At 68.2% G+C, this 56,745-nt stretch carries 54 protein-coding genes and 1 tRNA gene (2 of these 55 only partly in view); 29 read left to right on the top strand and 26 right to left on the bottom strand.

What is annotated here, in order from left to right; all coding sequences use genetic code 11:
- The 4 genes from purH to H7I57_RS02130 form a co-directional block, all read left to right on the top strand.
- On the top strand, window positions 1-639 hold the end of the coding sequence (gene purH / locus H7I57_RS02145) for a bifunctional phosphoribosylaminoimidazolecarboxamide formyltransferase/IMP cyclohydrolase (protein ID WP_264021615.1). 951 nt of this gene lie to the left of the window's left edge; the window shows 639 of its 1,590 coding nt (coding positions 952-1,590); the start codon falls outside the window, past its left edge; its stop codon occupies window positions 637-639.
- A gap of 108 nt (window positions 640-747) precedes the next feature.
- The gene (locus H7I57_RS02140) at window positions 748-1,674 is read left to right on the top strand and encodes an endonuclease domain-containing protein (protein ID WP_264021614.1); all 927 of its coding nucleotides are present in this window, start codon (window positions 748-750) and stop codon (window positions 1,672-1,674) included.
- Window positions 1,675-1,771: 97 nt separating this feature from the next.
- Complete coding sequence (locus H7I57_RS02135) at window positions 1,772-3,154, top strand: sigma 54-interacting transcriptional regulator (protein ID WP_264021613.1); 1,383 nt, start codon at window positions 1,772-1,774, stop codon at window positions 3,152-3,154.
- Window positions 3,147-5,120: a vWA domain-containing protein gene (locus H7I57_RS02130; RefSeq protein WP_275080777.1), complete on the top strand. Its 1,974-nt coding sequence runs from the start codon at window positions 3,147-3,149 to the stop codon at window positions 5,118-5,120. The genes H7I57_RS02135 and H7I57_RS02130 overlap by 8 nt, the downstream gene beginning before the upstream one ends.
- Window positions 5,121-5,126: 6 nt before the next feature.
- On the opposite strand, the gene H7I57_RS02125 is transcribed toward H7I57_RS02130, so the two are convergent.
- The 7 genes from H7I57_RS02125 to H7I57_RS02095 form a co-directional block, all read right to left on the bottom strand.
- Complete coding sequence (locus H7I57_RS02125) at window positions 5,127-5,708, bottom strand: DUF1707 SHOCT-like domain-containing protein (RefSeq protein WP_264021611.1); 582 nt, start codon at window positions 5,706-5,708, stop codon at window positions 5,127-5,129.
- A 212-nt stretch (window positions 5,709-5,920) separates the two neighbouring features.
- Window positions 5,921-6,724, bottom strand: a complete 804-nt coding sequence (locus H7I57_RS02120; protein ID WP_264021610.1) for an enoyl-CoA hydratase family protein — start codon at window positions 6,722-6,724, stop codon at window positions 5,921-5,923.
- Entirely contained in the window at window positions 6,724-7,887 is a 1,164-nt protein-coding gene (locus tag H7I57_RS02115; protein WP_264021609.1) for an acyl-CoA dehydrogenase family protein, read from the bottom strand. Before H7I57_RS02115 ends, H7I57_RS02120 begins: the two co-directional genes overlap by 1 nt.
- On the bottom strand, window positions 7,884-9,872 hold the full coding sequence (locus tag H7I57_RS02110; RefSeq protein ID WP_264021608.1) for an ATP-binding protein: 1,989 nt from the start codon (window positions 9,870-9,872) through the stop codon (window positions 7,884-7,886). The genes H7I57_RS02115 and H7I57_RS02110 overlap by 4 nt, the downstream gene beginning before the upstream one ends.
- 93 nt (window positions 9,873-9,965) lie before the next feature.
- The gene (locus H7I57_RS02105) at window positions 9,966-11,558 is read right to left on the bottom strand and encodes an acyl-CoA carboxylase subunit beta (RefSeq protein ID WP_264021607.1); all 1,593 of its coding nucleotides are present in this window, start codon (window positions 11,556-11,558) and stop codon (window positions 9,966-9,968) included.
- Window positions 11,555-12,715, bottom strand: a complete 1,161-nt coding sequence (locus H7I57_RS02100) for an acyl-CoA dehydrogenase family protein (protein WP_264021606.1) — start codon at window positions 12,713-12,715, stop codon at window positions 11,555-11,557. The genes H7I57_RS02105 and H7I57_RS02100 overlap by 4 nt, the downstream gene beginning before the upstream one ends.
- Window positions 12,712-14,442, bottom strand: a complete 1,731-nt coding sequence (locus H7I57_RS02095; protein WP_264021651.1) for an acyclic terpene utilization AtuA family protein — start codon at window positions 14,440-14,442, stop codon at window positions 12,712-12,714. Before H7I57_RS02095 ends, H7I57_RS02100 begins: the two co-directional genes overlap by 4 nt.
- Window positions 14,443-14,674: 232 nt before the next feature.
- On the opposite strand from H7I57_RS02095, the gene rpmF reads away from it, so the two are divergent.
- The 6 genes from rpmF (at window position 14,675) to mspA (ending at window position 20,587) form a co-directional block, all read left to right on the top strand.
- Window positions 14,675-14,848 carry a 50S ribosomal protein L32 gene (gene rpmF / locus H7I57_RS02090; protein ID WP_264021605.1) on the top strand — a complete coding sequence of 58 codons (174 nt, stop codon included), beginning with the start codon at window positions 14,675-14,677 and terminating at the stop codon, window positions 14,846-14,848.
- Between the two features lie 70 nt (window positions 14,849-14,918).
- Window positions 14,919-15,605 (top strand): response regulator transcription factor, encoded by a 687-nt coding sequence (locus H7I57_RS02085; RefSeq protein ID WP_264021604.1) that lies wholly within the window; start codon window positions 14,919-14,921, stop codon window positions 15,603-15,605.
- A 67-nt stretch (window positions 15,606-15,672) separates the two neighbouring features.
- Window positions 15,673-17,133, top strand: coding sequence for a HAMP domain-containing sensor histidine kinase (locus H7I57_RS02080; RefSeq protein WP_264021603.1), 1,461 nt, complete (start codon window positions 15,673-15,675; stop codon window positions 17,131-17,133).
- A 177-nt stretch (window positions 17,134-17,310) separates the two neighbouring features.
- Window positions 17,311-18,669: a S1C family serine protease gene (locus H7I57_RS02075; RefSeq protein ID WP_264021602.1), complete on the top strand. Its 1,359-nt coding sequence runs from the start codon at window positions 17,311-17,313 to the stop codon at window positions 18,667-18,669.
- Between the two features lie 53 nt (window positions 18,670-18,722).
- Window positions 18,723-19,244 (top strand): MogA/MoaB family molybdenum cofactor biosynthesis protein, encoded by a 522-nt coding sequence (locus tag H7I57_RS02070; RefSeq protein ID WP_264021649.1) that lies wholly within the window; start codon window positions 18,723-18,725, stop codon window positions 19,242-19,244.
- Window positions 19,245-19,936: 692 nt separating this feature from the next.
- The gene (gene mspA / locus H7I57_RS02065; RefSeq protein WP_264021601.1) at window positions 19,937-20,587 is read left to right on the top strand and encodes a porin MspA; all 651 of its coding nucleotides are present in this window, start codon (window positions 19,937-19,939) and stop codon (window positions 20,585-20,587) included.
- Window positions 20,588-20,667: 80 nt separating this feature from the next.
- On the opposite strand, the gene mscL is transcribed toward mspA, so the two are convergent.
- Window positions 20,668-21,102, bottom strand: coding sequence for a large-conductance mechanosensitive channel protein MscL (gene mscL, locus H7I57_RS02060; RefSeq protein ID WP_264021600.1), 435 nt, complete (start codon window positions 21,100-21,102; stop codon window positions 20,668-20,670).
- Window positions 21,103-21,554: 452 nt separating this feature from the next.
- Between mscL and H7I57_RS02055 the strand changes: the two genes are divergently transcribed.
- Entirely contained in the window at window positions 21,555-21,965 is a 411-nt protein-coding gene (locus H7I57_RS02055) for a hypothetical protein (protein ID WP_264021599.1), read from the top strand.
- Between the two features lie 64 nt (window positions 21,966-22,029).
- Here H7I57_RS02055 and H7I57_RS02050 read toward each other — a convergent pair whose 3' ends face one another.
- The 3 genes from H7I57_RS02050 to H7I57_RS02040 form a co-directional block, all read right to left on the bottom strand.
- Window positions 22,030-22,689: an SAF domain-containing protein gene (locus H7I57_RS02050; RefSeq protein ID WP_264021598.1), complete on the bottom strand. Its 660-nt coding sequence runs from the start codon at window positions 22,687-22,689 to the stop codon at window positions 22,030-22,032.
- Between the two features lie 63 nt (window positions 22,690-22,752).
- On the bottom strand, window positions 22,753-23,088 hold the full coding sequence (locus H7I57_RS02045) for an FmdB family zinc ribbon protein (RefSeq protein ID WP_264021597.1): 336 nt from the start codon (window positions 23,086-23,088) through the stop codon (window positions 22,753-22,755).
- 43 nt (window positions 23,089-23,131) lie between these two features.
- A complete protein-coding gene (locus tag H7I57_RS02040) occupies window positions 23,132-23,755 on the bottom strand; it encodes a 5-formyltetrahydrofolate cyclo-ligase (protein ID WP_264021596.1) in 624 nt (207 codons plus the stop codon).
- A gap of 63 nt (window positions 23,756-23,818) precedes the next feature.
- On the opposite strand from H7I57_RS02040, the gene H7I57_RS02035 reads away from it, so the two are divergent.
- From H7I57_RS02035 to H7I57_RS02015, 5 genes are all read left to right on the top strand, one after another.
- Window positions 23,819-24,742: a UTP--glucose-1-phosphate uridylyltransferase gene (locus H7I57_RS02035; protein ID WP_264021595.1), complete on the top strand. Its 924-nt coding sequence runs from the start codon at window positions 23,819-23,821 to the stop codon at window positions 24,740-24,742.
- Between the two features lie 89 nt (window positions 24,743-24,831).
- Window positions 24,832-26,100, top strand: a complete 1,269-nt coding sequence (gene glp, locus H7I57_RS02030; RefSeq protein ID WP_264021594.1) for a molybdotransferase-like divisome protein Glp — start codon at window positions 24,832-24,834, stop codon at window positions 26,098-26,100.
- Between the two features lie 19 nt (window positions 26,101-26,119).
- Window positions 26,120-26,773 (top strand): GNAT family N-acetyltransferase, encoded by a 654-nt coding sequence (locus H7I57_RS02025; protein ID WP_264021593.1) that lies wholly within the window; start codon window positions 26,120-26,122, stop codon window positions 26,771-26,773.
- Between the two features lie 154 nt (window positions 26,774-26,927).
- A complete protein-coding gene (gene sepX / locus H7I57_RS02020) occupies window positions 26,928-27,959 on the top strand; it encodes a divisome protein SepX/GlpR (protein WP_264021592.1) in 1,032 nt (343 codons plus the stop codon).
- Window positions 27,960-28,036: 77 nt separating this feature from the next.
- Window positions 28,037-28,109: transfer RNA gene (locus tag H7I57_RS02015), tRNA-Ala, on the top strand.
- Between the two features lie 36 nt (window positions 28,110-28,145).
- Here H7I57_RS02015 and H7I57_RS02010 read toward each other — a convergent pair.
- Window positions 28,146-29,126 (bottom strand): Acg family FMN-binding oxidoreductase, encoded by a 981-nt coding sequence (locus H7I57_RS02010; RefSeq protein ID WP_264021591.1) that lies wholly within the window; start codon window positions 29,124-29,126, stop codon window positions 28,146-28,148.
- Between the two features lie 259 nt (window positions 29,127-29,385).
- On the opposite strand from H7I57_RS02010, the gene H7I57_RS02005 reads away from it, so the two are divergent.
- Window positions 29,386-29,838 carry a CBS domain-containing protein gene (locus tag H7I57_RS02005; protein WP_264021590.1) on the top strand — a complete coding sequence of 151 codons (453 nt, stop codon included), beginning with the start codon at window positions 29,386-29,388 and terminating at the stop codon, window positions 29,836-29,838.
- Between the two features lie 189 nt (window positions 29,839-30,027).
- Here the strand turns inward: H7I57_RS02005 and H7I57_RS02000 are convergent, their stop codons facing one another.
- Genes H7I57_RS02000 through H7I57_RS01990 form a run of 3 tightly spaced genes read right to left on the bottom strand, consistent with a single transcriptional unit; the run spans window position 30,028 to window position 32,224 of the window.
- Window positions 30,028-30,981: a DNA polymerase domain-containing protein gene (locus H7I57_RS02000; RefSeq protein WP_264021589.1), complete on the bottom strand. Its 954-nt coding sequence runs from the start codon at window positions 30,979-30,981 to the stop codon at window positions 30,028-30,030.
- A 2-nt stretch (window positions 30,982-30,983) separates the two neighbouring features.
- Complete coding sequence (locus tag H7I57_RS01995) at window positions 30,984-31,784, bottom strand: SDR family oxidoreductase (RefSeq protein WP_264021588.1); 801 nt, start codon at window positions 31,782-31,784, stop codon at window positions 30,984-30,986.
- Complete coding sequence (locus H7I57_RS01990; RefSeq protein WP_264021587.1) at window positions 31,781-32,224, bottom strand: cupin domain-containing protein; 444 nt, start codon at window positions 32,222-32,224, stop codon at window positions 31,781-31,783. The genes H7I57_RS01995 and H7I57_RS01990 overlap by 4 nt, the downstream gene beginning before the upstream one ends.
- Window positions 32,225-32,433: 209 nt before the next feature.
- On the opposite strand from H7I57_RS01990, the gene H7I57_RS01985 reads away from it, so the two are divergent.
- From H7I57_RS01985 to H7I57_RS01970, 4 genes are all read left to right on the top strand, one after another.
- A complete protein-coding gene (locus H7I57_RS01985; RefSeq protein WP_264021586.1) occupies window positions 32,434-34,812 on the top strand; it encodes an arylsulfatase in 2,379 nt (792 codons plus the stop codon).
- A 109-nt stretch (window positions 34,813-34,921) separates the two neighbouring features.
- The gene (locus H7I57_RS01980) at window positions 34,922-35,272 is read left to right on the top strand and encodes a histone-like nucleoid-structuring protein Lsr2 (RefSeq protein WP_264021585.1); all 351 of its coding nucleotides are present in this window, start codon (window positions 34,922-34,924) and stop codon (window positions 35,270-35,272) included.
- A 129-nt stretch (window positions 35,273-35,401) separates the two neighbouring features.
- Window positions 35,402-36,400 carry an acetyltransferase Pat gene (gene pat / locus H7I57_RS01975; protein WP_264021584.1) on the top strand — a complete coding sequence of 333 codons (999 nt, stop codon included), beginning with the start codon at window positions 35,402-35,404 and terminating at the stop codon, window positions 36,398-36,400.
- An 81-nt stretch (window positions 36,401-36,481) separates the two neighbouring features.
- Window positions 36,482-37,288, top strand: coding sequence for a shikimate 5-dehydrogenase (locus H7I57_RS01970; protein ID WP_275080773.1), 807 nt, complete (start codon window positions 36,482-36,484; stop codon window positions 37,286-37,288).
- A gap of 9 nt (window positions 37,289-37,297) precedes the next feature.
- Here the strand turns inward: H7I57_RS01970 and lpqN are convergent, their stop codons facing one another.
- Window positions 37,298-37,993, bottom strand: a complete 696-nt coding sequence (lpqN, locus tag H7I57_RS01965) for an envelope biogenesis lipoprotein LpqN (RefSeq protein WP_264021580.1) — start codon at window positions 37,991-37,993, stop codon at window positions 37,298-37,300.
- A 213-nt stretch (window positions 37,994-38,206) separates the two neighbouring features.
- On the opposite strand from lpqN, the gene H7I57_RS01960 reads away from it, so the two are divergent.
- The 3 genes from H7I57_RS01960 to H7I57_RS01950 are packed head-to-tail and all read left to right on the top strand — an operon-like array spanning window position 38,207 to window position 41,150.
- Window positions 38,207-39,742 carry a PE-PPE domain-containing protein gene (locus H7I57_RS01960; protein ID WP_264021579.1) on the top strand — a complete coding sequence of 512 codons (1,536 nt, stop codon included), beginning with the start codon at window positions 38,207-38,209 and terminating at the stop codon, window positions 39,740-39,742.
- Between the two features lie 45 nt (window positions 39,743-39,787).
- Complete coding sequence (locus tag H7I57_RS01955) at window positions 39,788-40,447, top strand: DUF5642 family protein (RefSeq protein WP_264021578.1); 660 nt, start codon at window positions 39,788-39,790, stop codon at window positions 40,445-40,447.
- 28 nt (window positions 40,448-40,475) lie between these two features.
- Window positions 40,476-41,150 carry a DUF5642 family protein gene (locus H7I57_RS01950; RefSeq protein ID WP_264021577.1) on the top strand — a complete coding sequence of 225 codons (675 nt, stop codon included), beginning with the start codon at window positions 40,476-40,478 and terminating at the stop codon, window positions 41,148-41,150.
- Between the two features lie 2 nt (window positions 41,151-41,152).
- Here the strand turns inward: H7I57_RS01950 and H7I57_RS01945 are convergent, their stop codons facing one another.
- Window positions 41,153-41,761 carry an alpha-ketoglutarate-dependent dioxygenase AlkB family protein gene (locus H7I57_RS01945; protein ID WP_264021576.1) on the bottom strand — a complete coding sequence of 203 codons (609 nt, stop codon included), beginning with the start codon at window positions 41,759-41,761 and terminating at the stop codon, window positions 41,153-41,155.
- Window positions 41,762-41,794: 33 nt separating this feature from the next.
- The gene (gene soxR, locus H7I57_RS01940; RefSeq protein WP_264021575.1) at window positions 41,795-42,229 is read right to left on the bottom strand and encodes a redox-sensitive transcriptional activator SoxR; all 435 of its coding nucleotides are present in this window, start codon (window positions 42,227-42,229) and stop codon (window positions 41,795-41,797) included.
- 47 nt (window positions 42,230-42,276) lie between these two features.
- Here soxR and arcA point away from each other — a divergent pair, with 47 nt between their 5' ends.
- Complete coding sequence (arcA, locus tag H7I57_RS01935; protein WP_264021574.1) at window positions 42,277-43,485, top strand: arginine deiminase; 1,209 nt, start codon at window positions 42,277-42,279, stop codon at window positions 43,483-43,485.
- A 94-nt stretch (window positions 43,486-43,579) separates the two neighbouring features.
- Here arcA and H7I57_RS01930 read toward each other — a convergent pair whose 3' ends face one another.
- Entirely contained in the window at window positions 43,580-45,130 is a 1,551-nt protein-coding gene (locus H7I57_RS01930; protein ID WP_264021573.1) for a dolichyl-phosphate-mannose--protein mannosyltransferase, read from the bottom strand.
- Window positions 45,131-45,215: 85 nt separating this feature from the next.
- Between H7I57_RS01930 and rsmI the strand changes: the two genes are divergently transcribed.
- The gene (rsmI, locus tag H7I57_RS01925; protein ID WP_264021572.1) at window positions 45,216-46,052 is read left to right on the top strand and encodes a 16S rRNA (cytidine(1402)-2'-O)-methyltransferase; all 837 of its coding nucleotides are present in this window, start codon (window positions 45,216-45,218) and stop codon (window positions 46,050-46,052) included.
- On the opposite strand, the gene H7I57_RS01920 is transcribed toward rsmI, so the two are convergent.
- The 7 genes from H7I57_RS01920 to metG all read right to left on the bottom strand — a co-directional run bounded on the left by H7I57_RS01920 (window position 46,035) and on the right by metG (window position 54,591).
- Window positions 46,035-47,270 (bottom strand): aminodeoxychorismate synthase component I, encoded by a 1,236-nt coding sequence (locus H7I57_RS01920; RefSeq protein WP_264021571.1) that lies wholly within the window; start codon window positions 47,268-47,270, stop codon window positions 46,035-46,037. The two genes, rsmI and H7I57_RS01920, sit on opposite strands and share 18 nt — an antisense overlap.
- 44 nt (window positions 47,271-47,314) lie before the next feature.
- Window positions 47,315-48,211 (bottom strand): RNA polymerase sigma-70 factor, encoded by an 897-nt coding sequence (locus H7I57_RS01915; protein WP_264021570.1) that lies wholly within the window; start codon window positions 48,209-48,211, stop codon window positions 47,315-47,317.
- Entirely contained in the window at window positions 48,208-49,389 is a 1,182-nt protein-coding gene (locus H7I57_RS01910) for an NAD(P)/FAD-dependent oxidoreductase (RefSeq protein WP_264021569.1), read from the bottom strand. Before H7I57_RS01910 ends, H7I57_RS01915 begins: the two co-directional genes overlap by 4 nt.
- 106 nt (window positions 49,390-49,495) lie before the next feature.
- A complete protein-coding gene (sigJ, locus tag H7I57_RS01905) occupies window positions 49,496-50,413 on the bottom strand; it encodes an RNA polymerase sigma factor SigJ (RefSeq protein ID WP_264021568.1) in 918 nt (305 codons plus the stop codon).
- On the bottom strand, window positions 50,410-51,621 hold the full coding sequence (locus H7I57_RS01900) for an NAD(P)/FAD-dependent oxidoreductase (RefSeq protein WP_264021567.1): 1,212 nt from the start codon (window positions 51,619-51,621) through the stop codon (window positions 50,410-50,412). Before H7I57_RS01900 ends, sigJ begins: the two co-directional genes overlap by 4 nt.
- A gap of 64 nt (window positions 51,622-51,685) precedes the next feature.
- Window positions 51,686-53,035, bottom strand: a complete 1,350-nt coding sequence (gene gdhA, locus H7I57_RS01895; RefSeq protein ID WP_264021647.1) for an NADP-specific glutamate dehydrogenase — start codon at window positions 53,033-53,035, stop codon at window positions 51,686-51,688.
- A gap of 8 nt (window positions 53,036-53,043) precedes the next feature.
- Window positions 53,044-54,591: a methionine--tRNA ligase gene (gene metG / locus H7I57_RS01890; RefSeq protein ID WP_264021566.1), complete on the bottom strand. Its 1,548-nt coding sequence runs from the start codon at window positions 54,589-54,591 to the stop codon at window positions 53,044-53,046.
- Between the two features lie 19 nt (window positions 54,592-54,610).
- On the opposite strand from metG, the gene H7I57_RS01885 reads away from it, so the two are divergent.
- The 3 genes from H7I57_RS01885 to rsmA all read left to right on the top strand — a co-directional run.
- Window positions 54,611-55,453 carry a TatD family hydrolase gene (locus H7I57_RS01885; protein WP_372510093.1) on the top strand — a complete coding sequence of 281 codons (843 nt, stop codon included), beginning with the start codon at window positions 54,611-54,613 and terminating at the stop codon, window positions 55,451-55,453.
- A gap of 87 nt (window positions 55,454-55,540) precedes the next feature.
- Entirely contained in the window at window positions 55,541-56,668 is a 1,128-nt protein-coding gene (locus H7I57_RS01880; protein ID WP_264021563.1) for a resuscitation-promoting factor, read from the top strand.
- Window positions 56,665-56,745: the 5' portion of a 16S rRNA (adenine(1518)-N(6)/adenine(1519)-N(6))-dimethyltransferase RsmA gene (gene rsmA / locus H7I57_RS01875; RefSeq protein WP_308204301.1), read on the top strand. The gene runs 870 nt beyond the window's last position; the window shows 81 of its 951 coding nt (coding positions 1-81); the start codon lies at window positions 56,665-56,667; its stop codon lies off the right edge, out of view. Before H7I57_RS01880 ends, rsmA begins: the two co-directional genes overlap by 4 nt.

Below are 56,745 nucleotides of genomic sequence, written 5' to 3'. Positions count from 1 at the left end.
GCGTTCGGCGGGGTCATCGCGGCCAACACCGAGGTCAGTGTCGAGATGGCCGAGACCGTCTCCGGCATCTTCACCGAGGTGATCATCGCGCCCGCCTATGAGCCGGGAGCGGTGGAAGTGCTTGCAGGCAAGAAGAACATCCGCGTGCTCGTCGCCTCCGAACCGCAGCAGGGCGGCACCGAGTTCCGTCAGGTCAGCGGCGGCCTGCTGCTGCAACAACGCGACGCGATCGACGCCGGCGGCGACAACCCCGCGAACTGGACGCTGGCCACCGGCTCACCGGCGGACCCCGAGACGCTGGCAGATCTGGTGTTCGCCTGGCGGACCTGCCGGGCGGTCAAGTCCAACGCGATCGTCATCGCCAAGGACGGCGCCACCGTCGGTGTCGGCATGGGCCAGGTCAATAGGGTGGACGCGGCCCGGCTTGCGGTCGAGCGCGCCGGCGAGCGCACCCAGGGGGCGGTCGGGGCATCGGATGCGTTCTTCCCGTTCCCGGACGGTCTGGAGACCCTGATCCGCGCCGGGGTGAAGGCCGTCGTACATCCCGGGGGCTCGGTGCGCGACGGCGAGGTGACCGCGGCCGCCGAGGCCGCCGGCGTCACGTTGTATCTGACCGGGGCGCGTCACTTCGCGCACTGACGGCTTGTTTGGCGCCGAATGTTGTATTGAGGCACGCTATGCACAGGTGAGCGTGGCGCAAGCCAACATTCGGCGAGTGATGTCGGGCCGAGATGCCACCGTCGGCTCATGGGGGACGAGGCATGGCCCTTTCTCGGCACCGAAGCTCGCGCGGCCGGGCGGGTGACCAAACGGACGTTGCGTAGCCAGTACGTGATGCTGCACCGCAACGTCTACGTGCCCAGAGGCAAGACACTGACGCCGGCCACGCGAGCGGTCGGAGCGTGGTTGTGGTCTGGTCGGGCCGCGACCGTTGCCGGACGCTCCGCGGCGGCGTTGCACGGCACCCGCTGGATCGACGCCGGCCTGCCGGCCGAGTTGATTCGTAGGCAGGCAGGCGATGTTGATGGCATCGTGATCCATCGAGCGACGCTGACCGACGAGGATGTCTGCTCTGTTCGCGGCATTCCGACGACGACCCCCGCGCGCACTGCGTTCGACCTAGGCCGACGAGACCCCTTGGTACAGGCGGTCGTCGGTGTGGACGCCCTGGCGAACGCCACAGGACTGCTGCCCGCCGACCTGGAACTGCTGGTGCAGCGCGGTCGCGGTGCTCGTGGGCTCGTTCAACTGCGTCGAGTGGTGAAGCTGATGGACGGCGGCGCCGAATCCCCACCGGAGACACGTACCCGGCTGCTGCTGACGGCTGCGGGCTTTCCGCGGCCGCGCACACAGATCGTCGTGTGCGACGACCACGGGTACTTCATCGGCCGCCTCGACATGGGATGGCAGCGGTGGAGGGTGGGGGTGGAATATGACGGGCCGCAGCACTGGACTGATCCGGCGGTGCGTGCCCGCGATATCGACCGCTCCGCCGAACTTCAGGGTCAGGGGTGGACGATCATCAGGGTCAGCCGCGACATCCTGCGCTACCGCCCCGAGGTGTTCCTGACGCGCGTCCGCGATGCCATGCGGGCAGCGGGGTGGCCGGATTACCGCCGAATCCGGCTCGATGCGACGCTCACGGAGTGGAGTGGCGGGCCAGTGTGGGGTTGAGGACCGCCCGTCCGGTCCAAGCGTGTCTCAACCCCACATTCGGGCGGCCGACCGGGTAAGCGATGCCGCCGCTCGACAGGAGTCGTAGCGTGGAGAGGTGACTTCACCTAACGACCTCCCCCGCACCGTCGGCGAACTGCGGGCATCCGGACACCGCGAACGCAGTGTCAAGGCCGAGATGCGGGAGAACCTGCTGGCCGCGCTGGCCGAAGGGCGGGACCTGTGGACCGGCATCCTGGGTTTCGAGGACACCGTGATCCCGCAGCTGGAACGCGCCCTGATCGCCGGTCACGACGTCGTGCTGCTCGGGGAGCGCGGGCAGGGCAAGACGCGGCTGCTGCGCGCCCTGACCGGCCTGCTCGACGAGTGGACACCGGTGATCGCCGGGGCCGAACTCGGCGAACACCCCTACAGCCCGATCACCCCGGAGTCGATCCGCAGGGCCGCCGACTCCGGAGACGACCTGCCCGTGGCCTGGCGGCACCGCAGCGAGCGCTACACCGAGAAGCTGGCCACCCCCGACACCAGCGTCGCCGACCTCGTCGGCGACATCGACCCGATCAAGGTCGCCGAGGGCCGCAGCCTGGGGGACCCCGAGACCATCGCCTACGGCCTGATCCCGCGGGCGCACCGCGGCATCGTCGCCGTCAACGAGCTGCCCGACCTCGCCGAGCGCATCCAGGTCGCGATGCTCAACGTGATGGAGGAGCGGGACATCCAGGTGCGCGGCTACACGCTGCGGCTGCCGCTGGACGTCCTCGTCGTCGCCAGCGCCAACCCCGAGGACTACACCAACCGCGGGCGCATCATCACCCCGCTCAAGGACCGGTTCGGTGCCGAGATCCGCACGCACTACCCGCTGGAACTCGACGCCGAGGTGGGCGTCATCAACCAGGAGGCGCACCTGGCCGCCGAAGTGCCCGGCTATCTGCTGCAGATCCTGGCCAGGTTCGCCCGCAGCCTGCGGGAGTCCAACTCCATCGACCAGCGCTCCGGGGTGTCCGCGCGGTTCGCGATCGCGGCCGCCGAAACCGTCGCGGCAGCGGCGCGCCACCGCGCTGCGGTGCTCGGCGAACAGGATCCCGTCGCGCGCGTCGTCGACCTCGGGACCGTGATCGACGTGCTCCGCGGCAAGCTGGAGTTCGAATCCGGCGAGGAGGGCCGCGAACAGGCGGTGCTGGAGCATCTGCTGCGGCGCGCCACCGCCGACACCGCGCAGCGCCTGCTCGGCGGGATCGATGTCGGGCCGATCGTGACGGCAGTCGAAAACGGCTCGCCCGTCACCACCGGGGACCGGGTGTCAGCACGCGACGTGCTCGCCGCGGTGCCCGAGGTGCCCGCGGTCGCGGAGATCCAGCGACGGCTGGAAGCACAGAGCGACGGCCAACGGGCCGCCGCGATCGAGTTGGCACTCGAGGCGCTGTACCTGGCGAAGCGCATCGACAAGGTCTCAGATGAGGGCGAAACCGTCTATGGCTAAACGCTTGTCGCGCTATTCGCGATACACAGGAGGCCCGGACCCGCTGGCGCCCCCTATCGACCTGCGCGAGGCGCTCGAGGCGATCGGACAGGACGTCATGGAGGGCACCTCGCCGCGGCGGGCGCTGTCCGAACTGCTTCGGCGCGGGTCGAAGAACATGCCGGGTGCCGACAAGCTGGCCGCCGAGGCCAACCGGCGCCGGCGGGAGTTGTTGCAGCGCAACAACCTCGACGGCACCCTCGCCGACATCAAGAAACTGCTCGACGAGGCGGTGCTGGCCGAACGCAAGGAGCTTGCGCGCGCGCTCGACGACGATGCCAGGTTCGGGGAACTGCAGCTCGAATCGCTTTCGCCGTCTCCGGCCAAGGCCGTGCAGGAGCTCTCCGAGTACGACTGGCGTTCGCAGGAGGCCCGCGAGAAGTACGAGCAGATCAAGGACCTGATGGGCCGCGAGATGCTCGACCAACGGTTCGCCGGTATGAAAGAGGCGCTGGAAAACGCCACCGACGAGGACCGCCAGCGCGTCAACGACATGCTCGACGACCTCAACGACCTTCTCGACAAACACGCCAAAGGTGAAGACTCGCAGCAGGATTTCGAGGACTTCATGGGCAAGCACGGCGAGTTCTTCCCCGAGAACCCGAAGAACATCGACGAGCTGCTCGACTCGCTGGCCCAGCGCGCCGCGGCCGCGCAACGGTTCCGCAACAGCCTGTCCGAGCAGCAGCGAGCAGAGTTGGATGCCCTGGCGCAGCAGGCTTTCGGGTCGCCGTCGCTGATGAACGCCCTCAACCGCCTCGACGGTCACCTGCAGGCCGCCCGGCCGGGGGAGGACTGGGACGGCTCGCAGCGCTTCTCCGGGAACGACCCGCTGGGCATGGGGGAGGGCGCCCAGGCGCTGGCCGACATCGCCGAGCTCGAGCAGCTTGCCGAGCAGCTGTCCCAGAGCTATGCCGGGGCGACCATGGACGACGTCGATCTCGACATGCTCGCCCGTCAGCTCGGCGACGAGGCCGCCGTCAACGCGCGCACCCTCGCGGAGCTGGAACGCGCGCTGATGAACCAGGGGTTCCTGGACCGCGGTGCAGACGGGCAGTGGCGGCTGTCGCCGAAGGCGATGCGCCAACTCGGTCAGGCGGCGTTGCGTGATGTGGCACAACAACTCTCGGGCCGTCACGGAGAGCGTGACACCCGCAGGGCCGGTGCGGCAGGCGAACTGACCGGCGCTACCAGGCCGTGGCAGTTCGGCGACACCGAGCCGTGGAACGTCACCCGGACCCTCACCAACGCGGTGCTTCGGGAGGCGGGAACGGGTGAGCGGGCGGGCCCAATCAGGCTTACGGTCGAGGACGTCGAGATTTCCGAGACCGAGACCCGCACGCAGGCGGCTGTGGCGCTGCTGGTCGACACGTCGTTCTCGATGGTGATGGAGAACCGCTGGCTGCCCATGAAGCAGACCGCGCTGGCGCTCAACCACCTCGTCAGCACGCGGTTCCGGTCGGACGCCCTGCAGATCGTGGCCTTCGGCCGGTATGCGCGCACCGTGACCGCCGCCGAGCTGACCGGGCTCGAGGGCGTGTACGAACAGGGCACCAACCTGCATCACGCGCTGGCACTGGCCACCCGGCACCTGCGCAGGCATCCCAACGCACAGCCGGTGGTGCTCGTCGTCACCGACGGTGAGCCGACTGCGCACCTCGAGGACTTCGACGGGAATGGAAGTTCGTCAGTCTTTTTTGACTACCCGCCGCACCCGAGGACCATCGCGCACACCGTGCGGGGATTCGACGAGGTCGCCAAGCTGGGGGCACAGGTGACGATCTTCCGGCTCGGCAGCGACCCCGGACTCGCCCGCTTCATCGACCAGGTGGCCCGCCGGGTGGGTGGCCGTGTGGTGGTGCCCGATCTGGACGGACTGGGCGCCGCGGTGGTCGGGGACTACCTGGGCGCGAAGCGTCGGCGCTAGACCGGGTCAGTCGGTGGCGGTGCGCTTCTTGCGCTTGACTGCGACCTTGCCCCACAGCGAGAAGCCCCGGACCCGAACGCACGGCGCACCGGGAGATCCGTCGCCGCTGACGTGGTGATCGAAGCTGCCCATCACCGCGACCCCGCGGAGATCGACGTTGACCTCCGGCGGGACCAGGATGGTCTGTCCGCCCATGATCGAGTAGGACCGGATGTCGACGTCATGGGAAGTGAAGTCGGCGTACCGCATGTCGACCACCCCCCCGCCCCACAGCGCGAAGGTGGTCAGCCGGCGCGGCACATTCCACCGGCCGCGGCGTTCGAAGCCGCTCAGGATCGCCAGTAGCACCGTGGACGGCGCCGGACGGCACGGACCGCTGCGGCCCCGCGTCACCGCTCCGGGGAGGTCGGCCGACAACCGGTCGAGTTCGTCGTAGGTCTGGGCGGCATAAGCCCTGGTCAGACGATCCTCGTAATCGCTGAGCTGAAGTGTGCCCGATGCGGCGGCGTCGGTCAGCAGTTGTGCTACCTGAATCCGATCGGTGTCGGCGGCGCGCTTCGATCCGTGCCGCGACGCAGGGTTGCTCATCGCGGCCATCTCGTCGTCATTGTCGGCTCCTCGCCCGAGGGCTCGTCGTCATTGTCGGCTCCTCGCCCGAGGGCTCGTCGTCATCGTCGGCTCCTCGCCCGAGGGCTCGTCGTCATCGTCGGCTCCTCGCCCGAGGGCTCGTCGCAGCACAAGCGCCCACGAGCCTACGACGAACGTCGGCACATGCAAGAGTCTTGGCCAAACTGTAAGGGTTAGCTGACCCAGTTGGGCCGGCGCTTCTCGAGGAAGGCCAGCATTCCTTCGCGCGCCTCGTCGGAGACGAACAACGCCGCCGACTGTTGCGTCAATTTCTCTGCGTGCCGATCGAAGTCGGCGAGGATGGCGGCCGTCGTCAGCGCCTTCGATTCGGCGAGCCCCTGCGGGGAGCCGAGCGCGATCGCCGACGTCAACTCGGTGACGGCGGCGGGCACGTCATCGGCGGCGACGGTGATCAGCCCCATCTCGGCTGCGGCGGCGACGCCGAACCTCTCCCCGGTGAGGAAGTAGCGCCCGGCTGCGCGCGCAGTCATCTTCGGCAGCAGGGTCAGCGAGATGATCGACGGCGCAACGCCGATACGCGCCTCGCTGAGTGCGAACGTGCTGGAGCCGCCCGCGACCGCGATGTCGCACGCGCCGACCAGCCCCAGCCCGCCGGCCCGGACGTGGCCGTCGATCGCCGCGATGACCGGCAGCGGCAGCTCGAGGAGCCTGCGCAGCAGGCGGGTCATGTCCTGCGCACGCTCGACGGCAAGGTCGGCAGGATCACGGCCCGCGGCCTCACTGAGATCGGCGCCGGCGCAGAACGTTCCGCCGGTGTGGCCGAGCACCACCACCCGCACGCCGTGTTGGGCCGATGCCCGTGTCAATCCGTCGTGCAGCTGTTCGACCAGTGCCGTGGACAGCGCATTGCGGTTGCTCGGCGAGTCCAGGATCAGTCGCGCGACCGGGCCTTCGGCTTCGTAGCGGACCAGCGCCGGCGGGCAGGAGCGGGGCGACCCGGGGATTGGTTCGGCCATCAGTACGACCGGGGGAGGCCGAGCGACGTCTGCGCGACGAAGTTGAGGATCATCTCGCGGCTGACCGGGGCGATCCGCGCCAGGCGTGACGCCGTCAGGACCGAGGCGATGCCGTACTCCTTGGTCAGGCCGTTGCCGCCGAGCGACTGGACGGCCTGGTCGACGGCGCGCACCGACGCCTCGCCCGCGGCGTACTTCGCCATGTTCGCCGCTTCGGCCGCACCGGCGTCGTCTCCGCTGTCGTAGAGGGCGGCCGCCTTCTGCATCATCAGCTTGGCCAGCTCGATCTCTATGTGGTTCTGCGCCAGGGGATGCGAAAGACCCTGATGCGCACCGATCGGCGTCTTCCACACCTGGCGGGTCTTCACGTAGTCGACGGCCTTGCCGATCGCGAAGCGGCCCATGCCGACCGCGCTGGCGGCGCCCATGATCCGCTCCGGGTTCAGCCCGGCGAACAGCTGAGCGATCGCGGCGTCCTCGGAGCCCACCAGCGCATCGGCCGGCAGCCGCACGTCGTCAAGGAACACCTGGAACTGGAACTCGGGGCTGACGATCTCCATCGGGATCTTGGTGAACGTGAAACCCGCTGTGTCGGTGGGCACCACGAACAGCGCGGGCTTCAGGTTGCCGGTTCGTGCCTCCTCGGTTCGGCCGACGACCAGCACCGCCTGCGCCTGGTCGACCCCGGAGATGTACACCTTCTGCCCGGACAGGATCCAGTCGCTGCCGTCACGTCGGGCGGTCGTGGTGATCTTGTGGGAGTTCGAGCCGGCGTCGGGCTCGGTGATGGCGAACGCCATCGTGATCGAGCCGTCGGCGATCCCGGGGATCCAGCGCTTCTTCTGCTCCTCGGTGCCGAACTTGGAGATGATGGTGCCGTTGATCGCGGGGGAGACCACCATCATCAGCAAGGCGGAGCCCGCGGCGGCCATCTCCTCCATCACCAGGCTCAGCTCGTACATACCTGCGCCGCCGCCGCCGTACTCCTCGGGCAGATTTACCCCGATGAATCCGAGTTTGCCTGCCTCGGTCCATAATTCATCGGTATGCTGCCCCGCTCGGGCCTTCTCCAGGTAGTAGTCCTGGCCGTAGTTGGCGGCCATCGCGGCCACCGCCGTGCGCAGCGCCTGCTGCTCCTCGGTTTCGACGAAGCCTGTGGTCATTGTTCAACCTCTCCTGAATCGACGCGTGCCAGCACGGCGCCTACTTCCACCTGTTGACCCGTGATGACGTTGAGTTCGACGAGCACGCCGTCCGTGGGTGCGGTGATGGTGTGCTCCATCTTCATCGCCTCCAGCCAGACCAGCGGCTGCCCCGCCGTCACGGTGTCGCCGAGGACTGCCCCGACCCGCAGCACCGATCCCGGCATCGGCGCCAGCAACGATCCCTGGGCGAGCGCGTCGGTGGGATCGGGGAAGCGGGGCAGCGCAATGAGGTGCACTGAGCCGCCGGGCGAATCGACGAACACGTCGTCCCCGTGGCTGGTCACGTCGAAGGGCCGATCCACCGCACCGACGGTGAGCACGACATGCTCGGGTGTGGCCGAGGCCACCGCGACGTCGTCATGCCCGGCGACATGCAGGCCGGTGCGGGTGAAGCGGTACCGGATCTCATAGACGTGTCCGTCCTGGCCGTCGGCATCCTGGTAGCGCTTGGTTTGGTACCCCGACGCGAGATTGCGCCACCCGCTGGGCGCGGCGCCGAGAACCTGTGCGGCGCCGCGGTTGTGGGCCGCATCCGCGAGGGCCGCCGCGATGGCGGCCAACGCCCCGGCCCGGCCGCCGCAGCTGGGCTCGGCAAGCGCTGCCAGCCCGTGGGTGTCGAAGAAGGCCGTATCGGTCGCTCCGTCGAGGAAGGCCGGGTGGCGCAGCACGTTGACGAGCAGGTCGCGGTTGGTGCGGACGCCGTGGATCCTGGCGCGGGTGAGCGCGTCGGTGAGCAGGGCCGCGGCGTGCCTGCGGGTCGGCGCGTACGAGATGACCTTGGCGATCATCGGGTCGTAGAAGACCGAGATCACCGACCCGTCCGCGATACCCGCGTCGACGCGGACGCCGGTCCTGTTGAGGAGCCCGAACTCGGTGGCCGCGTTGGGCACGCCGAAGCGGTGCACCGTTCCGGCCTGGGGTTGCCAGTCCTTGGCCGGGTTCTCGGCGTAGAGCCTGGCCTCGATCGACGAGCCCTGCGCGGGGGGCGGCGCGGCATCAAGGGGAGCGCCGTCGGCGATGAACAGTTGCAGTTCGACCAGGTCCAGGCCCGAGGTGAGCTCGGTGACGGGGTGTTCCACCTGCAGGCGGGTGTTCATCTCGAGGAAGAAGAATGAGCCCTCGGACTCACCCGGGCCGGAGGCCATGAACTCGACCGTTCCCGCGCCGGTGTAGCCGATCGCCGTCGCCGCCAGCCGTGCGGCCTCGAACAGCTTGTCCCGCATGCCCGCAACGCGTTCGACGAGCGGTGACGGCGCCTCCTCGATGATCTTCTGGTGGCGGCGCTGAATCGAGCATTCCCGCTCGCCGACGGCCCAGACGGTGCCGTGCGCGTCGGCCATCACCTGGACCTCGACGTGGTGTCCGGCGTCGAGGTAGCGCTCGCAGAACACCGTCGGATCACCGAACGCCGACTGGGCCTCGCGTTGCGCAGCCTGTACCTGATCGGGAAGCTCGGCGAGGTCGCGCACCACCCGCATGCCGCGCCCACCGCCGCCCGCGGACGCCTTGATGAGCACCGGCAGCATGTCCGCGGTCACGGTGTCGGGATCCAGTTCCTCGAGCACCGGCACGCCCGCGGCGGACATGATCTTCTTGGCCTCGATCTTGGACCCCATCGCCGCCACGGCAGCCACCGGCGGCCCGATCCACGTCAGTCCGGCGTCCTGCACGGCCGCGGCGAATTCGGGGTTCTCCGAGAGGAATCCGTAACCGGGATGGATCGCGTCCGCACCCGCGGCCTCAGCCGCCGCGATCAGCTGTGCGGGATCCAGATATCCGCGGGTGCCCTCAAGGCGCACCCGGGCGTCGGCCTCGGCGACGTGGGGGGAGTCGGCATCGGGGTCGGTGTAGACCGCCACGGTGCCGATACCGAGGCGCCGGCACGTCGCGAACACCCTGCGGGCGATCTCCCCGCGGTTGGCGACCAGGACCGTGGTGATCACATGACACCTCCATGACGTCCACTCTGAGGTTGTGCTCGAAGTCGGGGCGAAATCTCTTGCACAAGCTCAGGTTCGGCAACGTATGTCATCGCGTCACATCCTGAAGACGCCGAAGTTCGACGTCCCCTCGATCGGGCCATTGGCGATGGCCGACAGGCACATCCCCAGGACGGTGCGGGTGTCGCGCGGGTCGATGACGCCGTCGTCGTAGAGCATCCCGGACAGCACCATCGGCAGGGACTCGGCTTCGATCTGGCCTTCGACAGCGGCGCGCATCGCGGCATCGGCGTCCTCGTCGACCACCTGCCCGCGGGCCTCGGTGGCGGCGCGGTTGACGATCGACAGCACCCCGGCGAGTTGCGCGCCGCCCATCACCGCCGACTTGGCGCTCGGCCAGGCGAACAGGAACCGCGGGTCGTAGGCCCGCCCGCACATGCCGTAATGGCCTGCGCCGTAGGACGCGCCGATCAACAGCGAGAGGTGCGGCACGGTCGAGTTCGACACAGCGTTGATCATCATCGAGCCGTGCTTGATCATCCCGCCTTCCTCGTAGTCCTTGCCGACCATGTAGCCAGTCGTGTTGTGCAGGAACAGCAGTGGCGTGTCAGAACGGTTGGCGAGCTGAATGAACTGCGTGGCCTTCTGGGACTCCTCGCTGAACAACACACCGCGGGCGTTGGCCAGAATGCCCAGCGGATAACCGTGCAGGGTGGCCCAGCCGGTGACCAGCGATCCGCCGTAGAGGGGTTTGAACTCTTCGAACTCCGAGCCGTCGACGATGCGGGCGATCACCTCACGCGGGTCGAACGGTATGCGCAGATCCGGCGGCACGATGCCGATCAGCTCGTTCTCGTCGAACAGCGGCGCGCGCACCGGTCCCGGTTCGGGCCCGAGCTTGCGCCAGTTCAGTCGGGAGACGATTCTGCGGCCGATGCGGATGGCGTCGAGTTCGTCGACCGCGAAATAATCGGCGAGGCCCGATGTGCGGGCGTGCATCTCGGCGCCGCCCAGCGATTCGTCGTCGGACTCTTCGCCGGTTGCCATCTTCACCAGCGGCGGGCCGGCCAGGAACACCTTGGATCGTTCCTTGATCATCACCACGTGATCGGACATGCCCGGGATGTAGGCGCCACCCGCGGTGGAGTTGCCGAACACCAGCGCGATGGTCGGGATGCCCGCCGCCGACAGCCTGGTGAGATCGCGGAACATCTGCCCGCCGGGGATGAAGATCTCCTTCTGGGTGGGCAGATCGGCACCGCCCGACTCCACCAGCGATATCACCGGTAACCGATTCTGTCGAGCGATCTGGTTGGCGCGCAGGATCTTCCGCAGTGTCCACGGGTTGCTGGTACCGCCCTTGACGGTCGGGTCGTTGGCGACGATCAGGCATTCCACCCCGCTGACCGCGCCGATGCCGACCACGACGCTGGCACCGACCGTGAAGTTGGTGCCCCATGCCGCGAGAGGGCTCAACTCCAGGAACGGGGAATCGGGGTCCAGCAGCGCCTCGACGCGTTCGCGGGCGGTCATCTTGCCGCGGGCGTGGTGCCGGACCACGTACTTCTGGCCGCCACCCGCGAGCGCCTTGGCATGTTCGGCCTCGAGTTCGGCGAGCTTGGCCGCCATCGCCTCCGCGGCGGCGGCGTAGGCGGGGGAGCGGGTGTCGAGCACCGACTTGAGGCTCATGCCTGGAAGTCCAACGTCTTGGCGGCCAGCGAGGTGAGGATCTCGGTGGTACCGCCGCCGATACCGAGGATTCGCATGTCGCGGTATTGGCGCTCGATCTCGGACTCGGCCATGTAGCCCATACCGCCGAAGAGTTGCACCGCCTGGTTGGCCACCCATTCGCCGGCTTCGACGGCGGTGTTCTTGGCGAAGCAGACCTCGGTGATCAGGTTCGACTCCCCCTGAAGTTGCCGCTCCACCACATGTCGCGTGTAGACGCGGGCGACGTCGATGCGCCGCGCCATCTCGGCAAGCGTGTTCTGCACCGACTGACGGGCGATCAGCGGTTTGCCGAAGGTCTCCCGGTTGCGGCACCAGTCGACGGTGAGATCGAGGCAGCGCTGTGCGCTCGCGTACGCCTGGGCCGCCAGCCCGACACGTTCGGAGACGAAGGCGGCGGCGATCTGCAGGAACCCGGAGTTCTCGGGCCCGATCAAGTTGGCGGCCGGCACCCGCACATCGGTGTAGGACAGCTCGGCGGTGTCCGACGAGCGCCAGCCCATCTTGTCCAGCTTGCGGCTGACCTGTAATCCAGGCGAGCAGCCAGCGCCGTCTTTCTCGACCACGATGAGCGAGACACCGGCCGCGCCCGCGCCGCCGGTGCGCGCCGCGGTGACCACGTAGTCGGCGCGCACCCCCGAGGTGATGTAGGTCTTCGCGCCGTTGAGGACGAACTCGTCGCCGTCCCTGACAGCGCGCGTGGTGAGGTGACCGACGTCGGAGCCCCCGCCGGGTTCGGTGATCGCCAGCGCGCCGATCTTCTCGCCGCGCAGGGTGGGCCGCACGTAGGTGTCGATGAGCCGTCGGTCTCCCGACGCGATCATGTGGGGCACCGCGATTCCGCAGGTGAACAGCGACGCGAACACTCCGCCCGGTGCGCCCGACTGATGCATCTCCTCGCAGATCACCACCGCGTCGGCGCCGTCACCGCCTTCTCCGCCGACCGACTCGGGGAAACCGGCGCCGAGCAGCCCGGCCATGGCGGCCTTGCGGTGCAGCTCGCGGGGCAGTTCGCCGATCCGCTCCCACTCGTCGACATGCGGAAGCACTTCGCGTTCGGCGAACGCGCGCACCGTTTTTCGTAGGTCGTCGCGCTCGGCCGTCGTCCAGATGTTCACGGCAGGAGTTCCTCCGGTATGTCGATATGACGGCTGCGCAGCCACTCGCCCAGCCCCTTGGCCTGCGGATCGAACCTCGCCTGGTAGGCCACGCCCTGGCCGAGGATTCCGTCGATCACGAAGTTCACGGCCCGCAGGTTGCCGAGCACGTGCCGGGTGACCGGTAGGTCGGCGGTCTCCGGGAGAAGTTCGCGCAGCTTGGCCACCGTCAGCGTGTGTGCGAGCCAGCGCCATTGGTCGTCTGTGCGCACCCAGACGCCGATGTTGGCGCTTCCGCCCTTGTCGCCGCTGCGCGCTCCGGCGATCGTCCCGAGCGGTACCCACCGCGCCGGGCGGGCAGGCAGCGGCTCGGGCAGCACACCCGGCGGCGCCGTCTCCAGTTCGCGCGTCGCGGTGGCGGTCGCGATGGCGGTACGGGACCCGTCGGCATGCACCGCGACGTGATCGACCCGGCCGGCGGGAATGTAGACCGCGGTGAACACCCCGTACACCTGACCGTCGCCCGGGGGAGTGGTGCTGGTGAAGCCGGGATAGCTGGCCAGCGCCAATTCGACTGCGGCCGAGGAGAACTGACGACCTACCGTATTGGGGTCGGGATCACGGGCCACGCATCGCAGCAACGCGCTGGCCGCCTGCTCGGTGTCGGCGTCGGGATGGTCGGTGCGGGCCAACGTCCATTCCAGTTCCGCGGGTTTGGCCGTCAGGCTCGATTCGAGCTGCCTGCGCACCAGTTCGGCCTTGGCCTCGACGTCCAAACCGGTGAGGATCAACGTCATCTCGTTGCGGAAGCCGCCGATGCTGTTCAGTGAAACCTTCAGCGTGGGCGGCGGCGGCTCGCCGACGACGCCGCTGACGCTGACGCGGTCGGGGCCGTCGTCGGACAGCTCGATCGAGTCCACGCGGAGCGTCGCATCGGGATTCGCGTATCGCGCGCCGGTGATCTCGTAGAGCAGCTGCGCGGTCACGGTGTCGACGGTCACCGCGCCGTCGGTGCCCGGGTGCTTGGTGATGACCGAGGACCCGTCGGCGTGGATCTCGGCGATCGGGAAGCCGGGGTGCATCAAGGCCGTCAGATCGGGAAAATCGCGAGCGAAGAAGGAGTAGTTGCCGCCGGTGGCCTGGGCGCCGCATTCGATGATGTGTCCCGCCGCGATCGCACCGGCGATCGCCGAATGGTGGTCGCGGCGCCAGCCGAAGTGCGCCGCCGCGGGACCCGCGATGACCGATGCATCGGTGACCCGCCCGGTGACGACGATGTCGGCGCCGGAGTCGAGGCAGTCGACGATCCCCCAGGCGCCCAGGTAGGCGTTGGCCGTCAGCGGAGCAGCCCCGCCGGGGATCTGCGCCGCGAACCCGAACTCGTCGGCCCGCGCGAGCACGTCGTCCCCCTCGACGTGGGCCACGGAGACCGCGATGCCGAGTTCGTCCGCCAGTGCGCGGACCGCCTCCGCCAGACCCGCAGGGTTGAGGCCGCCGGCGTTCGCGACGATGCGGACGCCACGCTCCTTGGCGATGCCCAGGCACTCCTCGAGTTGGCGCAGGAACGTCTTGGCGTAACCGCGCTGCGGGTTCTTCATCCGGTCACGGCCGAGGATGAGCATCGTCAACTCGGCAAGGTAGTCGCCGGTCAGGAAGTCGAGTTCGCCACCGGTGAGCATCTCGTGCATCGCCGAGAGACGGTCGCCGTAGAAGCCCGAACAGTTCCCGATCCGGACCGGGGTGCGCACCCCCTCGATCCCCGATGGCGTCACGCGCACTCCCGTCGTCGCCGAATCCTCGACCAACCAACCGGTAGGTTACTGGTTACAGTCGGTACCGCGTCAAGACCCATCGTCCTACCGGAGTTTGGAGCCCGTCCAGCTCACCGGCTATCCTGGTCAGCAATTGCCGGCGCCCGGTAGTCCAGGCTCGCGGGCAGTGCCACCCCGGATACCACCGCGATAGATGGAGAGCTCGATCATGGCTGTGCCCAAGCGCAGGATGTCGCGCGCGAACACCCGTAGTCGGCGCGCGCAGTGGAAGGCCGAGGCCACCGGTCTCGTCAACGTCAACGTCGCCGGTCAGCAGCACAAGGTGCCGCGGCGTCTGCTCAAGGCCGCGCGGCTCGGTCTGATCAACCTCGACCGCCGCTAGGAATCGGAGTCGCCGCCTCGGCGGCGCGCCTCTCAGGTCACTCTCAGACACGGGGTCGACACTGTTGCCTGTGCGCATACTTGTCGTTGACGACGATCGCGCGGTGCGCGAATCCCTGCGACGATCCCTTTCCTTCAACGGTTATTCCGTCGAGTTGGCCCAGGACGGCCGCGAAGCCCTTGACCTGATCGCCAGCCAGCGCCCCGACGCGGTGGTGCTCGACGTGATGATGCCGCGGTTGGACGGGTTGGAGGTCTGCCGTCAGCTGAGGAGCACCGGCGACGATCTGCCGATCCTGGTGCTGACCGCGCGTGACTCCGTGTCCGAGCGGGTCGCCGGTCTGGATGCGGGAGCCGACGACTATCTGCCCAAGCCGTTCGCGTTGGAGGAGCTGCTGGCGCGGATGCGGGCCCTGCTGCGCCGCACCAGTCCCGAAGACGGGTCCGAATCGGCGGCGTTGACCTTCTCTGACCTGTCTCTGGATCCGGTGACGCGTGAGGTCACCCGCGGTGACCGGCCGATCAGCCTGACCCGCACCGAGTTCTCGCTGCTGGAGATGCTCATCGCCAACCCCCGCCGCGTCCTGACCCGCAGCCGCATCCTGGAAGAGGTGTGGGGCTTCGACTTCCCGACATCGGGCAATGCGCTGGAGGTCTACGTCGGCTACCTGCGGCGCAAGACCGAGGCCGAAGGAGAGCCGCGACTGATCCACACCGTGCGCGGGGTGGGTTACGTGCTCCGCGAGACGCCGCCTTGATGATGAGCGCTCGCGCGAAGAAGAGACAAGTGATGATGAGCGCTTGCGCGAAGAAGAGACAGCCCTGATGAGCGTCCAACCCTCCGGCCCCTGGGCGGGTTATCCGGCGCCCCCGCCGACCACCAGCTCGGTGTCGCTGCGGTGGCGGGTCATGTTGCTGGCGATGTCGATGGTGGCCATGGTCGTGGTGCTGATGGCTGTCGCCGTCTACGCGGTCGTGTCGCGCGCGCTGTACGACGACATCGACACACAGCTCCGCAGCCGCGCCCAGCTGCTGATCGAGAGCGGCTCGCTCGCCGCCGACCCCGGCAAGGCCATCGAAGGCACGGCGTACTCCGAGGTCAACGCCATGCTGTTCACCAGGCAGGCGATCTACACCGCCAATCAGGAGGGGCAGTCGTTGCCGCTCGGGGGACCCGAGAAGGACGTCATCCAGGGCAAGCTGGGGATGTCCCTGCGCACCGTCAGCCATCAGCGGGTGCTCGCCGTGCACCTCAGCGACGGCAGCGCCCTGCTGATCTCCAAGAGCCTGACACCTACGGGAAAAGTGCTCAAACGGCTGGGCACGGTGCTGCTCATCGTCGGCGGGATCGGGGTGGCGATCGCCGCCATCGCCGGCGGAATGGTGGCACGCACGGGCCTGCGCCCGGTGGCCCGGCTCACCGAGGCGGCCGAAAGGGTCGCCCGCACCGACGACCTGCGCCCGATCCCTGTCTACGGAAACGACGAACTCGCCCGCCTCACCGAGGCTTTCAACATGATGCTCCGGGCGCTGGCCGAGTCTCGTGAGCGGCAGGCCCGGTTGGTGACCGATGCCGGCCACGAGCTGCGGACGCCTCTGACATCACTGCGCACCAACGTGGAGCTGCTGATGGCGTCCATGGCGCCGGGGGCACCCCGCCTCCCCGAGGAGGAGATGACGGGACTGCGTGCCGACGTGCTTGCCCAGATCGAGGAATTGTCGACGTTGGTCGGCGATCTGGTCGACCTCACCCGCGAGGAGGCAGGCGGCGTCATCTACGAGACGGTCGAGCTCGGCGACGTGATAGACCGGTCGCTGGAGCGGGTTCGCAGGCGTCGCAACGACATCGAGTTCGACATCTCGGTCACCCCGTGGCAGGTGTACGGCGACGGCGCAGGCCTGGCCCGCGCGGTGCTCAACCTTCTCGACAACGCCGCGAAGTGGAGCCCGCCGGATGGCCGGGTGGGCGTCAGGCTCACCCAGATCGACCCGCTGCACGCGGAGTTGGTGGTGTCCGACGCCGGTCCCGGAATCCCGCCGCAAGAACGAAGTCTCGTGTTCGAGCGCTTCTTCCGATCCACCGCCGCCAGGGCGATGCCCGGGTCGGGCCTCGGCCTGGCCATCGTCAAGCAGATCGTGCTCAAGCACGGCGGCACGTTGCTCGTCCGCGACGCCGTGCCGGGTGGCCAACCGCCGGGCACGGCGATGCACGTGGTGTTGCCTGGCCGACCGTCGCCTGCCAGCGCCGACGAGCGTGTCCGGGAAGCCGCGACACGCGGGGACTGATCACTGCGGTGAGCACAATCGCAGGCGAGGATGATGGGCAGGCCAGGGGGTGTTCGAATTGTTATGGCCGTGCCGAATGATCTCTAAGCGGATTCTCAGCACAACTGGGCACCCTGAGAGGGCACCTTTCGTTGTTCCAGACGACGGAACCTACTCCAGGAAGAGCATCGCAGCGAAATGACCAACCACCCGAGGTACTCACCGCCACCGCCGCCGGGCCGCCAGCCCGGCACTCCCGGGCAGGCGCCCGGCCCGGTCGGTCCGCAACCGTCGGGTGCCTACGAGCAGCAGCGCTACGACTGGCGCTACGCGACCGAACAACAGCGGCAGGCGTTTCGGGCCCAGTACGACCCGTACCGGGGTGCTCCGATGCCCGCGGGGCCGGGTCAGTACCCCGGTCCCGGTATGCCGGCCGCTCCGCAGCCGCAACCCCGGAAGCGCTCGCGCGCAACGGCTTTGACCGCCGGTGCCTTCGCTGTCGCGCTCGTGTCGGCGGGTATCGGCGGTGGCGTCGCGATGCTGGTGCATCCTGATCACGACGTTGCAGGGATCACCGCCTCCGGTGCCGCGCCCGGCATGCCTGCGGCCAGCGCGCCTGCCGGTTCCGTCGAGCAGGTGGCGGCCAAGGTCGTCCCCAGCGTCGTGAAGCTTGAAGTGAATGTCGGACGGCAGTCCGAAGAGGGCTCCGGTGTCATCCTCTCGACCGATGGTCTGATCCTGACCAACAACCATGTGGTCGCGGGGGCCGGCAACGGTCCGGGACGCCCGGGCGGTGCAGAGACGAAGGTGACGTTCGCCAACGGCAGCACGACGTCGTTCAGCGTGGTGGGCACCGATCCGGGCAGCGACATCGCGGTCGTCCGCGCCCAGGACGTGTCGAACCTGACCCCGATCGCGGTCGGGTCGTCGGCGGACCTGCGTGTCGGTCAGGACGTTGTGGCCATCGGGTCGCCCCTCGGGCTGGAGGGCACGGTGACGACCGGCATCATCAGCGCGCTGAACCGGCCGGTGGCCGCCGGTGGTGACGCGCAGAACCAGAACACCGTGCTCGACGCCATTCAGACCGATGCGGCGATCAACCCGGGCAACTCCGGAGGCGCGCTGGTCAACATGAACGGTGAACTGGTCGGCATCAACTCCGCCATCGCCACGCTCGGTGCCAATGCGGGCGATCAGCAGGGCGGGTCCATCGGCTTGGGCTTCGCGATCCCGGTGGACCAGGCCAAGCGGATCGCCGACGAGTTGATCCAGACGGGGAGCGCTTCCCGGGCCTCGCTGGGTGTCCAGGTCGGCAACGAAGCAGGCGTCGACGGCGCCAAGATCGTCGAGGTCACCTCGGGGGGAGCCGCCGCAGCAGCGGGCCTGCCCGCCGGAGTGTTGGTCACCAAGCTCGACGACAGGGTGATCGGCAACGCCGACGCGCTGGTCGCGGCCGTGCGTTCGAAGGCTCCCGGGGAGAAGGTGACGCTGACCTATCTGGACCCGGCCGGTAAGTCGCAGACGGTGGACGTGACGCTCGGCAAGGCGGGCCAGTGAAGGTGACCGCGGGCCAGGCGCGCCCGGAGCTCCGTGTGGCTGCAGCGGTGTCCATGCCGAGATATACGGTTGGGCTCATGGAACAGCCGCATGCGTTGGTCGGCCGGGCGCTGGTCGTAGTTGTCGATGACCGCACCGCCCACGGCGACGAAGAGGATCACAGCGGTCCGTTGGTCACCGAGCTGCTCGGCGAGGCCGGGTTCGTCGTCGACGGTGTCGTGGTCGTCTCCTCGGACGAGGTCGAGATCCGCAATGCACTGAACACCGCCGTCATCGGTGGGGTCGATCTCGTCGTGTCCGTCGGTGGTACCGGGGTCACGCCCCGCGATGTCACCCCGGAGTCGACCCTGGATCTTCTCGACCGGGAACTGCTGGGAATCGCCGAGGCGCTTCGGGCCTCCGGGCTGTCGGCGGGCATCGCCGACGCGGGGTTGTCGCGCGGGCTGGCCGGCATCTCGGGCAGCACCCTCGTGGTGAACCTCGCCGGATCGCGTGCCGCGGTGCGCGACGGCATGGCGACGCTCGGCCCCCTGGCGGCGCAGATCATTGCGCAGCTATCCAGCTTGGACATCTAACAAATTGGTCGTGCAGGCCTTTCCTTGCGGCTTCGTCGAGCCGGCGCTGGCGTGCCGGTTTGCCGTGCGCGGGCGTACCGTTGTGTTAACCGCAGGTGAACGGCCATTGATCCGGCGGTGTGATCTTGATCACACCGATTCACCACTGTGACCCACCCCCCACGGCGCTCTCGAGACGCAGTTAACAAGATCTTCGGCGACGCGCTGCCGGAGATACCCGTTGATGAGCGGGACAATTCGTCGCCAGACGACGACGCCGACCATGACCGGTGGCTGCGTGACAATGTTCCGCCTCACCACGAGTGAAATGTGATTCCTCAATAACCGCAGAAAGCGCAGTGGTAACAGTGGATATCCACTGAGCGAACACCTTGATGCGGGGCCAGAAACTGCGACGTTGCCCGATTCGAACTCCCCGCCGTCGCGGACAGGGGGTTGGGGGTGAAACGGGGAACCTTCAGCAAACTACGCCCATCGTTGCATGCGGATCTGCCGCGCGAGGCGTTCGCGTTGCCGGTCCGATTCCTCCCCGTTATGTTCCTCGTGTCAACGATGAGCGAATCGTAAGAGCGAGATGTGGGGTTTTTAATTCTCCTCACATGAAGTTCTTGCGAGGTGTGTGGTGTAGCTAGGCCAGGCACGGACAACTCGGTACCCCCGCCCGGGGTTCCGTCGAGAAATCAAGGGAGAACATGAAGGCAATCAGTCGGGTGCTGATCGCGATGGTTGCGGCTATCGCAGCATTGTTCGTGAGCACTGGCACCTCTCACGCAGGGCTGGACAACGAGCTGAGCCTGGTCGACGGCCAGGGCAACACGCTGACGATCCAGCAGTGGGACACATTCCTCAACGGCGTCTTTCCGTTGGACCGCAACCGGCTGACCCGTGAGTGGTTCCACTCGGGCAAGGCCACCTACATCGTGGCCGGCGAGGGCGCCGAGGACTTCGAGGGCACCCTCGAGCTCGGCTACCAGGTCGGCTTCCCGTGGTCGCTGGGTGTCGGCATCAACTTCAGCTACACCACGCCGAACATCGCGTTCGACGGCCTCGGGACTGAGGGCTTCTTCAACCCCACGCTTGGTGACGAGTTCGCTGGCATCGTGACCCCGCCGCTGTTCCCCGGTGTGTCGATCTCGGCTGACCTCGGCAACGGCCCGGGTATCCAGGAAGTCGCGACCTTCTCCGTCGACGTCGCGGGTCCCGGCGGTTCGGTGGCCGTGTCCAACGCCCACGGCACCGTGACCGGTGCTGCCGGTGGTGTGCTGCTGCGTCCGTTCGCTCGGCTGGTGTCGTCGGCTGGTGACAGCGTCACCACCTACGGCGAGCCGTGGAACATGAACTGACACAGCTCTAGACGACAATCGGCCCCCGGCAACTGCCGGGGGCCGATTTCGTTGTGTCCGGTGAAATCACCAGGGTGCGGTCACTCCGAATGATCGATCCGGGTCGTCGGGCCGCCGTGCCTCCCGGCCGAACCACCGTTGGCGTCCTCGCGGAGGAGGTCGCGGATCTCGGTCAGCAGCGTCAACTCGGTCTCTTCCGCCTCCACCTTCTTGTCCCGCTCCTTGATCTTCTTGAAGGGCACGATGATCACGAAATAGATCACCGCGGCCACGATGAGGAAGTTGATCGCAGCGGACAGCACCGCGTTGAGGTCGACGAACTGGTCACCTCCGAGCGGAATCCTCAGGATGCCGTACTCGGCATCGCCCCCCGCGCCGATCCGGTCGATCAGCGGTTGGATGACGTTCTCCGTGAACGCCGTGACGAGACCGGTGAAGGCCGCCCCGATCACGACCGCGACGGCCAGATCGATCACGTTCCCCCGCGATATGAACTCCTTGAACCCCTTCAACATGGGTCGTTCCCCTTCATGTGTGACTGATACAGATCAGAAGAACGGTAGCCTCGCCGACGGTGCCCGGGACGTAGCCGGCGATATCCGGTCGGCCCCCGATGTCCCCGGGTCGATCCAAACCCAACCGGACCGCGGCGATCCGGCCTTGTTTCGGTGAAATCGAACCCGCCGATTGGCTTTGCCCACAGCGCCGGACGGCGTTTGCAGCCGAAGGGCTCCCAGCGGGACCGTGAGGGGCTTGATTCTGCCCGTTTCTCAGCGGCTGGGCATCACACCCCCGATGCAGGAAAGCGGGTTGGCGGAGTTCGCTGAATCCAAGCCGTTCCGAAGCGAGTGCTTTGCTCTGCGATGGCATGCGCAGTGGGGTCCGGCCTGATAGTCTTCTGCCTGGACTTGAACTGTTTTTGAGCTTTGCAACGCCCGCGATTCCGTTCACAGAAAGGGGCAGGCCGATGGCCGCTCTCACCCACAATTCGAAGAAGCTGGGCGCTCTCGGCTTCGGTGCGCTCGCGCTGTCGAGTGCGTTCCTGGCCTTCGGTGCGGGGACGGCAAGCGCGGATCCCAACGATCCGTCGATGGTGGAAGTGGGCGGTGACGGCGTCGTGAACTCGCGGCAGTCGGCGTCTGTTGCCGGTGCGGACTACTGCGCTGTCAGCCCCGGTACCCTCGGCACCGCCTCCACCATCAGCAGCGACATCGGCATTCCCACGCAGAAGGCCGAAGAGGCCGGGCCGGAATGGGTCGGGTCGCGGGGTTGGCAGGCCGTCGGTGTGTCACCCTCGGACCCCTGGGGTGGTGCCTTCGACCCCCGGAACACCAGCACTGGTCCGCAGTGCGGACCGGGCAGCGCAAACCCGTTCTGACCTCTCGACTCCACGATTCAGCCCTCGGCAGCCAGCCGGGGGCTGAATCATTTCGGCGCCGGAATCAGTGCAGCGTCAGCGTGATGGCCTGAACCAGAGCGACGCCGGCGACCGTCTTCGCCGCGGCAGCGGGCAACGCCACCAGCACCATGCGGCCTGCGCCACCCCGGACGGTCCCGTTCTCCTTCGCCGACACCAGCACCACCACCGCGTCGGTGGCGATCAACCGGGCGCTGCTCTCGGCGTCGGCGGATGCAGGCGCGGCCACGATGTCGACCACATCTCCGGGCCTGACGAGGTCGACGAGGGCCGCGTCGGCGAGCGACAGCGGCACGATGCGGGCGTCCGGCCCGGCCGCGGACTCCGCCAACCGCGGCCCCAGCAGGCGCACGTCGGTGACGACCTCGCCGCGGCGCGCAGGCCCGGCCAGCGTGGTGCCGATCACCGAGGCGGCGTCGGTGCGCGAACCGTCGGGAAGGCTTGATGTCGGGCGTGTTTCGACCTGAACGTCGTCGGCGGTGAGCTCGGTGCCCGGCGCCAGGTCGCGGGTGGTGACGACGACGTCGACCTGGTGAGCGCGGGGATCGTCGCGCCAGGCGGCCACTGCGGCCAGAACAACGAGGCCGCCCGCGAGCGCCCGTCTGGCCGCCAGCGTGCGTGACCAGTCGGGTCGCAGGACGCCGGTGAGCCGGCTCAGTGGCGACGGGTCGAGTGAATCCCCCATGGGATCACGCTAGAGAGCCCAGGGACTCTCGGTCAGCCGGTGTTTCCGCTGCTGTGGATAACGTCAGCTCGAAGCCGCGGCGGCCGGTGCGGCAGAACTGCTCGACGAGCTGGACTTGTCGGAGGAGGTCGACTTTTCCGTCGAACTCGAGGACGCCGCCGAAGAGGAAGACTCCGAGCTGCTGCTCGAGTTGCTCGAGCTCTTGGCGGAATTCTTGGACGCCTCGCGGCTGTCGGTGCGATAGAAACCGCTGCCCTTGAAGACCACGCCCACTTTGCCGAACAACTTGCGCAGCCGTCCGTTGCACTGGGGGCACTCCGTCATCGAGTCGTCGGTGAACGACTGCACGACATCGAACTTGTTGTCGCATTCGGTGCATGCATAGGAATAGGTAGGCACGAGAACCCTCCGAGGTGGTCAAACTTGTTAGCACTCTACCGGCTCAAGTGCTAGAACCGCCAGGCGGCCCCGTTGATTCCCCGCGACGAGCGAGCACGACCAGGCCCTCCCTCGGTGTCAGCGCGTGCGTCATCGGGACGTCGTGCGGTTCCGACGGCAGGTGCTCGAGCAGTTCGTCGTCGCGCACCATGGCGACCAGAAGCGCGCCGGCGTCGGCCATCGGCAATGTCCGGTCGTAGAACCCGGCGCCACGACCCAGCCTGGTTCCCTGTCTATCGACCGCGAGGGCGGGAACCAGCACCACCGCCGCCTCGGCGATCGCCTCGGCCGATGCCCACGGCTGCGGGGGTTCCCGCAGACCGAACGGCGCCCCGACAAGCTTGCCGGGACGGTAGCGCCCCCACTGCAGCGGTAGCGCGGTTCCGTCCTGGCTGTGGCGGGCGACGGGGAGGAGTACCTCGACGCCCCGGCGCACCGTCGCATCGAGTAAATCGAGCGAGCCGGGCTCGGAGCCGACGGGAACGTAGGCGCACACCGTCTGACCAGGGTCGATGAAAGCCGACAGACGGCCTGCGAGAGCGGCCGCCTCGGTGGCGCGCGTTTGCGGGGCCACGGACCGTCTGGCGGCCAGGATCGCGGCCCTCAGCTGTGCCTTTGTGCTGTGCACCGCGAGTCCTCCGGAGGCGGGTAGGGAGGGAACATCCAACGCAGAGAGGTTAATGTGTGAACGATGAGTCGGCCTGAGGTTCCGATCCCGTACACCGCGGTGGTGCCCGCGGCGGGCCTGGGAACGCGCTTTCTTCCCGCCACCAAGACGATTCCCAAGGAGTTGCTGCCGGTCGTCGACACGCCGGGCATCGAGTTGGTCGCCGCGGAGGCCGCCGAAGCCGGCGCCCAACGGCTGATCATCGTCACCTCCGAAGGCAAGGACAGCGTGGTCGCGCACTTCGTCGAGGACCTGGTCCTCGAGGGGACGCTGGAGGCCCGCGGCAAGAGGTCGATGCTCGCGAAGGTGCGCCGCGCGCCGGCGTTGATCAAGGTCGAGTCGGTGGTGCAGGCCGAACCCCTCGGCCTCGGTCACGCGATCGGTTGTGTGGAGGCCAGCCTGAACCCCGACGAGGACGCGATCGCGGTGCTGCTGCCCGATGACCTCGTGCTGCCCACGGGTGTGTTGGAGACGATGTCGAAGGTGCGGGCCAAGCGCGGCGGGTCGGTGCTGTGCGCGTTCGAGGTGAGCAAGGACGAGATCAGCGCCTACGGCGTGTTCGATGTCGAGACCGTCCCCGACGCCGCGAACCCCAATGTCCTCAAGGTCAAGGGCATGGTGGAGAAGCCCGATGCCGAGGATGCTCCTTCCCTGTACGCGGCAGCGGGACGCTACATCCTGGATCGGGCGATATTCGACGCGCTCAAGCGCATCCCGCGGGGTGCGGGCGGGGAACTGCAGCTCACCGATGCGATCGCGCTGCTCATCAAGGAGGGACATCCGGTGCATGTGGTGGTGCACCGGGGATCTCGACACGACTTGGGAAATCCCGGCGGCTACCTGAAGGCTGCGGTTGACTTTGCGTTGGAACGAGACGACTACGGGCCCGAACTGCGTCGGTGGTTGGTCGAGCGGCTCGGCCTCGCTCCCGCGGAGACCGAGCACTAGCGGCTAGACCGCCCGGGCGGATCCGCTGCGCGCCGATTGGTGTCAGCCGGTGTCGGCCGGGGTGCGGTCGAACGGGAGAAAGGCGTGCTTTGCGTTCGGTGGAGGAGCAGCAGGCTCGAGTAGCTTCCGCCGCGGTGGCCCCACGGCCGGTGCGTGTCGCGATCGCGGAAGCGCAGGGCTTGATGTGCGCCGAAGAGGTGGTGACCGAGCGTCCGCTGCCCGGGTTCGATCAGGCCGCCATCGACGGTTATGCGGTGCGCAGCGTCGACGTGCTCGGCATCGGCGCAGTGGGCGAGGGGGCTGACGGTGACGAGCCCGGGAACCGGGAGATCAGCCTGCCGGTGATGGGCTCGATCGAGGCCGGGGCACGAACTCCCAGCAGATTGCAGCCGCGGCAGGCGGCCCGGGTGCAGACCGGCGCGCCGATGCCGACGCTGGCCGACGCGGTGCTGCCGCTGCGCTGGACCGACGGCGGTGAGGCCCGGGTCAAGGTGCTGCGGGGGGTCCGGTCGGGCGCTTATGTGCGCCGCACCGGCGACGATGTGCAGCCCGGCGACGTCGCGGTGCGGGCGGGCACCATCATCGGCGCGGCGCAGGTGGGATTGCTCGCGGCAGTGGGGCGTGAGCGCGTGCTGGTGCATCCGCGGCCGCGGCTGTCGGTGATGTGCGTGGGCGGCGAGCTCGTCGACATCTCACGGACGCCCGGCAATGGCCAGGTGTACGACGTGAACTCCTATGCGCTGGCTGCCGCCGGTCGGGATGCCGGCGCGGAGGTCAACCGTGTCGGGATCGTCTCGACCGACCCCAAGCAGCTGCGGGAGGTCGTCGAAGGCCAGTTGAACCGCGCCGAGGCCGTGGTGATCGCGGGCGCGGTCGGTGGAGCGGCCGCCGAGGGGGTGCGGTCGGTGCTGGGCCAGCTCGGCGACATGGAGGTCGCGCGGATCGCGATGCATCCGGGATCGGTGCAGGGCTTCGGCCAGCTGGGCCCCGAGGGGGTCCCGGTGTTCCTGCTCCCCGCCAATCCGGTCAGTGCGTTGGTGGTTTTCGAGGTGATGGTGCGCCCGCTCATCCGCCTCTCGCTCGGCAAACGGCAGCCGACCCGGCGTGTCGTGCAGGCCCGCACGCTGTCGCCGATCAGCTCGGTGGCCGGCCGCAAGGGATACCTGCGGGGGCAGCTGATGCGCGACCAGGACACCGGCGAGTACCTGGTGCAGGCCCTGGGCGGCGCGCCCGGCGCGTCGTCGCATCTGCTGGCCACGCTCGCCGAGGCAAACTGTCTGGTTATCGTCCCGACCGAGGCGGAGCAGATCCGGACCGGCGAGGTCGTCGACGTCGCGTTTCTGGCTCAACGCGGCTGATCGCGGGATGGCCGCCGTCATGAATCTCCTGACTTCCCGCTCGCAGCATCCGGGATGGCCGCTGCCCGCGGGCCCGTTGCGGGTGTCCGCCGGACTGGTGCGGCTGCGTCCGGTGCGGCTTCGCGACGCCGCGCAGTGGAGCAGGACCCGGTTGGCGGATCGCGGTCACCTCGAACCGTGGGAACCGTCGACCGATCTCGATTGGGAAGTGCGGCACTCGGTTTCAGCGTGGCCGTCGGTGTGCTCGGGTTTGCGGGCGGAAGCCCGCAGGGGCCGGATGCTGCCCTATGTCATCGAGCTGGACGGCGAGTTCGCAGGTCAGCTCACCATCGGAAACGTGACGCACGGCGCGCTGCGTTCCGCGTGGATCGGGTACTGGGTCGCCAGTGGGTCGACGGGCGGCGGGGTGGCCACCGCCGCGCTCGCGCTGGGACTGGACCACTCCTTCGGCCCGGTCATGCTGCACCGTGTCGAGGCGACGGTACGGCCTGAGAACGCGGCGAGTCGCGCGGTCCTGGCAAAGGCCGGCTTCCGGGAGGAAGGCCTGTTGAAGCGGTATCTCGACGTGGACGGCGCCTGGCGCGACCACCTGCTCGTGGCGATCACCGTCGAGGAATTGAACGGGTCGGTGGCCTCTGCGCTGGTCCGCTCGGGCCACGCGTCCTGGGCGTGACGCTGCCGGACCACGGCGCAACGTGTTACTGATGTGACACATGTGACGTTTGGTGCTTGTCTCCAGCGAATTACAGGTGTGTAATTGTCCTCGGCGCGCCGCCCTTGGATGCGCTGGTCACAGCCCTAGCCTGATGGGGAAAGGAGCAGGCGCCATGCCAAGCATCCCCCAATCTCTCCTCTGGATCTCCCTTGTCGTCCTCTGGTTGTTCGTGCTTGTTCCCATGTTGATCAGCAAGCGCGACGCGGTCCGCCGCACCAGCGACGTCGCGCTGGCGACCCGCGTGCTCAACAGCAGCCGCACCGCCCGGCTCCGTCGGCGCGGCCCCGCATCCGGGCACCGAAGCGATCCGGACTGGCGGCCCTCGCGCGACGATCTCGACGGCGACGACCTCGAGGACGACGCGCCCGGCCGGGCGGTCGTCATGGTCGCGACCAAAGCCGACGAGGGCGGTGACGAAGGCGATGGCGAACCCGACTACCTCGACGTCGACGTGGTGGAGGACTCCGGTGCTCTGCCCATCGCAGCGGCCGAGCCCGAGCGGGTGGTCGTGGCCGAAAGCGACGAGCTGACCCTGGATTACCACGACACCGAGGACACGTACGACACCGACGACGCGGTTGACGCGGACGACACCGAGTCGGACTACGACGATGACGACGAGTATGAAGGCGACGAGTACGAATATGTCGCCGATTCGTCGGGTCTCGAGGCATCGTCGGAAGGCGATCCCCGAATCGCCGACTCGATGAGCGCGTCGCGGCGGCGCCGCTACGAGTCGGCCACCGCCGAAGCGGTGACGGCCCGAAAATACCGGTTCCGCGCGCGGACCCTGACGGTGCTGGGCGTGCTGCTGCTCACCAGTGCCGTGGCGGCGTTCACCTGGTCGTCGACCATGTGGTGGGCGTGCGGGTCGGCGGGCGCCGTCACGCTGCTGTACCTGGCGTACCTGCGCAGGCAGACCCGCATCGAGGAGCGGGTGCGGCGCCGTCGCGCCCAGCGGATCGCCAGGGCGCGGCTGGGTGTCGAGAACACCGCTGATCAGGAGTTCGATGTGGTCCCGTCGCGGCTGCGCAGGCCGGGGGCTGCGGTGCTGGAGATCGACGACGAGGATCCCGAGTTCGAACACCTGGAATACGTCCCGTTCGCACGTCACTACGACCTGCCGCGCGCGGCCGGCCAGTAGCACGGCGCGGTTGCGCGAGGGAACAGCGAGACGATTTCAGCCGGTGTCCGGCGACTGGTAGCCTGCTACCGGTATCAGGGGCTATAGCGCAGTTGGTAGCGCGTCTCGTTCGCATCGAGAAGGTCAGGGGTTCGATTCCCCTTAGCTCCACAGAGAGTCAGCAGGTCGGCCCTTGCGCTGGCTGGACTATCCCACGCTGAAATGCAGAACATCCGACAGCGGTCGCCGCGGGGTGAGAGGCGGCGCCTCCTCGAGGGCAGGAGCTGTCCCCACCCGCACCAGCACCTGCGGGAGCGGTTTGCCGGTGACGGCGGCGACGATGTCGCGGGCTGCGGGCACCTCGGTCACGTGGGTCAACGTGCCGGTCGCCAGGCCTGCCAACGTGGCTTCGAGCAGCACTGCCGATAACGTCTCTCCGCAGCCCAGGATGTCGCGGCGGACATCGCCGAGGGCGGAGACGACCAGCATCGTGGACATGTCGTCTCCGAGCTCCACCCGCCGCTCCTCGTTGTGGGTGACGGGGAAGGTGCGCCCCACGTCGACCCGGTCGCTCTCGGCGGCCGATACCAGGGCCGAGTGGGGAATCCCGTCATTGACCTCATAGGGTGCAGTCCACCAACGCATCTCGGCGTGATAGGCCGAGTCGTAGAGGCGCATCGTATCGGTGAGCGCCGATGCCTCGGCCAGAGTGGGGCGGTCGCGCGGGCTGACCACGTCGACGGCGGCCTTGTCGGGATCGACGGACTTGCGCAGCAGTCGTTCGAAGGCGTCCCAGTGCGCCGGCGGTCCGAACGGAAGTCGATCGGTGCGCCGCCGCATGATCGCGTCGGCCCGGCGACGGCGACCAGTCGTCACGTGGGCGGTCGGGGTGAACTCGATTGCCGCAATGTGCTTGTCGTCGGCGGGATTCGGGTAGTACTGGACGTGACTCTTGTGGCCTGCGGCGGCCATCGCCACACGGAGGTGATCCAATACGGCGCCGCAACTGATCAGTGCCTGGCGGCCGCCGTGGTCCGTCGCGACCACGCGATCGGCATCGACGAACAGGTGGAGTCGGCCCCCTCCGACAACCCACCGCCAAGGTTGCGTGTTGTGGTACGACGGTGCGCGACACGCCAGGTGTACGGCGTCCTCGATGACCGTCGTGGGCATCGTCGTCTTGGGCATGGGGCCCCTCTCGACGGGTACTGACCCATCAAGGATGGGGCGCGGGTCGGTTCCCCGCCAGGGCAAATGGTCCCTTCGCGGCGGCGCCGCCAACCGCACCGCAACGCCTCGGCGGACGAGGGCCGGCAGCAGGCGGGGCCGCCGCGCCCGGAAGGCGGGTCGCTCGGGGCCCTTTGGCCCTAAGTCGACGGACGTCAGCGGCGTAGCATCGGGGTCGCCCGAGAGCCACAGGAAAATCCACTCACATCGGAGGGCGATCATGAACACCGCACGCGACATCATGAACCCCGACACAACGTGCGTCTTCGAGAACGCGAATCTGGTCGAGGCGGCGAAGCGTATGCGTGACCTCGGTGTGGGCGCGTTGCCGATCTGCCGTGACGACGACCGGATTCAAGGGATGCTCACCGACCGCGACATCGTCGTGAAAGCCATTGCGGCCGACAAGGATCTACGCACTACGAGTGCCGGTGAGCTCGCCCAGGGCCGGATCTACTATGTCGATGCAGACGCCGGAGTGGACGAGATGCTCCTGGTGATGGAGGAGCATCAGGTGCGCCGGTTGCCCGTCATCGACGACCATCGGCTGATAGGCATCGTCACTGAGGCCGACATCGCGCGGCACCTTCCCGAGCATGCGATCGTCGACTTCGTCAAGGCCATCTGTGCGCCTAGGGCAATCACCCCGGGTACCGAGCGCGCTGCGCCATAGCCCCTGATCTCGCGGCGGGTCGCTGTGTTGCGCGCTGCTCAGACTCGCGGTCGGCTGTGCCCCGACCACCGCCGCGGTGCTCGCGTTCGGCGTTCCCACCTGACCTCCGCCGGAATTGCATTCCAGCAGCTAGTATCTCGGAAATTCCCTGCTGGAATGCAATTCCGGCGGGGGAGTCGGCGCGTGGGTTCAGGGCGACTGCCGGCGGACGCGGGCCCGCCGTTTGCCTTCGTGCATCGCCGCCACCTGGGCGACGGGGATGGTGCGACCGAACTCGATCAACTCCGTGGGCAGCCGCTGTGGCTCCGGCATCGCCTGGGCCCACGACGGCCGGCCGTCGAGGGCAGCCATGGCCGTGTGCACCGTGAAGTCACCCGGCGTGATCTGCTCGAGCTCGGCCCAGTCCAGCGGGAACGACACCGGGGTGCCCGGGCGCAGCCGAGGGCTGTACGCAGCGGCCACGGTGGCCCCGCCCGCGCGGGTGGAGTCGACGAACACCTTGCCTTCGCGGTCCTCCACGATGAACGCCGTCGTCGCGATCGACGGGTCGATGGCCTCCGCCCGGGCCGCGAGCGCCCGCGTCGCCGCGGCCACGTCGTCGACCGGGACGCTGTCGTCGATGGGGACGAAGACGTGAATTCCCTTGGCGCCGCTGGTCTTCACCGCTCCGGACAGCCCGCTGTCGGCCAGGGCCTGCCGGACCAGGTCGGCGACCGCCACCACCTTGGCGAAGTCGTCGTCCGGCGGATCCAGGTCGAGCACCAGGTGGGTGGGCCGGTAGATGTCGTCGGCCAATCCCAGGGTCGGATGGTATTCGACGGCGCGCTGGTTCGCGAACCACAGCAGCGTGCGCCGGTCGTCGCACAGCGCGTAGTGCACCTCGCGCTGGGAGGTCTCCGCCCAGATGGCCACGGTGCGTACCCAGTCGGGCGTGTACTTCGGCGCGTTCTTCTGCATGAACGGCTTCTGGCCGCGCAGCACCCGCAACACCGTGAGCGGTCGGCCCGCCAGTCCGGGCAGGATGTGGTCCGCGACGGCGTCCAGGTAGTCGACGAGGTCGCGCTTGGATGCCCCGGCGTCCGCGCTCAGCGGCTCGTCGAGGTTGGTCAGGTTCACCCCCGCGCGCTGCTCGCTGACGGCCACGGCTAGTCGCTCGCGGTCGTGAAGATGCCGCCGTCGACCGGGATGATCGCCCCGGTGAGGTAGGCGCCCGCCCTGCTGGCCAGGAACACGGCGATGCCGGCCATGTCATCGTCGCGCCCGATCCGGCGCAGCGGCGCCGACGCGGCGATCGCGTCGCCGAACTCGTCGAGTGTGGCCGCCATCATCTTCGACGGAAATGGCCCTGGGGCAACGGCGTTGACGGTGATGTGCTGGGGGCCGAGTTCCCGCGCGAGCACCCGGGTCAGCTGATGCAACGCCGCCTTGCTGCTGGCGTACGAGTAGGCGGGAAGGGGGCTGACGCGCAGCCCGTCGATGCTGCCGATGTTGATGATCCGCGCGGGATCGTCCGCGGTGCTCGCGTCGCGCAGCGCGGGCACCAGGGCCTGGACCATCCAGAACGGCGACTTGACGTTGAGGTCGAGCACCTTGTCCCACGCCGAGTCCGGGAAGCTCTCGAGGGGCGCGCCCCACGTGGCGCCCGCGTTGTTGACCAGGATGTGCAGTCCCTCGCCGTCCGCGGTGACGAGGTCGGCAAGCCGGAGACACTCCTCGTGGCGTGACAGGTCGGCGGGGATGGCGTGCACGTCACCGAACGCCGACAGGTGGGACTGCGCTTCACGGCACGCGTCGGCCTTGCGTGAGCTGATCACGACGCGCGCACCTGCCTGCAGCAGCCCGCGCGCCATCATCAGGCCGATGCCGCGGGTGCCGCCGGTGACCAGCGCACGCTTTCCGGCGAGGTCGAAAAGCGCTGTGTGGGAACTGAATCGAGCGTCGGTCATCGGGGGGCCGCCTCAGTGGCGGGCGGGGGAGTGCCGACGAGAACCGCGCTGAGGCGGCAGCCGTCGGGGCCGCCCCGCCATGCGTGGTCGACACCGGTCAACACCACCAGGTCACCCTGCTCGAGTCGGTGGGCACCGTCGCCGAGGAGCAGGTCGACGTTGCCCGACAGCACCGTCTGCAGGTCGAGGGTGTCGGTGTGGTGCATCGGCGTCTCGGAGCCGGGGCCGAGGTCGACGACCATCCACCTGACGAGACCCGGGGCGATGCCCTGGTCGATCAGCGGGGCGGCACCTGCGGGCCGGGCCGGTGGTGGGCTCGCCGCCGTCGCGTAGGGAATGCCCAGTGCGAAGCCGGGCGCCATCTGGTCCAGCGCCAGATCCTCCTGGCTGACCACACAGGACTTGCCGTCGGCGTCGACTCCGGTGATGAAGGTCCGCACTGCTGTCACTCCCTCTTCGCGTCGCAATCGTGTCTTCGCATCATGCGCCAGCCGGCCACCAGGTCTGCACGGCGGGCCGAGATGTCCGGATCGCCGCGTCGACGATCGCCTCACGCGGTCCGGCTTTTGTGCCTACGATTTCACAGCGGGTGCTCCAGGAGGCGGGCGCTCAGCCCTTCGCGTCGGCCTCCGTGTGCGGAAGGCCCCCGATGACCGATGCGCAGCGCGCAGACTCCGTTCGCCGTGACATCCTGCCTATCCCCGACGTGGCGCACGTGGGGTTGACGACTTACGACGCCAAGGACCCGGACACCAGTTACCCGCCGATCAGGGACGTACGTCCGCCGGCCGCCGCACCGAACGTCGTCGTAATCCTGATCGATGACGTGGGTTTCGGCGCCAGCAGCGCCTTCGGGGGGCCGTGCCAGACGCCGAACTTCGAGAAGCTTGCGGCGGGCGGCCTGAAGTACAACCGCTTTCACACCACGGCGTTGTGCTCGCCGACGAGGCAGGCACTGCTGACCGGACGCAACCACCACTCGGTGGGCATGGGCAACATCACCGAGACGGCCACCGCGGCGCCTGGGTATACGTCGGTGTTGCCCAACACCAAGGCGCCGCTGGCGCAGACACTGAAGCTCAACGGCTACTCGACGGCGCAGTTCGGCAAGTGCCATGAGGTTCCGGTGTGGCAGACCAGCCCGGCCGGGCCGTTCACCGGATGGCCGACGGGCGGTGGCGGGTTCGAGTACTTCTACGGCTTCATCGGCGGTGAGAACAACCAGTGGGATCCGGCGCTCTACGAGGGGACCACCCCGATCGAGCCGCCGAGATCACCGGCCGAGGGGTACCACCTGACCGAGGACCTCGCCGACAAGGCGATCAACTGGGTGCGGCAGCAGAAGGCGCTGCTGCCGGACAAGCCGTTCTTCATGTACTTCGCCCCGGGTGCCACGCACGCGCCGCATCAGGTGCCGCAAGAGTGGATCGACAAGTACAGAGGCAAGTTCTCTCACGGGTGGGATCGTCAGCGGGAGATCACCTTTGAGCGGCAGAAGGAATTGGGTGTCATCCCGCCGGACGCCGTGCTGACACCGCGGGACGCGGAGATCCCGGCCTGGGACGACATGGATCCTGAGCTCAGGCCGGCCCTCGAGCGTCAGATGGAGGTGTACGCCGCCTTCATGGAACACACCGATCACCACGTGGGTCGCCTGCTCGACGCGCTCGAACCCGTACTGGACGACACGCTCGTGTATCTGATCATCGGCGACAACGGCGCCTCGGCGGAGGGCACGCTGCAGGGCGCGTTCAACGAAATGGCCAACTTCAACGGCATGGCCGGCATCGAGACACCGGAGTTTCTGATCAGCAAGCTCGACGAGTTCGGTGGCGAAGGTTCCTACGGGCACTACGCCGTCGGCTGGGCGTGGGCGATGGACAGCCCCTATCAGTGGACCAAGCAGGTCGCGTCACACTGGGGCGGCACCCGCAACGGGACGATCGTCCACTGGCCCAACGGGATCGGGGACAAGGGCGGCCACCGCAACCAGTTCAGCCACGTCATCGACATCGCCCCGACCGTGCTGGAGGCCGCGGGAATCCCTGCGCCCACAATGGTCAACGGTGTGATGCAGAGCCCCTATGAGGGCACCAGCATGGTGTACAGCTTCAACGACGCCGCTGCTCCGGAGCGGCACGAGACGCAGTACTTCGAGATGTTCTGCAATCGCGGGATCTACCACAAGGGCTGGAGTGCTGTGACCAAGCACCGCACCCCGTGGGCGATGGGCGGACAGGCGATGCCCGCCTTCGACGACGACGTGTGGGAACTCTATAACGGGAACGTCGACTGGACGCAGTCCCGAGACCTGTCGAAGGAACACCCTGACAAACTGCATGAGCTGCAACGCCTCTGGCTGATCGAGGCCGTCAAGTACAACGTGCTTCCACTCGACGATCGGCAGATCGAACGCATCAACCCCGCCACCGCCGGCCGGCCGTCCTTGATCAAGGGCAACAGCCAGTTGCTGTTCGCCGGGATGGGGCGACTGTCGGAGAACAGTGTGCTCGACATCAAGAACAAGTCGTTCGCGGTCACCTCCGAGGTGGATGTGCCGGCGAGCGGCGCCGAAGGGGTGATCATCGCCCAGGGCGGGAGGTTCGGCGGGTGGAGTCTGTACTCCAAGGACGGCCGCGCCAAGTTCCACTACAACGTGCTCGGCATCAAGTCCTATGACATCGAAGCGACCGAGGCTGTTCCCGTCGGAACCTCCCAGGTGCGGATGGAGTTCGAGTACGACGGCGGCGGAATGGGCAGAGGCGGCACCGTCACGCTGTATTACGACGGCAGAAGGGTGGGCGGCGGACGCGTCGACCAGACGCAGGGTTTCATCTTCTCCGCCGACGAAACCACCGACGTGGGCTATGAATCCGGAACCACCGTCAGCCCCGACTACACGTCCCACACCAGCAGGTTCAGCGGCAAGATCCACTGGGTACGAATCGACCTCGGCGAGGACGCCGAAGACGCCGACCACTACATCGACCCCGACGAGAGGTTTCGGATCGCGATGGCCCGGCAGTAAATCGATTGATGCCGGGTTAATGGCCTATCCGATCAAAATCGGTGAGAGTCATTACCGAAATTCAATGGTAGTGTTACTGGCCAGTAATTAAGTTCGATGAGGAGCTGTTATGGCCGAGGTAATCGTCCGCCAACTGATCGATGATATTGACGGATCTGAAATCCGCGAGGGCGGTGGTGAGCGGGTTGATTTCTCGTTTCGCAGGGCGGACTATCAAATCGACCTATCCGCGGCGAATATCGCCAAACTCGAAAAGGCGCTGAAGCCGTACATCGATGCGGCGGCGAAGGTTCGAAGTGGTGGTCGCGCTCGCCGCGCAAAGCTCAACGGCAGCGGCAAGTCGTCACCGGAGCAACTGGCGGCGATTCGTGACTGGGCTCGTAAGAATGGGCACGAGGTCGCGGATCGCGGGCGCATTAAATCTGAGATTGTCGAAGCATTCGACGCAGCGCATAGCTGATTCCCGAAGACCGTGATTGCGGCGACAATAGCGGGTCCGGGGTGATCACGACTTCGTCCGGAGATCAGACGCGCAGGTCGCCGCGCCCGGGTTCTTGCCCGCCATCACAAGCCGCCGTAACCTCGTGACGTGTCCGGCCTGACCGCTGTCCGAGCCGATGACCTCGCCGTCCTGGACGTCTTCGCGGGAACGCCGGTCGAGGCTCTCGGCCCGCTGGCCGCACAACTGCGGCCGTTGTCGGCCGTGGCGGGTCAGGTGCTGATGCAGCAGGGCGAACTCGCGGTGTCGTTTCTGTTGATCGCGTCCGGTCGCGCCGAGGTCACCCACACCGGTGTCGACGGTCACGACACCGTCGTCGAGGTGACACCCGGCCTGATCGTCGGTGAGATCGCGCTGCTGCGGGATGCGCCCCGCACCGCGACCGTGGTGGCCACCGAACCGCTGACGGGCTGGGTCGGCGGTCGTGAAGCGTTCGCCACCATGATCGAGATCCCGGGGATCATGGACAGGTTGGTGCGCACCGCTCGTCAGCGCGTCGCCGCGTTCGTCACCCCCATCCCGGCGCGGATGCGTGACGGTTCCGTCCTATACCTGCGCCCGGTGCTGCCCGGCGACAGCGAGCGCGCCGTGAACGGGCCGGTCGAGTTCTCCAGCGAGACGCTCTACCGCCGTTTCCAGTCGATCAGGACGCCGACGAAGACCCTGATGGACTACCTGTTCGCGGTCGACTACCTCGAACATTTCGTGTTCGTGCTGACCGACGGAGTCGACGGTCCGGTGGTCGCCGATGCCCGCTTCGTCCGCGACGAGGCCAACTCGGCCGAAGCCGAGGTCGCGTTCATCGTCGCCGACGCGTACCAGGGGCGGGGCATCGGCACCTTCCTGATGAGGGCCATCTCGGTGGCCGCGGGATACGACGGTGTGCGGCGCTTCACCGCGCGGGTGCTCAGCAACAACCAGGCCATGCGGGCGATCCTCGACCACTTCGGCGCGACCTGGCACCGCGACGACCTCGGCGTCGTCATCACGGAGATCGATGTGCCCAAACCCGACGACCTCCCGTTCCCGCCCGAGTTGACCCGGCAGATCCGCGATGTCGCCCGACAGGTCATCCGGGCGGTCGGGTGAGCGCGAGCGGCCGGAGAGCCGCCACGTGAGGGCCAGCGGCCGGAGGGCCGCCACGTGAGGGCCGGCGGCAGGAGGCCGCCATTGAGTAAGGACACCCGGCTGTGCATCTCGCTGGCGGGGCGGCCGAGCAACATCGGCACGCGCTTTCACAACCACCTCTACGAGGTGCTCGGCCTCGACTTCGTCTACAAGGCGTTCACCACCACCGACATCGTCGCCGCGATGGCAGGGGTGCGTGCGCTGGGAATCCGTGGTTGTTCGGTGTCGATGCCGTTCAAGGAGGACGTGCTGAGCCTCGTGGACGAGGTCGAACCGTCGGCGTCGGCGATCCAGGCGGTCAACACGATCGTCAACGATGACGGCCGGCTCACCGCGTCCAACACCGATTACCTTGCGGTGCAACAGCTTATCGATGAACACGGGCTGACCACGCAGCAGACGGTGTTGATCCGGGGAAGCGGCGGCATGGCCAGTGCTGTCGGGTCCGCGTTCGCCGACCGCGGTTTCGCTTCCGGTGTTGTCGTCGCGCGTAACCCGGTGGCCGGACCGGCGCTGGCCGATCGGCTCGGCTACGAGTACGCCGGAGACGTCGGTGCGCGCACTGCGGACGTCATCGTCAACGTCACCCCGATCGGCATGGCCGGTGGGACCGAAGAACACGACGTCGCGTTCGCCGACGAGACAATCCGCAGGGCGCACACCGTGTTCGACGTGGTTGCGCTGCCTTCCGAGACCCCGCTGATCACCGCGGCGCGCGCCGCGGGCGTCGACGTCATCACCGGCGCGCAGGTGATCGCGCTGCAGGCCGCCGAACAGTTCGAGCGCTACACCGGGGTGCGCCCTACCCCGGAGCAGATCGCCGAGGCGTCCGCGTTGTCGAGGGCCTGAAACCCCGGATCAGGGCGTGATCTTGGCCTGCTCGTCGATGGCGGCGGTGGCGTCCATCAGCGGCATCGCCTGGTCCTCGGTGCCGTCGGCGTTGAGCTGCAACACATAGAGGCCGTCCTGGCCGGGGATCACCACGGTCTTCTGTGCGATCATCCGGGTCACGCCGTCTCTGACGTACATGCCGCCGATCTGTGTGGCGTCGAACCCGCTGAGCTCGCCGGGCTGACCCGTGTCGGGCCCCTCGAAGCCTTCCAGGTTCTGGATCTCACCCGGCGCGTACTCGAGGATCTTGGCCGGGTCGACATTGCCGGTCAGCTTGGAGACGATCGCGATGATCGTCGGCGGATCCTGGGCCATCGCCGGGTCGGCGGTGAACACGATGCCGCCGTACGCCCATTCAGGAGTGTTGGGGCCCATGTCCTCCCAGCCGTCAGGGAAGGGCAGGTCGATGGTCGGGGCGCCTGGATCGCCGCGCTTCACCGGGGCCTCGGTGATGTTGTTCTCTTTGATGTAGTCGACGATCGTTTTCGCCGGCCCAGCGGCCTCGGCCGACGTGGGGGGCGCCTCGCTCGAGGTTGTCTCGGACTCCGTCGCCGACGTGGCGGTCGACTCCTCTGTCTGGGTGTCCGACCCGCAGCCCGAGAGGCCGATTCCGAGTGCGACGGCCGCGATGGCGATGACGCCTGCCCGCATGGGGATGGTCATGTCGTCTCCTGTTTCGTCGGCCCCGTGGCGTCGACGCCGTCTGCGCGCGACCAAAGGCCGGATCGCGACGCAGCATAACCGCCAGGAACGGAGATCTCACGGATAAGGCACACGAATCCGCTCGGTCAGATGTGTCGAATTGGTCATTTCGCTCCGGCGGCGCCGCATTCAGGTGCATCATCGGTTTGCTGCTTGTGCAAAGGTGGGTCGGGTATGCAGCCGGTAATTCGTTCTGTCGCGGCGATCTTCCTCGCGTTAGGCAGCGTCCTGGCGGTGTCGGCGTCGTGGGCGATGGCCACCGCAATACCGTTGCTGGCGGCGAACACCAGTGCGCTCGTCATGGGCGGCACCTTTCACTCGCTGATGGGGCCTGCCGACAAGCCGGATTTCGTCGCCTCCTACCTCGACAACGCGGTGAGCAATCACCTCGATTCGGCTTTCGGGGACCCGCTGGACAACGCCGTCGCCGTGTTCACCCCGGAGGAGTTCTTCCCGCTCGGCCGGCTCACCCTCGACGAATCCGTCGCGTTGGGTCTGGCCAACCTGCACCTGTGTCTGTCGGCCGACGCCGGCTGTGTGGTCAACGACGACCCCGCCGCGGCGGCGGAAGTCGGCTCGGTCGCGCCGACGCCCGAGGATGCGTTGATGGTGTTCGGGTTCTCGCAGAGCGCGATCATCGCCTCGCTGGCCAAACAGAATCTGATCGACGGGTACGAGCCCGGCGACCCGGTCATTCCGTTCATGCTGGTCGCCAACCCGATGCGGCCCAACGGTGGCGTGCTGATGCGCGGCGAGGGCTGGCCGACCATTCCGATCATGGGCATCTCGTTCACCGGCGCATCACCGACCGACAGCGCCCAGTTGCCCGACGGAAGGTACGTGAACCCCACGGTCGACGTCGCCAGGCAGTACGACGGCCTCGGTGGAGATTTCCCGGTCCGTCCGCTGAACCTGATCGCGTTGGTCAACGCGCTGCTGGGTTATGCCCTGCTGCACAGCCCCACCGTCGACGTGCCGTTCGAGCAGGCGCGGTACCAGGGTCGAGAAGGCGACACGACCTACTACCTGATCGAGACCGACATCGTGCCGCTGCTCCAACCGCTGGCGTTGTTCGTGCCGAAACCGATCCTCAAGGCGCTCGACGCACCGTTGCGGGTCCTCATCGAGGATGCCTACGAGCGCGAGATCGGCCCGGGCACGCCGACTCCGTTCAGCTGGTGGCCGACCCACGACCTGTTCGGGCTGACGGCGAACCTGCTCAAGTCGCTGCCGGTTGCCGTCGACAACCTCTTCGAGGGATTCGGCCTGCACCGGGTGCTCGGCACCCAGGCGCCGGGCGCCTACGGCGTCGGGGGGCCGGACCTGCCCGACGCCGCCGATGTCGCAGCGCCGCCGGACACGGCATCTCAGCGTGTGGGCCCGGAATCGCCTGAGCCGGAAGCTGTTCCGTCGTCGGAGGCCTCCGACAGCGACACCCGATCCGGCACCGAAACCCTCACCGACACCGCATCCGCCGATCCCGTCGGGCCGGTCGAGCCCGCCGAGCCTGTCGCGCCCCCGATCGACGAGCCCGCGGTCATCGACCCGGCTGACGACATCGAAGACACCGGCGACGCTGCCGACGAACTCGACCCTGAGGTGTCGACACCGCCCGACGAAGCCGAGGAGGAGTCCGCCGCCGACACTGCGGACACCGACTCGTCCGCCGCGACCGAGGATGCCGGCGATGACGAGGCCGACGCGGCCTGAGCGTCGCGACGGCTCCCGGCGGCGACGGCGTGGTATCAACGGGCCGTGAGGGTGTTCGCCGTCTGCGCACTGGCGGTGCTGTGCGCCGCCTGCGGCACGCCACCCGAACCCGCGCCCCCGTCGTCGACGACGACAGCGCGCGCCGTCGAGATCAATCCGGCCAGGATCGAGCGGTCCCGCGACCAGTTGCCCGACGGCTACGAGGTCGCCGGATACAGCGGATCGCCCGCGCCGATCACGTTGTGGGGCTTCGGCGATGCGGCGGTTTCCGAGCCGCCGCAGTGCGGGGCGCTGTCGGCCCCCGCCGTCGACCCCGCGACCACCAGGGGGTGGTCGGCGTCGGGGCCCGGAGGGATCGTCTACGCCGTGGTGAGCCGGGCGGTGCCTCCCGAGACGCCCACCGCCGTGCTGCTCGCCGAGTGCCCGCAGTGGACGGTGAGCTCGGGCCACACGACCGGGACGGTGTCGGGGCGGACCGGGCCTGCCGTCGATGCGGCGCAGACCGTCGCGATGAGCACCGCCGCGACCACGGTCGTCGAGGGTGGTACGGAAACACGTTCGCACGCAGAGACGTTCGTCGCCTATCTGGACGAATACGTCTGCCTGGTTGCCGTCGTCACCGATCCCGGCTCGCCCTATCCCGCGCTGGAGGCCGACTTCGCGGCGGGCCTGCTGACCGCGGTCGTGTCGTCGCTGCGGGGTTGAGGCGGGTGGCGCAGGTACATTGGCGGCGATGTCCAACGCGAAGATCATCCGCGCCGCGCCGGCCCTGGCGGCGTGCGTCGGGCTGGTGACCGGTTGTGGTCCGGGGGAGGCGGAGGATCTCTCGCAGGCCGACATCGCCAACGTCGGCGAGCTCGAGTCCAGTTTCGCGCCGCCGTTCATGGTCGAGACCGTCGGACCGGCGGCGATCGATCCGCGGCTCCTCGGGCCGCAGACGCTGCCCCCCGGCCTGGCCTTCGATCCCGCCGACTGCGGCAAGTCGGCCAGCCGGGAAACGCTCCCGCAGGGAGTCCAGGGCAACATGGCGGCGACCACGGCGGAGGGGGAGGGCGTCCGCTTCATCGTCATCGCGGTCGAGACCTCCGAGCCGGTACCGGTGAACACGCCCGCCGAACAGTGCCGGAAGGTGACGTTCACCGGAGCCGGGGTCCGCGGCGAGGTCGAGGTCGTCGACGCGCCGCAGATCGACGGAGTGCACACCGTCGGCACCCACCGCGTCCTGCGGACCGCCACGCCAGAGGGGCCGCGGACCGGCGAGATCTACAACTACGTCGCCAACTTCGGCAACTTCATCGTCATCGTGACCGCCAACCCGCTCGTGATCGCCGACAAGCCCGTCGCCCAGGTCGACACGCAGCGGGCGCGTGACCTCGTCACTCAGGCGGTCGACCTGGTGAAGGGCTGAGCTCAGCGGACGTCGTGGGGCCGGAACTGGATGCTGATGCGCGGCCCGGTGGGCCTGGCCGTCTTCGGGATCGAATGCTCCCACGTGCGCTGGCACGATCCGCCCATCACCAGCAGGTCGCCATGGCCGTGCCGCAGACGCAGCGAGGGCCCGCCGCCCCGGGGCCGTAACGCGAACACCCTTGTGGCCCCGAGGCTCACGATGGCGACCATGGTGTCCTCAGTGCTGCTGCGGCCGATGTTGTCGCCATGCCAGGCGACGCTGTCGTTGCCGTCGCGGTAGAGGCACAGCCCAGCCGTGACGAACGGTTCGCCGAGTTCGCCGGCGTAGGCATCGTTGAGTCGTCGCCGGAGTTGCTTGAGGCGCGGGTGCGGCGTCGCGGCGTGATCCGCGAAATCGATGAAGCTGACCAGGCGGGGAACCGCGAGCACCCTGTCGTACATCTGGCGGCGCTCGGCGCGCCACGGGATCGAATCGCGCAACTCGGCGAACAGCGCATCGTCACAGGTGTGCGGGGACAGCCACCCGGAACGAACCTCCAGCCACGCACCGTTGCCGAGGTCGCGACGGTCGGCGTGGTCGAACAGAGAGCTTTGCAGCGCCGGCTCCATGAGCCAAAGTCTATCGCACAGGCGTTCGAAATCTCAGAGCCGGACGGCGCCGGGCCCTTGCCCGGCGAGCGCGTCCCCGGGGTTGGCCAGCGCGCAGACCTTCAGGCTGAGGCACCCACAGCCGATGCATCCGGTGAGGTTGTCGCGCAACCGCTGCAGATGCACGATGCGGTCGTCGATATCCTGCCGCCAGCCCGCGGACAGACGCGCCCAGTCCTTGCTGGTGGGTACGCGATCCGACGGCAGCGTCGACAATGCGTCGCGAATCCGCGACAGCGGGATGCCGAGGCGCTGCGACATCCGGATGAAGGCCACCCGTCGCAGGGTGTCGCGGCTGTACCTGCGCTGGTTGCCGGTGGTTCGCCTGCTGGCGATCAGGCCCTCGCGCTCGTAGAAATGCAGTGCCGAAACCGCAACCCCGCTGCGGACCGACATCTCACCGGGCGTCAGCTCGTGTGCCATGTCCATGACCTCAACCATAGTTGAGGTGGCCTTTTGGGGTTACGGTGCTAGATGTGACGGACGCTGTGTTGGGGTGCAATTCGGAGGTCGGCACGCTGCGGGTCGTCATCCTGCACCGGCCGGGACCCGAATTGCAGCGGCTCACACCACGAAACAACGACACGCTGTTGTTCGACGGCCTGCCGTGGGTGGCCAGGGCCCAGGAGGAGCATGACGCGTTCGCAGCGCTGCTGCGGTCGCGGGGCGTCGAGGTGCTGCTGCTCGGTGACCTGCTGACCGAGGCGCTCGCCAACAGCGGCGCGGCGCGCATGCACGGAATCTCGGCCGCGGTCGACGCCCGACGGCTGGGTCTGCCTCTGGCCCAGGAGCTCTCGACGTATCTGCGGACCCTCGGCGCGGACGCCCTTGCGCACGTGCTGATGGCCGGCATGACGTTCGACGAGTTGCCCTTCGGGGAGAACGAACTGTCGCTGGTGCGGCGCATGCACCACGGCGGGGACTTCGTCATCGACCCACTGCCCAACCTGCTCTTCGCCAGGGACTCGTCGTTCTGGATCGGGCCGCGCGTGGCGATCACGTCGCTGGCACTGCCTGCCAGGGGGCGTGAGACGTCGCTGACCGACGTGATCTACGCCCACCATCCGCGGTTCCTCGGCGTGCGCCGGGCCTACGAGTCACGATCGGCGCCCGTCGAGGGCGGCGACGTGCTCCTGCTGGCGCCCGGGGTGGTGGCAGTGGGCGTGGGCGAGCGCACCACCCCCGCGGGCGCGGAGGCGTTGGCCCGCACCCTGTTCGACGACGGCCTCGCGCACACGGTGCTGGCGGTGCCGATCGCGCAGGAGCGTGCCCAGATGCACCTCGACACCGTGTGCACGATGGTCGACACCGATGCGGTCGTGATGTACCCCAACATCGTGGACTCGTTGACGGCGTTCACGATTCGCAGTTCGTCCGGCGGAGTGAAGATCGACGGCGCGGCGCCGTTCGTCAACGCCGCGGCGGAGGCGATGGGCATCGGCAAGCTGCGGGTCATCGACACCGGCCTGGACCCCGTCACCGCGGAGCGCGAGCAGTGGGACGACGGCAACAACACGTTGGCGGTGGCGCCCGGCGTGGTGGTGGCCTATGAGCGCAACACCGAAACCAATGCCCGCCTTGCCGATTCGGGCATCGAGGTGCTGCCCATCTCCGCCTCGGAGCTCGGCACCGGCCGCGGCGGGCCCCGGTGTATGTCGTGCCCGGTCGCCCGCGACCCGCTCTAGCCGGTTGGGGACTTTCGCGAACGTGCATTCCCTGTCGCGAAAACGCGGCGGCGACTACAGTGTGTGCACGCTCGGCGCAGAGGAGTGAAATCGCCTACCGCCACGAGGGCAGCCAGATCTGCATGTTCCAGGTGTGCTGCGAGATCGGCAGACCCGTGAGGATCGGGTACATCCACGCGAAGTTCGTGATCACCAGGGCGACATAGAAACAGACGACCAGCAGCCCGAGCGTTCGTCGCTCGGCGTTCTGCCCCGGTTTGTAGAGGATGTCGCCGAGGATCATGGCGATCATCATCACCAGGAACGGCGCCATGGTCGACGCGTAGAAGAAGTACATCTGCCGGTCGATATCGGCGAACCACGGCAGGAAGCCCGCGTTGTACCCCACCAGCAGCGCCGCGTACCGCCAGTCCCGCTTGACGAACGCGCGCCACACCGCCCACGCCAGTATCGGCACCGCGATGAACCACATCGCAGGGGTGCCGACCAGCATCACGGCCTTGACGCACGACTGGGCACCGCACCCTGGCACGTTCTCGGTGTCGATCGCGTAGAGCACCGGCCGAAGCGACATCGGCCACGTCCACGGCTTGGACTCCCACGGGTGATGGTTGCCGTCGGCGTTGGTCAGCCCGGAGTGAAAGCGGTACGCCGCGTAGGTGTAATGCCACAGCGAGCGCAGCGCGTCGGGAATCGGCACCACGCTGTCGGGGCCGATGGACCGGCCCACCTCGTAGCGGTCGATCCCCGTCTCGGAGGCGAACCACGGCGTGTACGACGCCAGGTACACCCCGAACGGGATCAGCACCAGCGCGTACAGCGACGGGCCGACATCGCGGCGGAACACCCCGAGCCACGGCCGCGGAACGCGGTACTGCTTGCGCGCGGCGATGTCGAACGCCACAGTCATCAAGCCGAAGAACATCACGAAGTACAGACCGGACCACTTCGTGGCGCAGGCCAGCCCCAGCAGCACACCGGCGCCGAACCGCCACCACCGAACCCCCAGCCGCGGGCCCCACGGTGTCTCGCCGATACGCCCTTCGAGCAGGGCGACGTGCATGCGCTCGCGCACCTGATCGCGGTCGACGATCAGGCAGCCGAACGCGGCGACGACGAACATCGTCAGGAACCCGTCCAGCAAGGCGGTGCGCGCGGTGACGAAACTGACCCCGTCGGCGATCAGCAGCAGACCCGCGACGCCGCCGACGAGCGTGGATCTGCTGATGCGGCGCGCGATCCGCACCACCAGGAGCACCAGCACGACGCCGCACACCGCAGTGGAGAACCGCCAGCCCAGCCCGTTGTAGCCGAACAGCGCCTCGCCGATGGCGATCAGCTGTTTGCCCACCGGCGGATGCACCACGAGCCCGTAGCCCGGGTTGTCCTCGATGCCGTTGTTGTGCACCATCTGCCAGGCCTGCGGCGCGTAGTGCTTCTCGTCGAAGATCGGGGTGCCGGCGTCGGTGGGTGACCCCAGATTGAGGAAGCGCGTCACCGCAGCAAGCGCGGTGACGACCACGGTCATCACCCAGCCCTGCAGCCGGTCGAGCGGACCGAAATCCGCGGCGGGCACCAGCGGCCCTGGGCTGATCACGGGAGCCGACCGGTGGCGAACAACGAGTTCGTCGGTCGGGACACTCACGCCTGCGATCGTAGGCTGTGCTGATGACGATCCCCCGGTCGCTACGCTCTCCCCGGCCCTACGGGCGTGGGCCCAACCCGCCGAAATGACCGCCGGCCGACTGCTCATCGCTGCCACGCCGTTGGGTCAGCCGTCGGATGCCTCGGCGCGGCTGGTGCGGGCCCTGGGCAGTGCCGAGGTGATCGCCGCAGAGGACACCAGGCGGATCCGCACGCTGGCGCAGGCGCTGGAGGTCCGCCTCGCGGGCAGGGTCGTCAGCCTGTTCGACCAGAACGAGGCGTCCCGGGTGCCTGCTCTGGTCGAGGACATCCGTGGCGGCGCGACGGTGTTGCTGGTCAGCGACGCCGGGATGCCGCTGATCAGCGACCCCGGCTACCGGCTGGTGTCGGCGTGTGTCGACAACGACCTCACCGTGCAGTGCCTTCCCGGCCCGTCCGCGGTGACGACGGCCCTGGCCGTCGCAGGCCTGCCCTCGGAGCGGTTCTGCTTCGAAGGTTTCGCGCCGCGTAAGCAGTCGGCACGCACGTCCTGGCTGCGGACGCTGGCCGCCGAACCGCGGACCTGCGTGTTCTTCGAGTCGCCCCGCAGGTTGGCCGACTGCCTGCGCGACGCCGTGGAGGTCCTCGGGCCCGAGCGGCGGGCGGTGGTCTGCCGGGAGCTGACGAAAACCCACGAGGAGGTCGTGCGGGGCTCGATCGGCGAGCTCGCCGACTGGGCCGCCGGCGGCGTGCTGGGTGAGATCACCGTGGTGCTGGCCGGGGCCACCCCGAAGGCCGATCCCGACGCGCTGGTGGCCGAGGTGAACCGGCTGGTCGACGACGGCTTGCGGGTCAAGGACGCCTGCGCCCAGGTGATCGCCGCGAATCCGGGAGCCCCGTCACGCCGCGAGCTCTACGACGCGGTGCTACGCGCGCGTGACTGAGGCGGGCGCGCTGATGATCGGCGCCGCCTTGTGCAGGCACTCGTCCCACTCGCGGGCCGGGTCGGAGTCCGCGGTGATGCCGCCGCCGACGCCGAGCACCGCGGTGCCGTCGGCGGCGAACTCGACCGTGCGGATGGCCACGTTCAGCTCGAGGCCCGCGATCGGTGACGCCAACCCGACTGTGCCGCAATAGACCCCACGCCGATGCGGCTCCCATCCGGTGAGCAGTTCCCGCGCCCGCGCTTTCGGTGTGCCGGTCACCGACGCCGGTGGGAACATCGCGTCGAGCACCGCGGTCATCGGCAGGTCGACCGGCACCCGCGCCGACACGGTCGACACCAGGTGCCAGACACCCGGCGCCGGCCGCAACGCCAGCAGTTCGGGCACCGTCACCGACCCGGTGCGCGCTATCCGGCCCAGGTCGTTGCGGACCAGGTCGACGATCATGATGTTCTCCGCGACGTCCTTGACCGACGTGCGCAACGCGGCGGGGTCGGCATGAGCAGGCAGCGTGCCCTTGATCGGGCTCGACGTCATGGCCTCCCCGCACCGGCGCAGGAACAACTCCGGTGACAGCGACGCCACCGCGCCCCACTGTCCAGCGACGTAGGCCGCCCGGGCCGGATCGGTCCGGGACACGGACTCGGCGAAAAAGTCGATGGCCGTTCCGTCGAGCGTTCCGGTGAACTGCGTGCACACGCAGGCCTGGTACACCTCGCCTGCCGCGATGGCCTCCAGGCAAGCCAGCACACCCCCGTGATGTGCCCGCCGATCGGCCTCGCCCCAGGTGATGGCGGCGTGGCGATGTTCCGGAACGACGTGCAGCGCGTCGGTAACCCACTCGGGAAGCGCTGCACCGGAAAGGCTTTCGTGCCACCAGGCGCCGTTGCGGTCACATCGCAGGACGCAGTCCGACCAGCCGCCCGCGGCGACCGGGATCCGCGGACCCAGCCCGTCGGCCGCGGGGTCCGGATAGGACAGGTAGCCGAACCAGCCGCCGCCGACGGGGCCGTCGGCCCGGCCGCCGGGCGTCACGTCGAAGACGTCTTCCGCAGGCACCTCGGACGCGGTCAGCGTCGGCGCGATGACGGCGCCCGATCCGAACCACTCACCGATCAGCGCGGCGGGGGGCGCGAGGCCCAGGCGGCTCGCCGCCGTGGCCAGTGCGCAGAGCACCGACGGGGGGTCGCCCAGGCCGGTGAGTCGCTCGATGCGCACCGCCTAAGCCTTGCACGCCTGACCGGCCCCGGCCGTGACGTGGGCTATCGGCTGATGCGCCGGGGCACGGTGACGGTGCTCAGCTTCTCGGGGTTGCGCATCGCGTAGAAGTTGGTGATCTTGCCGTCGATCACCTCGAACGACACCACGCCCTCGAGGTGCTCGCCGAGATAGAGCAGCAGCGCGGGTGCGCTGTTGTAGACCGCGGACTCCACCCTGCCCTCGGCGCCTGCGAGTCGCACGAAGCCCAGGATCAGACGCGCGACCCGGTCCGCGCCCGAAACCGGCCTGCGGGCCGCGCTGACCTTGCCGTCGCTGTCGGCGGTCCACACCACGTCCGGCGCCAGCATGGCCATCAGCCCGTCGAGGTCACCGGTGGCCGCCGCGGTGAAGAAGCGCGTGGTGATCTCGGTGGACACCTTGGGGTCGACGGGCTCGAACCGCTTGCGTCGTGACTGCACATGTTCGCGTGACCGGTGCGCCATCTGGCGCACCGCGGCGGTGGACTTGCCGATCGTCGAGGCGATCTCGTCGTGGGAGAACCCGAACACCTCCCGCAGCACGAACACCGCACGCTCGTCGGGGCTCAGCGTCTCCAGGACCACCAGCATCGCCATCGACACGGATTCGGCAAGCACCACATCGGCGGACGCGTCCTGTTCGGTCAACAGCGGCTCGGGCAGCCACGGGCCGATGTAGTCCTCGCGGCGCCGGGACTGGGCCCGCAGCGCGTTCAACGACTGCCGGGTGACGAGCTGGGCGAGGTAGGCCTTGGTGTCGGTGATCCTCGACAGGTCCACCTCGGCCCATCGCAGGTAGCTCTCCTGCAGGACGTCGTCGGATTCGGTTGCGCTGCCCAGGATTTCGTAGGCGATCGTGAACAGCAGCGGCCGCAGGGCGGTGAATCGTTCGACGTGTTCGTCACCCGGCTTGGTCGTCATCGGATCTGCACCCCCTCGGCCGCGGCGATCTGCTCGGTGCGGTCGGGTCCGTTGGGTGACTTGTAGGAACCCGGCTTGGTGGCTTCTCCGGCCAGCCACTTGAGGGTCCACCGGCACACCTGCTCCTTGACGAACGCACCCGCGCGGCCACCGACGTAGATGTTCATCGGCGTGTCGTCCTTGCGTTGGATCTGCACGGTTCCGGCGCCGCGGCCCAGGCTGATGCACTGTCCCGTCATCGGGACCGTCGCGTCGGCCGCCTCGGTGCCCGCGATCCGGGCCAGCACGGTGTCGGCCGCCTGAGCGCCGAGCGGAAGGCCCGCCTGGCAGCTCATCCGGTAGGGAAGCCGTGACGGCGACGCGGCGTCCCCGGCGGCGACGATGTACGGACTGTCCAGCGAGGTCAGCGTCTCGTCGGTGACGACACGACCGTCGCCGTCGGTGGTCAGGCCGCTGGCGGCGGCCAGGCCGGGCACCCCGAAGCCCGCGGTCCACACGGTGACCGCGCTCGGCACCGCGCGCCCGTCGGCGAGCACCACCGCCGATGCGGTCACCTCGGTGACCATCGTTTCGACGACCGCGACGCCGAGCCTGCGCAGCCGCTTGGCCACCGACCGCCGTCCCGGTTCGCTCAACGACGGGGCCAGTTCGCCGACGAGCGTCACCGACCGGCCCGCCTCCGCGAACTCCGCTGCCGCCTCGATGCCGGTCAGCCCGCCGCCGACGACGACGATCGGCGCCGACTGAGGCACGTCGGCCAGCCGCCCGCGCAACCGCTGCGCCTGCTCCAACTCGGCCAGCGGGAAGGCGAATTCGACCGCGCCGGGAACCGAGGTCGGCACCACCCCGGTGCTGCCGACCGCGTACACCAGATAGTCGTAGTCCATCGTCTCGCCGGAACTCAGAAAAACCTGACGGGCGGCGGCGTCGATCCGTTCGGCGCTGTCGACGACCAACTGCACGCCGTCGTTGAGGACCTTGCCGAAATCCGCGACCGCGACAGTGCTGTCTGGCCGGCCATCGGCGGCAAGCTGATGCAGCCGGATCCGCTCCACGAACTGCGGGCGCGGGTTGAGCAGTTTCACGCGCACATCGTCACGTGACTTCAGTCGGTTGGCCGCCATCACACCGGCGTACCCGCCGCCGATCACCAACACGGTGGTCTGGTTCGAGGTCATTCTTCTTGCTCCTTCGAGGTTTCCCGGCCCATCGTCGGGCCGGTCTGACCTCGAGACACCTCGCATCATCGGAGTGTGACACCATCTGGGCCGGCTGTGGTGGAGATCACTGTCTGCTGAGCTTCCTGGGGATCGTGATCCCGGCGAGCTTGTCCGGATTCACCACCGCGTAGAAGTTGGTGATCTTGTCCTCGACGACTTCGACCAGGAACATTCCCTGCAGGCGGTCGCCGCTGTAGGCGAGGACCGCGGGGGCGTTGTTGTAGACGGCCGTCTCGACGCGAAGGTCGGGAAACACCTGCGGCGCCACCCGGAAGAAGCTCGCGATGAGTGCCGCAACCCGCTTCGCGCCCACCACCGGCCGCCGAATCGCCTTGGCCTTGCCGCCGCTGTCGGCCGTCCACGTGACATGCGGCGCAAGCAGGCCGAGCAGACCGTCGACGTCGCCGGTGTGAGCCGCGGCCAGGAACCGTTCGGTGATCTGTGCCGTCCAGGCGGTGTCGACAGGCCCGAACCGTTTCCGGCGCGCGTGTACGTGTTCCCGTGCACGGTGCGCCATCTGACGCACCATGGCGACGGACTTCGTCACCGCGGAGGCGATCTCGTCGTAGTCGAAGCCGAAGACCTCGTGCAGCACGAACACCGCGCGCTCATCGGGGGTCAGCGTCTCGAGCAGAATGAGCATCGCCATCGAAACCGATTCGGCCAGAACGATGTCGGCGGAGGCGTCGCGGTCGTCGAGCAGCAGCGGTTCGGGCAGCCACGGGCCGACGTAGTCCTCCCGTCGACGCGTGCGGGTGCGTACCGCGTTGAGCGCCTCCCGGGTCACCAACTGCGCCAGAAACGCCTTGGAGTCCCGTACCGTGGCGAGGTCGACATCCGCCCAGCGCAGATAGCTGTCCTGCAGCACGTCGTCGGATTCGGTTGCCGAGCCAAGGATCTCGTAGGCGATCGTGAACAGTAGCGGCCGCAGGTGGGTGAAGCGCGCGGCGTGGTCACCGTCGGCCGGGCCGGTGGTGGTCACGTTCCCGCGACCTCCTCGAACGCGCGCTGCCCCGGCCGGGGTGCGCCCTTGGCGAAATAGGCGGAGCCGGGCTTGCCGGCCTGGCGGCGCAGGCCCCAGATCGTGCCCCTGCAGATGATCTCCTTCACCGTCGCGGCCACGCGACCGCCGAGGTAGGCGTTGATCTGCGTGTTGTCGCTGCGGCCGAACTGCAGGATGCCGGCACGGCGGCCGAGGCTGGTGCACGAGTTGCCCGCGAAGCCGTACTCCAGCACCGCCGGTTCGGCACCCGCGATCCGGCTGAGTACGGTGTTGCCCGCCTGCGGCCCGAGTTGTGAGGCCGTCGCGCAGCACATCCGCAGGGGAACTCCCGACGGTGACGCGCAATCCCCGGTGGCGATGATCCGGGTGTCGGAGACGCTGGTCAGCGTCTCGTCGGTGAGCAGGCGACCCATGGCATCGGTGCGCAGTCCGCTGGTGGCCGCGAGATCGGGTACGCCGAAGCCCGCGGTCCAGATGGTCAGCGCGCTCGGGCGGACGGCGCCGTCGGCGAAGACCACCGCGTCGGGGCGGACTTCGGTCACCACGTCGGATTCCAGCACCGCGACCCGCAGCTTGGCCATCACCTTGGCCACCGATCGGCGGCCCGGCGCGGACAGCGACGGTCCCAGCCGGCCGCCGCAGACCAACGTGACCCTGCGGCCCTGCTCGGCGAGCTCGGTGGCGACCTCGATACCGGTCAGCCCGCCCCCGACCACCGTCACCGGTGCGTCACGGTGTAGCTCGACGAGTGCATCCCGTGCCCGTTGCGCCTGCTCCAACTCCGCTACGGGATAGGCGAATTCGGCGGCGCCGGGCACCGCCGCCGGGACGGCACCGGTACTGCCGACCGCGTAGATGACGTAGTCGTACTCCAGCGCCCGTGCCGACGCCAGTGCCACGGTGCGGGCGACGGTGTCGATGCGGGTCGCGGTGTCGACGACGAGTCGGACGCCCTCGCCGAGCAGCGTGCCGTAGTCGACGCTCGCGTCGTGGTTACCGGCCAGCAACTGGTGCAGGCGGATCCGCTCGACGAATTTCGGGCGGGGGTTGACCAGCGTGATGTCCGGCGTTTCCCCGTCACCGCCGACGAGCAGTTGGTTGGCCGCCAGCGTTCCGGAGTAGCCGCCGCCGATGACGACGACTTTGGCGCGTGCGTTGTGCGTCTTGGATGCGGTGAAATCAGTCATGCCCTCTAGACACCGCGGGGTGGCCGGGCGTGACAGATAGTGATGTGTGTCACACCTGCCATGATCAGACCACGCCGAGGGCCAGCATCGCGTCGGCCACCCGGATGAACCCGGCGATGTTCGCCCCGGCCACGTAGTTGCCCGGTTGGCCGTACTCGTCGGCGGTGACGAGGCAGCGGTTGTGGATGCGGCGCATGATCTGTTCCAGCCGCGTCTCGGTGTCGGCGAACGTCCACGAGTCCCGCGACGCGTTCTGCTGCATCTCCAGTGCGCTGGTGGCGACGCCACCCGCGTTGGCCGCCTTACCCGGTGCGAACGTCACGCCGGCTCCCGCGAAGTGCTTCACCGCGGTGGGCGAGCACGGCATGTTCGCGCCTTCGGCGACGATGCGGCAGCCGTTCTCGATCAGCGCGAGCGCTTCCTCGCCGTTGATCTCGTTCTGCGTGGCGCAGGGGAGCGCGATTTCACACGGCACGTTCCACACGTTGCGGTCCTCGACGAAGTGCGCTCCGCCGCCGCGCATCTCGACGTAGTCGGCCACCCGGCCCCGACGCACCTCCTTGATCTCCTTGAGGATGTCGAGATCGATGCCCTTCTCGTCGACGACATAGCCGCTCGAGTCCGAACAGGCGACCACGATGCCGCCGAGTTCCTCGATCTTCTCGATCGCGTAGATCGCGACATTGCCCGAACCTGACACCACGGTGCGTTTGCCCTCGAAGGTGTCGTTGCGGGCGTGCAGGATCTCGTTGACGAAGAAGACCGTCCCGTAGCCGGTGGCCTCGGTCCGGACCTGCGAACCGCCCCACGTCAACCCCTTGCCGGTGAGGGTGCCGGACTCGTAGCGGTTGGTGATCCGCTTGTACTGCCCGAACAGATAACCGATCTCGCGCATGCCGACGCCGGTGTCACCGGCAGGCACGTCGGTGTATTCACCGAGATGGCGGTACAACTCGGTCATGAACGACTGGCAGAACCGCATCACTTCGTCGTCGGAGCGGCCCTTGGGGTCGAAATCGGCGCCGCCCTTGCCGCCGCCGATCGGCATGCCGGTCAGCGAATTCTTGAAGATCTGTTCGAAGCCAAGGAATTTGACGATGCCGAGGTAGACCGACGGGTGGAAACGCAGGCCGCCCTTGAACGGGCCCAAAGCGGAGTTGAACTCGACGCGGAAGCCGCGGTTGATCTGGACGGTTCCGCGGTCGTCGACCCAGGGCACCCGAAAGATGATCTGGCGTTCCGGTTCGCACAGCCGCCGGATCACTTCGGAGTCGACGTACTCGGGGTGCTTCTCCACCACCGGTCCGAGGCTGTTGAGCACCTCGTACACGGATTGATGGAATTCGCTCTCTCCTGCGTTGCGCCTGGCGACCTCGTCGTAGAGGTCGTGCAATTTCTCGTGTAGTCCGTTCACTTTTCGAGTCACTCAGCCTGGTAGCGGGGGAACACGCCGGCCGGGGCCGGTAGGGCAGTGCCCGGCTCCAGTCGGGTGCTGACAGCGGCGAAGGTCCTTTCGTCGGGGTGCTGGCCGACCAGGTCGAGCAGCTTGGCCATCGTCTCCGGCATCACGGGCTGGCTCAGCAGCGCGGCGATGCGCACCACCTCGAGCGTCGTGTAGAGCACGGTGCCGAAGCGCAGCCGAGCCTCGTCGGTGTCGGTCTTGCGCAGCACCCACGGTTCCTGCGCGGAGAAGTACCGGTTGGCCGCGCCGAGCACGGACCAGATCGCCTCGAGTGCCAGGTGCATGGCCGTCGCGTCGTAGTGGCTGCGCACCCTTTCCAGCAGTGCGTCCGCGGCCGCGAGCAGTTCGAGGTCGTCGGCGCTGAACTCGCCGGGCTGCGGCACGACGCCGTCGAGGTTCTTGGCGACCATCGACAGCGAGCGCTGCGCGAGGTTGCCGAACTCGTTGGCCAGGTCGGCGTTGATGCGGCCGATGATGGCCTCCTCGCTGTAGCTGCCGTCCTGGCCGAACGGCACCTCGCGCAGGAAGAAGTAGCGCACCTGATCCAGGCCGAACGTGTCGACCAGGTTCACCGGGTCGACGACATTGCCGACGGACTTGCTCATCTTCTCGCCGCGGTTGAGCACGAAGCCGTGCACGAAGACCTTCTTGGGCAGCTCGATGCCCGCCGACATCAGGAACGCCGGCCAGTACACGGTGTGGAACCGGATGATGTCCTTACCGATCATGTGCAGATCGGCCGGCCAGAACCGGCGGAACAGTTCCGAGTCGGTGTCGGGGAAGCCGACACCGGTCAGGTAGTTGGTCAGCGCGTCCACCCACACGTACATGACGTGGTCGGGATGACCGGGCACCGGGACGCCCCAGTCGAACGTCGTGCGGGAGATGGAGAGGTCGCGCAGCCCGCCGGAGACGAAGCTGACGACCTCGTTTCGCCGCACCTCGGGTTCGATGAACTCGGGGTGCTCCGCGTAGAGGGCCAGCAGTCGTTCGGCGTACGCAGACAGCCGGAAGAAGTAGGTCTGCTCCTCGGTCCACGTCACCGGGGTGCCGGTCTCGGTGGCCATCCGGATCCCGTCGGGGCCGACGGTCGTCTCGGCCTCGGTGAAGAAGCGTTCGTCGCGTACCGAGTACCAGCCCGAGTAGACGTCGAGGTACACGTCGTCCGCCGCGACCATCCGGCGCCAGATCTCCTTGGACGCCTCGTAGTGGTCGGGGTCGCTGGTGCGGATGAACCGGTCGAACGAGACGTTCAGTTTGTTGTGCAGAGCCTCGAAGACATCCGAGTTGCGGCGCGCCAGCTCGGCGGTGGGGATGCCCTCCGCCGCCGCGGTCTCGGCCATCTTGAGCCCGTGCACATCGGTACCGGTCAGGAAGCGGACGTCGAACCCGTCGAGGCGCTTGAACCGCGCGAGGGCGTCGGTGGCGATGTATTCGTAGGCGTGCCCGACGTGCGGTGCACCGTTCGGATACGCGATCGCTGTGGTGATGTAGTACGGCTCGCTCATTTGAGCTTCACCCTAGAGTGTGGCCGTGAGTTCAAAGCGCGAGCCGCCGCCCCTGCCGGAACGCCTCGCGCCGCTGATCGACGCGCACACCCACCTCGACGCGTGCGGCGCCACCGACGCCGACGACGTGCGTGCGATCCTCGACCGCGCGGGCCAGGCGGGCGTGGGGGCGGTCGTCACCATCGCCGACGACCTGGCGGCGGCCAGGTGGGCGGTGGAGGCGGCCGACTGGGATCCGCGGGTGTACGCGGCGGTGGCGCTGCACCCCACCCGTGCCAACGCGCTCACCGAGGAGGCGCGGACGGTGATCGAGCGACTGGCCGGACATCCGCGGGTGGTCGCCGTCGGCGAGACGGGCATGGACATGTACTGGCCGGGGCGGCTCGAGGGGTGCGCCGAGCCCGGTGAACAGCGGGAGGCGTTCGCCTGGCACATCGACCTGGCCAAGCGGACCGGGAAGCCGCTGATGATCCACAACCGCGACGCCGACGCGGAGGTGCTCGACGTGCTGCGGGCCGAGGGCCCGCCCGAGACTGTGATCTTCCACTGTTTTTCGTCGGGGGTGGAGATGGCGCGGACGTGCGTGGCGGCCGGTTGGGTGCTGAGCCTGTCCGGGACGGTGAGCTTCCGAAACGCCCGTGCGCTGCGGGAAGCCGCTGCGCTGATCCCCCCGGAGCAACTGCTCGTCGAGACCGATGCGCCGTTTCTGACCCCGCACCCGTACCGCGGCGCGCCCAATGAGCCGTACTGCCTGCCCTACACTGTGCGAGCGTTGGCCGACGTCGTCGGCCGGCCTGCGGAGACGATCGCCGAGGAGAGTTCCGCGACCGCGGAGCGGGTGTACGGCCTTCAGAGTTGCTGAACCTAGGCCTGTTCGTTACCGTCTTGTAATCAAATACGGGTTGGCCGCTCTGCTGCCTGTAGTGCCTAGTCGGGGATAGACGACATTTTGAACGCTGTGAACAAACTTCATGAAACGCGCTCGCCGCTGCTGCGGCTCTTGGTCGCTGCGACGTTGCTGGCGTTGATCTTCGCGGGCGGAACCGCGGTTGCCGCACACAAGACGGTGACGTTGTCCGTCGACGGCGCATCGATGACCGTGCCGACGATGAAGACCCGCGTCATCGACGTCGTCACCGAGAACGGCTTCGAGGTCGGGGACCGCGACGACCTCTATCCGGCGGCGGATGCGCCCGTTTCGCAGTCCGAGACGATCGTGCTGCGTCGCAGCAGACCACTGGAGATATCGACCGACGGCGGTGGCACCGAACAGGTGTGGACCACCGCGTCGACGGTTCAGGAGGCGCTGTCTCAGCTGCAGATGACCGACAAGGCGCCCTTGGCGGCGTCGCGTGGTAGCCGTGTCCCGCTCGGCGGGATGTCGCTGCCCGTCGTGAGCCCAAGGACGGTGCAGATCAACGACGGTGGCGCGATCCGCACGGTGCGTCTGGCCGCACCCAACGTCGCCGCGTTGCTCGATGCCGCGGGAATCCCGCTGCAGCAAAGCGATACCGTCGTGCCGGCACCGGCGTCACCCGTCGTCGACGGAATGCAGGTCGCGGTCACCCGGAACCGCATCCACAAGATCACCGAGCGCACCCCGCTCGCCCCGAACAACCAGCGCATCGAGGATGTCACGCTCAACATGAGCCGGCAGATCGTCGAGGACCCGGGCGCTCCCGGCGCTCAGGACGTCACCTTCGCGGTCGCGACGGTCAACGGCGTCGAGACCGGCAGATTGCCAGTAGCCAATGTCGTCGTTTCGCCGGCACGTGACGGTGTGCTAAGGGTCGGCGCGAAGCCCGGTACCGAGGTGCCCCCGGTCTCCAACGGAGCGACCTGGGACGCGCTGTCACGCTGCGAAGCCGGAGGTAATTGGGCCATCAATACCGGCAACGGATATTTCGGTGGCGTCCAATTTGACCAAAACACGTGGGAGCGCAACGGTGGTCTGAGGTATGCTGCGAGGGCGGATCTGGCCACAAGAGAAGAGCAGATCGCGATTGCTGAGGTTACTCGGGCGCGTCAAGGTTGGGGGGCGTGGCCGACCTGTAGCGGGAGGATCGGTGCGTCGTGACAATTCGGCTGCTCGGGCGAACTGAGATACGCCATCTGGCCAAGGCCATGGACTTCAGGCCCCGCAAGTCATTTGGT

The sequence above is a fragment of the Mycolicibacterium pyrenivorans genome, assembly GCF_025821625.1.
Taxonomy (GTDB): Bacteria; Actinomycetota; Actinomycetes; order Mycobacteriales; family Mycobacteriaceae; genus Mycobacterium; species Mycobacterium pyrenivorans.
The sequence above is the reverse complement of the archived record's forward strand: the minus strand, read 5'-3'. Positions and strand labels throughout refer to the sequence as shown.

Coding starts and splice junctions, on each gene's coding strand:
- H7I57_RS02105 (WP_264021607.1), bottom strand. CDS start 11,558: ATGAGCCTCAAGTCGGTGCTCGACACCCGCTCCCCCGCCTACGCCGCC.
- H7I57_RS01915 (WP_264021570.1), bottom strand. CDS start 48,211: ATGACGACCAAGCCGGGTGACGAACACGTCGAACGATTCACCGCCCTG.
- H7I57_RS01945 (WP_264021576.1), bottom strand. CDS start 41,761: ATGGAGCCGGCGCTGCAAAGCTCTCTGTTCGACCACGCCGACCGTCGC.
- H7I57_RS02075 (WP_264021602.1), top strand. CDS start 17,311: ATGACCAACCACCCGAGGTACTCACCGCCACCGCCGCCGGGCCGCCAG.
- lpqN (WP_264021580.1), bottom strand. CDS start 37,993: ATGACCATCCCCATGCGGGCAGGCGTCATCGCCATCGCGGCCGTCGCA.
- H7I57_RS02120 (WP_264021610.1), bottom strand. CDS start 6,724: ATGGCCGAACCAATCCCCGGGTCGCCCCGCTCCTGCCCGCCGGCGCTG.
- rpmF (WP_264021605.1), top strand. CDS start 14,675: ATGGCTGTGCCCAAGCGCAGGATGTCGCGCGCGAACACCCGTAGTCGG.
- H7I57_RS02055 (WP_264021599.1), top strand. CDS start 21,555: ATGGCCGCTCTCACCCACAATTCGAAGAAGCTGGGCGCTCTCGGCTTC.
- rsmI (WP_264021572.1), top strand. CDS start 45,216: ATGACCGCCGGCCGACTGCTCATCGCTGCCACGCCGTTGGGTCAGCCG.
- H7I57_RS01995 (WP_264021588.1), bottom strand. CDS start 31,784: ATGACCGACGCTCGATTCAGTTCCCACACAGCGCTTTTCGACCTCGCC.
- H7I57_RS02140 (WP_264021614.1), top strand. CDS start 748: ATGGGGGACGAGGCATGGCCCTTTCTCGGCACCGAAGCTCGCGCGGCC.
- H7I57_RS02025 (WP_264021593.1), top strand. CDS start 26,120: ATGAATCTCCTGACTTCCCGCTCGCAGCATCCGGGATGGCCGCTGCCC.
- H7I57_RS01910 (WP_264021569.1), bottom strand. CDS start 49,389: ATGACCTCGAACCAGACCACCGTGTTGGTGATCGGCGGCGGGTACGCC.
- H7I57_RS02115 (WP_264021609.1), bottom strand. CDS start 7,887: ATGACCACAGGCTTCGTCGAAACCGAGGAGCAGCAGGCGCTGCGCACG.
- H7I57_RS02080 (WP_264021603.1), top strand. CDS start 15,673: ATGAGCGTCCAACCCTCCGGCCCCTGGGCGGGTTATCCGGCGCCCCCG.
- H7I57_RS02035 (WP_264021595.1), top strand. CDS start 23,819: ATGAGTCGGCCTGAGGTTCCGATCCCGTACACCGCGGTGGTGCCCGCG.
- H7I57_RS02050 (WP_264021598.1), bottom strand. CDS start 22,689: ATGGGGGATTCACTCGACCCGTCGCCACTGAGCCGGCTCACCGGCGTC.
- H7I57_RS01985 (WP_264021586.1), top strand. CDS start 32,434: ATGACCGATGCGCAGCGCGCAGACTCCGTTCGCCGTGACATCCTGCCT.
- H7I57_RS02005 (WP_264021590.1), top strand. CDS start 29,386: ATGAACACCGCACGCGACATCATGAACCCCGACACAACGTGCGTCTTC.
- H7I57_RS01900 (WP_264021567.1), bottom strand. CDS start 51,621: ATGACTGATTTCACCGCATCCAAGACGCACAACGCACGCGCCAAAGTC.
- sepX (WP_264021592.1), top strand. CDS start 26,928: ATGCCAAGCATCCCCCAATCTCTCCTCTGGATCTCCCTTGTCGTCCTC.
- H7I57_RS01980 (WP_264021585.1), top strand. CDS start 34,922: ATGGCCGAGGTAATCGTCCGCCAACTGATCGATGATATTGACGGATCT.
- mspA (WP_264021601.1), top strand. CDS start 19,937: ATGAAGGCAATCAGTCGGGTGCTGATCGCGATGGTTGCGGCTATCGCA.
- H7I57_RS02010 (WP_264021591.1), bottom strand. CDS start 29,126: ATGCCCAAGACGACGATGCCCACGACGGTCATCGAGGACGCCGTACAC.
- H7I57_RS01960 (WP_264021579.1), top strand. CDS start 38,207: ATGCAGCCGGTAATTCGTTCTGTCGCGGCGATCTTCCTCGCGTTAGGC.
- mscL (WP_264021600.1), bottom strand. CDS start 21,102: ATGTTGAAGGGGTTCAAGGAGTTCATATCGCGGGGGAACGTGATCGAT.
- metG (WP_264021566.1), bottom strand. CDS start 54,591: ATGAGCGAGCCGTACTACATCACCACAGCGATCGCGTATCCGAACGGT.
- H7I57_RS02125 (WP_264021611.1), bottom strand. CDS start 5,708: ATGAGCAACCCTGCGTCGCGGCACGGATCGAAGCGCGCCGCCGACACC.
- H7I57_RS02130 (WP_275080777.1), top strand. CDS start 3,147: ATGGCTAAACGCTTGTCGCGCTATTCGCGATACACAGGAGGCCCGGAC.
- H7I57_RS01950 (WP_264021577.1), top strand. CDS start 40,476: ATGTCCAACGCGAAGATCATCCGCGCCGCGCCGGCCCTGGCGGCGTGC.
- soxR (WP_264021575.1), bottom strand. CDS start 42,229: ATGGACATGGCACACGAGCTGACGCCCGGTGAGATGTCGGTCCGCAGC.
- H7I57_RS02070 (WP_264021649.1), top strand. CDS start 18,723: ATGCCGAGATATACGGTTGGGCTCATGGAACAGCCGCATGCGTTGGTC.